We start from the raw sequence: 46,204 nt of genomic DNA, 5'->3' as shown, positions 1-46,204 counted from the left end.
ATGCATCAACGGGCAACGCCCGACATGATGCGAAAGCGTCGATGCACCGCAGAACATCCGTTCGGCACCATCAAACGGATGATGGCAGGCGGACGTTTCCTGACCAGAAACCTCAAGGGCACCAGAACCGAAATGGCCCTCTCGGTGGTCGCCTACAACATCAGGCGCACCATAAACATAACATCAAAACCCGCATAGACCCAGAAACCAAAAGAGGCCCCGGTCAAACCGGAGCCTCCAAACGTTTCCACACAGGCTGGAAACGCCAGCCTTTTTATTCATGCCACTAAGGCAGCGCTAAATTATGCGCTTTCCTTCGGCGTCAGAACCTGGCGACCACGATACATGCCGGTCTTCAGGTCGATGTGGTGCGGACGACGCAGTTCGCCGGAGTTCTTGTCTTCGACGTAAGTCGCAGCCTTCAGGGCGTCAGCAGAGCGGCGCATACCGCGCTTGGACGGGCTCGTTTTTCTCTTCGGTACAGCCATTCTCGTTACTCCATGTACGGACGAAACATATCCACGGCCAGCAAGGCGGCCGAAACAGACATGCATCAATTTCGGAAATTGGCCGGGCTTATACATGGCTTGCAGGGCTTTGACCAGTCCCTTCCAGCATTTTTTGCCGACCGCGCCTGATTCAAGCCGAATCAAGCGCTCAGGCATCGTCCTCCGGCACGATCCATGCTTCCTTCAGTGCCGCCTCCTCCCATTTCTTCCAGGCAGGCAACGCCTTCATGGCCGCCATGTAAGCCTTTGCATCGGCGGATACGGCGATGCCGTATCGTTCGAAGCGGCTGACGACCGGTGCGAACATCGCATCGGCGCCAGAAAAGGCCCCAAACAAGAAGGGGCCGCCGGAACGGGAACGCGCCTCGCGCCAGATGGTTTCGATGCGTGCGACATCCTTCGTGACATCCTCAGGCAGATCGGGACGGCTCACCGGACGGCGCATGTTCATCGGGCAGTTGGTGCGCAATGCGCTGAAGCCCGAAAGCATTTCCATGCTGTAGGACCGCGCTAAGGCTCGCGCCTGCCGATCCTCGGGCAGAAGACCAGCATCGGGGAACAGTTCGGCCACATATTCGATGATGGCGAGCGATTCCCAGATCTTGAAACCGCCATGGTCCAGCATCGGCACCTTTCCGGTCGGCGAAACCTCACGAATTTGCGGATTGCCGGCCGGAAAGTCGAAAGGAATCAATATTTCTTCGAAGGCGACGCCGCAGCCCTCAAGCGCGATCCACGGCCGAAACGACCAGGAGGAATAGTTCTTGTTGCCGATATAGAGGGTCAGCTTTTCCATAGTTCCCTTTTCCTTGTTAACTCCGGAATTCAAAGACGAGGAGCTCCTCGAAATGGTTCATGTCGCCGAACGTGCAGAAGGCAGGCGGCCGCAGCTCCAGAACTGGCACTTCGGCACGAAGCGCGGCCGCCGCCTCATCCAGCATCGCCTGCCAGCGCGGCAGAGCCTCGTCGGCCAGCCGCTCGATGGCATAGGCAAACGTAATATGGAAAGGATAGGCCTCATGATCGGGATGACGATAGCCGAGAAGATCCGCCAGCGCATTTCGCCAGGCGCGCATCGTCTTGCGATCCGCCTCGGTTGCTCCGTCGACCAGAAGGCCGCTCGGCCGCGCCTTCGTCACCGCCACCTTGAACGGATCGCGCATGGCAAAAGCCTTCAGCCGCTCGCCCATGACGTCAGTCATTTCGTCGATCGGCGCGTCGAGCGCAATGCCATCAGGCCAAAAGGGCAGGCTGCGACGATATTCGATGACGCCCTGGAACAGGGTCATATGTAGGCTGGAAATCGGCGTGAAGGCGAATTGCTTGGCCTCCGGCATGTCGAGATATTTCTGTCGCGCCGCAACAATCGCATGCTGCGTCTGCGAGCCTTCGGCTACGTGGCAGACGATCGTGTTGCCGGGCTCCGGCTGGAAGACGCCGGAGCGATCATAGCGCCTGCCGAAATGGGGCGGCGGCTCCGGATGCAGGCTCTTGGAATATTTGAGCAGCTCGGGCGAGAAAACGTCGAAATCCATGGGTGCGTCCGATCATCGTTGGCAGATCATCCGCCCATACGTCACGGCCAAGAATGCCAGATGACGATCAGCCGATCGAACGACAAGTTCTGATCTCAGTCATAAAGACATTTGATGTATGCGTCGGCATTCTGCGCGCGGCGCTGGATCAGCGATGCGAGCTGGCTGAGCCCCCGCCCCGGCTTGCCAGCGACACGATCGATCGGGTTCGGTAGCGAGACCGCAAGCAGGGCTGCCTGGCGGGCCGTCAGCTTGGAGGCCGGCACCTTGAAATGATAGCGCGCCGCAGCCTCGATGCCATAGATGCCTGGCCCCCATTCAGCGACATTGAGGTAGATCTCCATCATCCGGCGCTTCGACCAGGCGAAGGAGGCGGAAACCGCAAGCGGCAGCTCCAGCGTCTTGCGCACGAAGGAACGGCCGTTCCACAGGAACAGGTTCTTCACCGTCTGCATGGGGATCGTGCTGCCGCCGCGCGTGGATTTGCCGCGCAGTGTCTCCTGCACGAGCATCCGCATCTCGCCCCAATCGACGCCGCCGTGAAAGCAGAACTGCCCGTCCTCGGAAACCATCACCGATTTCACCAGCACCGGCGAGATATTCTCGAGCGGAACCCAGCGGCGATTATAGCCCTTAAAGGTAGCGGCATCTCCTAGCATCAAGGTGGAGATCGGGTGAATGAATGGCAGCAGGTAGAGGACGATGAGGAGATAGGGCAGCAGGAAAAGGCTGATCAGTGCGAGGACGATGCGTTGCCAAAGCGGCCTTTCCTTGAAGCGCGCAAACAGGGAGGACCGTTGCGGCACCTCGGCTTCCTCCTCATTGTCGGTCGATATGTCCAATTGCCGAAAGTCCACGGTCGCTCCATCCCGGCGCACTCTCAATGCATCCGGGAAACGCTCTGATGCTGCACTCGTCATACCGTCTACACGGAGTGATGACCAGAGTACGGCATGATTCCGCGCCCGGCTGTTGACAATTCTCGTTGCCAGCAACCGCCTCTCATGCCAAACAGCCGCCATGGACAGCACCTATCCCTCATTCGAGCACCGTCTCAAGGACAATGCCGGCAAGATCGAAGCCCTGCTGAACCGGCTTCTGGCCGACGCCAGCCTCGACGACGAAATCGTCCGCCCGGCCCGGCTGCTGAGCGCAATGCGCCATGGTGTGCTGAACGGCGGCAAGCGGTTGAGGCCCTTTCTCGTCCTGGAATCCGCAGCCCTTCTCGGCGGCGACGCAGACGCGGCGCTCAGGATCGCCGCCGCGCTCGAATGCGTGCACTGCTATTCTCTCGTCCATGACGACCTGCCTGCCATGGATGACGACAACCTGCGCCGCGGCCAGCCGACCGTGCATATCGCCTACGATTATGCGACGGCGATCCTGGCGGGCGACAGCCTGTTGACCTACGCCTTCGACATCATCGCGGCGCCCGAAACGCAACTGCCCGCCGACCGGAAAATGGCGCTCGTGCTGGCGCTGTCACGGGCGGCCGGCATCGGCGGAATGGCCGGCGGCCAGGCGCTCGATCTTGCCGCAGAAAAGGAAACGCCTGACGAAAGCGGCATCACGACGCTGCAGGCGATGAAGACGGGCGCACTGATCCGCTTTGCCTGCGAGGCCGGCGCCATCATCGCCGGCGCCTCAGACGAAGACCGCAAGCGCCTGCGGCTTTTCGGCGAAAAGACCGGCCTTGCCTTCCAGCTTGCCGATGATCTGCTCGACCTCACCGCCGATGCCGCCACCATGGGCAAGGCGACCGGCAAGGATGCCGCCCGCGGCAAGGGCACGCTCGTCGGCCTGCATGGCCAGGAATGGGCGGAGGCGACGGTTTCAAGGCTGGTGACCGAGGCAGGCGACCTATTGTCCGGCTATGGCGACAAAGCGAACATCTTGATCGAGACGGCCAGGTTCGTGGCAAATCGCAGAAACTGAGCGCGCGCCGCGTCTTGGAGCGCTCCTTCACCCGGACCTCCTTCGATGCCAGCGAATGTCACCATGACAAGAATCTGCGTTCCGAAGGGTGATTTCCGTTTCGCTTTGTGAGAAGTTCCTGCGCTGAATTGGCCCGTAGACGCGGAATCCTTCGCGCCAACCAACGCCCCAGGAATGTTCTTCATGCGCGAAGCGCTTACCTACCTGCCGCAGATCCTGCCGGCCTATATCGCCTATATTGTTGCCGTGGTCAGTCCCGGCCCGGCCATCATGGCTATTATCGGCACGTCGATGACGCATGGCCGCAAGGCCGGCATGACGCTCTCGCTCGGCATTTTCGGGGGATCGCTGACATGGGCGATTGCCGCTGCCGCCGGCCTTGCCACGCTGCTGCAGACCTACGCGATGGCGCTGGAGCTCCTGAAGATCTTCGGCGGCATCTATCTGCTCTACCTCGCCTACAAGGCGTTTCGCGCCGTGCGCTCAAACGGAGAATTGACCGCCACCACAGAGGGGCCGAAAACGCCAAGCTTCAAGTCGCTGATCCTGCGCGGCTACGGTATCCACGTCACCAATCCGAAGGCGATCTTCGCCTGGCTCGCCATCATCGCGCTCGGCATGCCGCAAGGCGCTCCCGCCTCGGTCGCAGCATTGATCATCGCCGTCTGCTGCGGCACCGGCTTCGTGGTATTCATGGGCTATGCGGTCCTATTCTCCACGCCGCATGCGCTGAAGATCTACCGCGGTGCGCGTCGCTGGATCGAAGGCGCGATGGCCGGCTTCTATTGCTTCGCCGGCATCAAGCTGCTGACGAGCAATATCTAGGGCAATTCCAGGAAAGGTGGGCAGCGGCTTTCCGGCCGGAATTGCGTAAGAACGGCAATCCGGCAAGCGGCGGATCCGATCACTCCGCCGCGACGTTCTTCTGGCCGAACCGCTTTTCGATATAGTCGGTCACCAGCGCCTCGAAGTCAGAGGCGATGTTCGGGCCGCGCAGCGTCATGGCCTTCTGGCCATCGATGAAGACGGGGGCTGCCGGCGTCTCGCCCGTACCGGGTAGGGAAATGCCGATATCGGCATGCTTGCTTTCGCCGGGTCCGTTGACGATGCAGCCCATAACGGCGACGTTCAGAGCCTCGACTCCCGGATATTTCTCCCGCCAGACCGGCATGTTCTTGCGGATATCGTTCTGGATGTTCTGCGCCAGCTCTTGGAACACGGTCGACGTCGTGCGGCCGCAGCCGGGACACGCCGCGACGACGGGGATGAACTGGCGGAAGCCCATGACCTGCAGAAGTTCCTGCGCCACCTGCACCTCGCGGGTACGGTCGCCATTCGGCTCAGGCGTCAGCGAAACGCGGATGGTGTCACCGATGCCGTGCTGCAGTACATAGCCCATGGCGGCGGACGAGGCGACGATGCCCTTGGAACCCATGCCGGCCTCGGTCAAGCCCAAATGCAGCGCATGGTCGGAACGCTCGGACAGCATGGAATAGACGGCGATCAGATCCTGCACCTGGCTGACCTTGGCCGACAGGATGATACGGTTGCGCGGCAGGCCGATTTCCTCGGCAAGATCGGCCGAGATCAGCGCCGACTGCACGATCGTCTCGCGCGTTACCTGGCGAGCCGACAGCGGCGAGCCTTCGACGGCATTCTTGTCCATCAGCGCGGTCAGGAGATCCTGATCGAGCGACCCCCAGTTGACGCCGATGCGCACCGGCTTGTCGTAGCGGATCGCCATCTCGATGATCTCGGCGAACTGCTTGTCCTTCTTGTCCTTGAAGCCGACATTGCCGGGATTGATGCGGTATTTCGCCAGCGCTTCGGCGCAGGCCGGATGATCGGCCAGCAGCTTGTGGCCGATATAGTGGAAGTCGCCGATCAGCGGCACGTCCATGCCGAGACGGAGCAGCCGCTCGCGGATCTTTGGCACGGCGGCAGCGCTTTCATCGCGATCGACGGTGATGCGCACGAGTTCCGAACCGGCTTTGTAAAGGGCCGCCACCTGGGCCACGGTCGAATCGATATCGGCCGTATCGGTATTGGTCATGGACTGCACAACCACGGGGGCACCGCCGCCGACGATCACGCCGCCGACATCGACGGCAACGGAGGAACGGCGCGGTTTCGGATCGAAATCGGTGGCGGACGACATGGAAAGCTCTCGCAGGCCTCGGAAATGGGTGCCTTTCAGGTGGATCACGAAACGGTCGTTGTCAACCGCTACGGCAATCTCTTTTGATCGGACGGATCCACCCGCTACCGGGTAAAAACGACGAAATTATTGCTCACTCTCGCCGATGCCGTCAGCATAGCGCGCCAACGACGACAATGCCAACACGACAAGCAACAGCACCGGCAGCGCCATCAGGACCGGCGAGAAGCCGACATGCTCGGCGGCAAAGCCGATGGCCGAGGGCGCGACCAGCATGCCGGAATAGCCAAGCGTAGTGACGACCGAAATGCCGATACCAGGCTGCAGCCCCGGAATGTTGCCGGCAGCGGAAAAGGCAATCGGCACCATGTTGGAAATGCCGATGCCGCAAAGCGCAAAGCCGAGGATGGCAATCTCGGCATTCGGCGCCAGCGCCGCCATCAGCATGCCGACGATGGCAAAGACCGTGCAGACACGCAGCGTCCGGACTGCGCCCAGCCAGTCGCGAACGAAATCGCCGGCAAAGCGCATGGTCGCCATGGTGGCCGAGAAGGCGGCGAAGCCGAAACCCGAGAGCGCCACCGACGCGCCCTTTTCCTGACCGAGATAGAGCGCGCTCCAGTCCAGCACCGCGCCTTCCGGCACCATGCAGAACAGCGCCACAATGCCAAGCAGCCACGGTAGCGGGATCATCGGCAGCCGCGCCTTCGGCTTGGCCTCATCGGGATGCGGCTGGTCGCCGAGAACCATCGGCCAGGCAATAATCAGGAAGAGAACGGCAAGAACCGTCGAGGCCTCGGCATGGCCGAGAACGCCCCAGCGCGAGATCAGCAAACCGCCGATCGCAGAACCCAACAGACCGCCGAGACTCCAGAAAGCGTGGCACGAGGACATGATCGCCCGGCGCATGGTCTTTTCGACCGAGACGGCATTGGCGTTCATCGCCACGTCCATGGCGCCGATGAAGCCGCCAAAGAGGAAGAGTGCGACGGCCGCGGTCCATACGTTCGGCGCGAGCGTAAGGGCCAGAATCATCGGCAGCAGCAGCACTGCAAAGGCGCGCACCACGACGCGCGAGCCACGTACGGCAATCTGCGCGCCGGCAAGCGGCATCATGACCAGCGAGCCGACGCCGAAGACCAGGATCATCAGGCCGAGCTCGAATTTCGTGAGTTGCAGCCGCTCAGCGAATTCCGGAATTTTCGGTGCCCAGCAGCCGACCATGAAGCCGTTCAACAGGAACATCAACGAAACGGCTGCGCGCGGTTTTGTGAAAAATGCGCTCCGACGGGCCTCGAGTCCCTCAAATTTCGCCATTTCGTCCATGAAATTCCTCCAAATCGGCACCGCAGTCTATTTAAATCGATTGAAATCTCAACGATGGAAACAGGCAAGAACGGTCACATTTCATCTCCACCTGTTAAAGCGGAGGCAAAGGCGCCACAACCCCGAATAAATAAATCGTGACCGTACGGCATAGGCGAAAAGCCCTATTGACGATGAAAAACTAGGCTCCTATCGCTTGAAGCCTGAAAGATTCTTCGACCCGCCGCGTCGGGTTATCCCTTGGTGTTTCCGTGAAAAATTCCATCAGCTTTGGCATCCTACTTACGGTGTTTGCCTATATGATGTTCACCGCTCACGATTCGGCGGTGAAGCTGCTCGTCACCTCCATCCCGGTCTGGCAGGTCCTGTTCATCCGCAGCTGCACGATCCTTGCCGGCTGCTTCGTCTTCGAAGGACCGTCGCTCGCCCGTAAAGTGGCGCGCTCGCCGATCATCAAGCCGATGATCGTGCGTAGCATCATCATCCTGATCGCCTGGATCTCCTATTATACGGCAGCCTCCTATCTGCAGCTTGCCGAGGTAACGACACTTTACTACGCCGCACCGATCGTCGGCACGATCCTTGCGACCATCGTGCTGCGCGAAAAGGTTACCGTCGCGCGCTGGATGGCCGTCGGCGTCGGCTTCTGCGGCGTCGTGATCGCTTCCAATCCGGTGGGCCTGTCGATCTCCTGGCCGGTCTATCTGGCGCTGCAGGCAGCCGTCCTCTGGGCAAGCGGCATGGTGCTCTTGCGCAAGACCGCGCTGCACGAGAAGAGCCATATCCAGATGGCCGTCTCAAACATCCTGTTCATCATCCTGACCGCCGGCATGGCCATCGCCTACTGGCACACGCCGACCCTATTCCAGATCGTCCTGCTTCTGCTAACCGGCGTCATTGCCGGCACTGGCCAGCTCGCCCTTTTCGAAGGCATGCGCCAGGCGCCCGTCTCGGTGCTGGCGCCGTTCGAATATACCTCGCTCGTCTGGGCTTTTCTGCTCGGCTACCTGATCTGGGGCGATATTCCCGGCATCAACACCTTCATCGGCGCCATCCTCATCCTTAGCGCCGGCTTTATCATCATTATCAGCGAGCGGATGAAACGGCGCACGGCTACGGCTTGAACTAAGCGGGAATAAATTCTATCGCTAAAGGTGTCGCTACTACGCCATTCGCGGCAAAGGCGCCGAAAAGCGCGCCTGCTGTGGCAGAACTTCAAGTCCTTCGGGAAGGCCGGAGATTAGGTGATGATCGACAAGTATTTTTCCTGGCCCCGTGAGCCGGTTGCGATTATCGCCATCGGCGATACCGGCGAAGCGCTTCTTCTCAGGGCAATTCTCGAAAGCCTTGGGGCTGCGGTTCTGCTGCATTTGCCGGGGACACCCGTCGATGTTCTAAAATGCCTGGGTCAGGGGGAAACCGCGCCGGAATACGTCATCCTGTCCGGCCACGGCGATGAGACGGGCTTCGTACTCGGGCAATTCGTCGAGGAAATCGACACGTCAGCCCTCGTCAAAGGGAGCCTGCCGCCCGCCAATCTCATGAACCGGATCAAGCTGCCAGGTAAGGTCGTCTTGAGCACGGCGTGCCTGACAGGCAACGAGGCCTTCGCACAGGCCTTTCTTTCCGGAGGCGCCCGCGCCTACATTGCGCCCGCCGAATACCCGGATGGCGCGGCCATCCCGCTCTTCGTGCATGGTTTTTTCTATCACCTCCTTGAAAAGCAGGTCTCCCTGGAGGAGGCCGTCAAACTGGCAAGTAATTTTGACGGCGACGAGCTGGCGATCGCCCTGTTTCAAGGAACCGGCGGCAAAGCTCCTGCGAGATCGTGAACGGCAGCTATCTGCGACGACCGGTCGTTGCCGCATAAGACGTGCATACACGACTGTTGCCGATATGATCTCGGAACCAACACTCCCCAGGCCAAAAGAACGGCTGGGCCAGTATTCGACAACCAATGACCGGATCCTGTTTGTCGTCCAGAGCAATTGGATCGCGGCGATAGCTCGCAATTCGCGCCCGCGTTTCAGAGCGATTGGAAACACCGTTCTTAAGGCCAAAGGCTTCCCAGGCCAGAGATAGCGGCGCGATTGACGCCTGACCGAAAACGCCGCTGCCAACGATGAAGTTGCTTGGCCCATGCAGCTTGAAGAGGAATAGTTCGCCGGGCTGAAGCGCGCGAAACTGCGTCGTTCCGCTGGGTTGCCAGAAATTGACTTCGTCATGCGGAACAGAGGCGCTCAACTGATCGAACCAGGCCTTGTCCGTAACGCCGACGAAGAGACGGACCATGGTCTAGCCTCTCAGCTCGGCTGTGCTTTGAAGCGCCGACGTTCTGGCAAGCCACATTGTCAGCGCCACAGCCCGAGAGCCAACTACTGCGGAGCGTAGCTTGCAGATCGTCGCCCTGTTCCTTTTCACTTCGGCGTTCCCCAAGCGTCTACCGTGTCTCATGTCGCGAGCACCCGCCTGAGATCCGACAACAGCTTTTCGCGTCGGCCCTCCGAAAGTTTGGCCAAGTTGTCGACCTTCCAGCGCACCGCCGGCAAGTCCGCGGCTCCAGGCACTCCTAGCAAGTCCCACTCTGGCTCGCCGGCCTTGAAGGAGAGAAGAAAGCGCCGGTGCTCGGCAGGCATCTTGCCAACGACATCGGCGATTAGAGCTTCACGAGCATCGTACAACGCCTCCAGGGTCACGGGCTCTTCCGTCATGCCGGCAAACCCCGCGCCAAACTCGTGGCGTAAGTCTTTGCGCGTCGGCGCCAAGACCTCGCCCATCGGCCTGTTGTGGCTCAGGATGTAGACAATGAAGGCGCGCCGTAGCTCATCGGACATACCCTCATTCGCGAGCAGATCTCTGACATCGAACAGATCTCGCGGGTGCTGCCGATCCAAGACGGCGACGATCTTGCCTGCGTAGAGGTCCGGGAAGGACACAACAGGCACCTCGGCATAGCCGAAGAGCTCTTCGACCCGGTCGCAAACCGAGCGTGTCTCGGGAGAGTAGACGCAGCCACGAATGACAGGCGTCACCTCGATCTTGATCTGCACACCGTCGGAGGCAACCAGCACCTTTGTGGCTGCGCCTTCGCTGTGCAGCGGCACGACCTGGGTGCGGCTGCGTGGTACATTCTCCCCAATTCGAGCAGCGATCCGTCGTATGACGGCGTCGATATTGGCGAGAGAGGTCGCGCGATCCTCGAGCGGCAGATAGGTCAGATCGATATCGACCGACAGATGTGGAAGGTCTCAAACGAAAAGATTGATGGCGGTGCCACCCTTCAATGCAAAGACGTTCTCCTCTGCAACGAGCGGCAGAACTCGAACGAGGAGACTGACTTGTGCGCGATAGGCTTCAGACGCCGGCATCGAGTGTCTCCGGCACAGTGATTTGATACTTGTGTCCAGCCGACCGCCGACCACGATCTGGCGCTTGCCACGACCGAGGTCGATACGCTTGAGATCGAGCCGGCCGAACCATGGATGGGCGTGCCGCTCGGCGAACCACAGAAACAGCCGCTTCACTTTCACGCTCCGGCACGCTTCCAGCACGGCCTGAACCCGCTTTGGGCTTAGCGTGCGAACCGACTCCATTAGGACGTCCGCTTGATGGAACGTCTCCCGGGACGGGAGCAGGTCAAGAAGTTCGCAAAGCGCGCGCTCCGGCGCGGAGAGATCGAGCTCCCATCCCCAGTGTCCCCATGCGATGCGTGTCCTTCCAGGTGCGTCGGCATCGAAGAGCTTGTCTGCCTTGTGTTCGACGAACTGAGCGTCGGTCGGTATTCGCTCGACCCAGCCAGGCAAGCTGACATAGGCATAGAGATGGATTTCCGGCTTGCCCGAAAGGCGGAGGTAGTGCGTCAGGCCTTGTAGCTCGAGGGCACTGCGGCCACCGACATGCACGGATTTGTCCAGAAGTCGCTGGAGCGAGATGATCACGCGCTGCCAGGCTATCGCCTGATCAACGTTGCCGGTCGGTCGCTGATAGGCGCCACGAACGACACCTTCGAGCCAGCCCTGCGCGACGTATTTTTCCCGCCATTGCCGACGGTAGCCGTGTTTTTCCAGCCAAGCGGTGTCAACCACCAGCCCCTCGGGGAGCAGGCGATGAAGTTGGTTTATCTTTTCGTTCTTTCGACCTACCATTAGTGGTTGAAAATAGCATGAGTCTAAACCGAAGGACAAGTTCGGGGTTTCGCATTTTCGACCCATCAATAGTAGGCATAAAAACGCAACATTCAAACCAGAGAGGCGCAACGCTTCTGGAGGAGGAAATGGCCAAGCTGCCGAAATTGACGCTTACGCATAACGAGAAGAAAGATCGCTGGGATTTGACCAAAGACGGCGCGAGTCGTCCTACGGCGAGCTTCGGTACCAAATCCGATGCGACCAAAGGCGGCGCCCTCGAGAAGGCTGCCGGCAAGGATGGAGGATCGGTCAAGATCCAGAAGGTCGACGGTCAATTTCAAGAAGAGCGGACTTATCCGCGCGCTGCCGATCCCAAGAAATCGCCGGGCCAATTCGTATCCACCTCCAGGCACTTCAACGAAAGCAACCCGCATGCCTCGCACGATCGACGAAGTCATGGTCGATCTTCCACAGGCCCAGCAGGAAGAAATCGAGAGGCGATATCACGCGTTGCGTCGAACTCTGCCGTTCCCGCAGCGCGACAAAGCGCCAGACGACCCGCCTGCGGCCAAAAGTATCGGCCCTCGCCTACCGCGCCATCAATAACCTATCGACACTTCCTTACTCTCGCCAGCCTACCACCGCGAGGGCGTGAAGCCGTGATCGTCATCGTCACCAAATAGGCGCTCCGCCTCGAAGCGATCCTCGATCGCCCGCGGAGACAAGCGAGACTCGCGCTGCGCCAAGTGCTCTGTGGTCCAAGCCAGAAACGCCGACAATCTGGGGCTCGGCTCGGCCGAAATCTCCTCGGTGAGCATAGCGATGAGACGACGCACGGCTTGAGACGAGACTCCCGCATATCGTCTAAAATCTCGCCGTCAGCCCTCTATCGGACATGCCGATAGCGCCATCGGTTTTCTCCGTTTTCGCTCCGCGCCCCTCTCTGCCAAATCTCCACTACGGTCATCAGCTGTAGGAGTGAAAAGCATGGCAATGGCAGACATAGCAAATTCAAGGATTCTGATCGTCGGCGGCAGTTCCGGAATGGGCTTGGCGCTGGCGAAGCAATCGCTTGCCGCCGGGGCGGAGGTCATCATCGCCGGGCGGAATGCGGACAGGCTCGGCCGTATCCGCACCGAACTGTCACATCCGGTGCTGTCGACGGTGGCGATAGACATTTCTCGGGAAGCTGAGGTAGCCGCCCTTTTCGATCGCATTGGCAAGGTCGATCACATCGTCAGCACCGCCGCCGACATCGAAGGAGCCTATGAACTCCTGCCCAACGTGGATTTGAAGGCCGCACAAAAGGTCGTGGACAGCAAATTCTTCGGGCCGTTGCTGCTGGCAAAATACGGCGCGCCAGCACTGTCGCCTTCTGGCTCCCTCACCTTCACCTCCGGCGTGGCGGCCTACCGGCCCTCGCCGCGCGGATCGGTCGTGGCCGCAGTCAATGCGGCACTGGAAGGGCTGGTACGCGCGCTTGCGGTCGAATTGGCGCCGATCCGCGTCAATGCCGTGTCGCCGGGCTGGGTCGACACACCGATCTGGACGTTCGTGGCCGGCGATAAAAGAAACGAAACCTTGGACGCCATGGCAAAGCGGCTACCGGTCGGACGCGTCGGCCAGCCGGAGGATGTAGCCGACGCCATCGGCTACTTGATGGGCAACGGCTTTACGACGGGAACCGTACTGCATGTCGAGGGTGGGCATCGACTGATCTAGCCGGCGCAAAACCTTCGCTCGCAGCCGCCAACAGCAATTTCAGAGACGGCGGCTGCACGCGCCGGCGGCGCCAGATCATCACCAGCGGAACGGTTTGCGACGGCCCAGGCCAAGGCAGCTCGTTGATTTCGCCCCGATCAATGGCATCGGCGACGCCAAGGCGCGGCACCAGTCCCATACCAGCACCCGCGGCAACCAATCGCGCGATCGCGCCGATGCTACCGGCTTCAGCGGCAAGCCTCGGCGGTGCCAAGCCAGCATCGGCAAAGGCCTTGTCGAACATGCTTCGATAAACGCACCCAACCTCGGTTGCCAGGAAATCGATGGTAGCAAGCTCGGCCAGATCAGGTTTTCGCTCGGCAAAGCCGGCACCCGTTGACGTTACGAGGACCAGCGGCTCCCGAGAAACCACGCGCTTGACGAAGCGCTCATCGAGACCGCCATTGTCGAAACAGAAGACGACATCGAGCTCGCCAGCCTCCAGTTTGCGCATCAGCTCGCCAGTTCCCGCAACCTTCAGCCTGAGCGCAATATCAGGATGCGCGCCCTGAAAGCCGGCTAACCATTCCGGCAGCCGGACGGCGGCGATGGTCTCAAGCGCGCCGATGGTGACCGAACCTGTCTCGGAACCGCCCGCAGCCGTGACGGCTATGCGCGCCTCGCCAGCCAGCACGAGAATTTCTTCGGCATAGGAAACCAATACCTGACCGGCCTGCGTCAATTCCAAACCTTGCCGCGAACGGACGAAGAGCGCGGTGCCCAACTCGGCCTCCAACGTCTGCATCTGATCGCTGACGCTCGATTGCGCGAGATGAACCTCGTCGGCAGCGCGCGTGAAGCTTCTATTGTGGGCGACTGCCAGAAATGTCTTGAGGAGCCTCGGATGCATCAATCAATACCGTAACGATGTCGCGGCAAGCACCACGACGAGCGAGCGGAAAAAGACCACGCTCTCAACTGAAAAGCTGCCACGCCGCGGCAACCCTCGTCAACAGGCGGTGGATCATCTCGCGCCTTCATCACCCGCTATGAGCTAATGCGCGATATCCGCTGCATCTTGAGAAAAATATTCGCAATTGCCCATTTATCTCGCAGTTTTCTACGCTTCCTCGATCCATTTTTTCTGCGATGTATGCAATATTGAATGAAACCGCTCCAGAAACGGAAGAAAACGATGAACTGGTTGAAGACTGTTGCTGCCGCCGCCCTCGTGCAGGCCGCGCTCCTGCTCCCCGCCCATGCCGGCGACAATCTCAAGGCGATCCAGGCCGCCGGCGCGCTGAAGGTCGGCACGGAAGGCACCTACGCGCCCTTCACCTATCATGACGAGAGCGGCAAGCTCACCGGTTTCGACGTCGAGATCGCCGAGGCAATCGCCGCAAAGCTCGGCGTCAAGGCGCAGTTCCTGGAAGGCAAGTGGGACGGCCTGATCGCCGGCCTCGACGCCAACCGTTACGACACCGTCATCAACGAAGTTGGCGTCACCGATGCCCGCAAGAAGAAGTATGATTTTTCCGAGCCCTACATTGCCTCCAAGGCGGTGCTGATCGTCAAGGACGGCAACGCCGACATCAAGGATTTCGCTGATCTGAAGGGCAAGAAGGCCGCACAGTCGCTGACCAGCAACTTCGGCAAGCTCGCCGAACAGTCCGGCGCCACGCTCGTCGGCACCGACGGCTTCGACCAGTCGATCCAGCTGGTGCTGACCGGCCGCGCCGACGCCACTATCAACGACAGCCTTTCCTTCCTCGACTTCAAGAAGCACAAGCCCGATGCGCCGGTGAAGATCGTCGCCCAGCAGTCCAATGCCGATTATTCGGCCGTCATCATTCGCAAGGGTGAGCCGGAACTGCAGGCCGCCATCAACAAGGCGCTGGCCGATATCAAGGCCGACGGCACCTATGCCAAGATCTCGCAGAAGTACTTCGGACAGGATGTTTCGAAGTAAGAAGGCATAGGCAGAGACATAAAACTGTGAAAAAGATGCGTCCGGGGTCACCTCCGGACGCATTCTTTTATCGAAAGGCTTCTCCGTGGAGCATTGGTTGCAACTGATGTCGGAGTCACTGGGCACGCTGCTTTGGGCAGGGCTCATCTTCACCATCCCGCTCACCCTGATCACCTTCATCCTCGGCATATTGCTGGGCCTGCTCACCGCCGTTACGCGCCTGTTCGGCCCGCCGCCGCTGGTCGCCGTCGCGCGCTTCTATGTCTGGGTGATCCGCGGTACGCCGTTGCTGGTGCAGCTCTTCGTCATCTTCTATGGCCTGCCGAGCCTCGGCATTCTGCTCGACGCATTTCCGGCCGCTGTCATCGGCTTCACGCTCAGCGTCGGCGCCTATACGTCGGAAATCATTCGCGCCGTCATCTCCTCCGTACCGAAGGGCCAGTGGGAAGCCGCCTATTCGATCGGCATGAACTGGCGTCAGGCGATGAGCCGCACCATCCTGCCACAGGCAGCCCGCGTCGCCGTGCCGCCGCTGTCGAATACCTTCATCTCGCTGGTCAAGGATACCTCGCTTGCAGCCGCCATCACCGTGCCGGAGCTGTTCCAGGCCGCGCAGCGCATCGTGGCGACGACCTATGAACCGCTGATCCTCTATGTTGAGGCCGCCATCATCTATCTCGTGCTCAGCACCTTCCTCTCGACGCTGCAGGGCTACCTCGAGCGCCATTTCTCCCGCTCCGGCGGCACGCTGGAGGCACGCGCATGATCGAGCTGTCCCACATCGAAAAGCGCTTCGGCGACAACGTCATCCTCAAGGATATCAGCCTGATGATCCCAGAGGGCACGGTGACGGCGCTGGTCGGCCCATCCGGCGGCGGCAAGAGCACGCTGCTGCGCTGCATCAACCTCTTGGAAATCCCGACTGCCGGAACGATCAACATCGGCGGCGAGTCGGTCTCCTTTGCGCCGAACAAGCGCGTGGCCTGGCAGGATATCCAGAAGATCCGCCGGCAGACCGGCATGGTTTTCCAGAATTTCCAGCTCTTTCCGCATCGCACCGCCATCGAGAACGTCATGGAAGGCCTGACGACGGTGTTGCGCTGGCCGACTGAAAAGGCTCGCGCCCACGCCGTCGAACTGCTGACCAAGGTCGGTATGGCACACAAGATGGATGCCTGGCCCTCGACGCTGTCGGGCGGCCAGCAGCAGCGCGTCGCCATTGCCCGGGCGCTTGCCCCCTCGCCCCGCGTCTTGCTCTGCGACGAGCCGACCTCGGCGCTCGATCCGGAACTGGCAGCGGAAGTGGTCGACGTCCTCGGCAAGCTCGCCAACGAAGGCACCACCATGGTCATGGCGACGCACGACCTGCGCCTCGCCTCGAAGATTGCCAACAACGTGGTCTTCCTGGAAGCGGGCAGCATCGTCGAGACCGGCTCCTCGCGCAACGTCTTCTCGAACCCCTCTCAGGAGCGGACCAAGCAATTCATCTCGACGCTGAATGCCGGCCACAGCTACGACATCTAGGATTTCCCGGTAGACAAATCGCTGCTCCGGCGAATGGGCCGCGCATTGACCATGCGCGGCTTTCCGTCTAGCTCTAGTGCCCATGAACACGACATTGGTTCTCGTAGTGGTAGGAAGGCGCATGGGCAGGATGGTGTAACCATCCGGCGAAAGCACCCATGCGCGGTAAGCAGGCTCCTGACGGGGCCTTTTTTATTGCCCTGAAACAAGGCGGCGCCCGTCAGATCTTCCTCGACTTCCCACCCACGCGACGGACAAGGCCATGACGCGCACAAAGAGCCGCATCGAAAGTTCATCCACACAAGCAATCGAAGACACGACAGCCGAAAGTGCAGCCACACGGCCGCGGCTGACGACCCTCATCCTGCTTTCCGCCCTTGCCGTGCTGCCGGTCAACATGATCCTGCCGTCGCTGCCGAAGATTTCAGCGGCATTCCATGCCGATTTCGCCCTCGTGAACCTCTCGGTCGCCGGCTTCTCTTTCGTCACCGCCTTGCTTGAGGCCATCGGCGGCGCGATATCGGATCGCTTCGGCCGCAGGCCGGTCGTCCTGACGGCGCTTTCCATTTTTATCATCGCCTCGATCGGCTGCGTTCTCGCTCCTGATATCGGCACCTTTCTCGTCTTCCGCGCGATGCAGGCCTGCATCGGGCCGTGCTACTCCGTTGCGCTTGTCGTCATCAAGGAGACATCCGACGAGCGCGAAGCGGCCAGCAAATTCGGCTATCTCGCCATGGGATGGGCGCTTGCGCCCATGGTTGGACCTCTGTTCGGCGGCTCACTGGACGAGTTTTTCGGCTGGCGCGCCAGCTTCATTGTCCTCGCAATCTTCGGTGTTGCCGCCTTCGTCCTGTCCATGCACGAATTGAAGGGATCGAGAGCGCCCGCGTCGGGTGCGCGCAGAAACTACGTTGCCTCCTACGCGCTGCTTTTGCGTTCGGCGCGTTTTTGGGCCTACACCCTCTGCATGGCCTGCTCGATGGGCGTGCTTTATGTCTTCCTCGGAGGAGCGCCGCTCACGATAGGCGATACGCTCGGCGGATCGAGCGCCAAGCTCGGCTTCTACATGGGCCTGATTCCCACCGGCTTCGTTCTGGGCAGCTACCTGGCCGGCCGCTACGGGGCAAGAATCCCGCTCGGCATGATCCTTGTCATCGCGCGGCTTCTCACCTGCATCGGCCTGACGACCGGCCTCGCTCTTTCGCTATTGGGCATGACACATGTTCTGGCGCTCTTCGGTCCTTGCATGTTCATCGGCCTCGGCAACGGGCTGACCATGCCGGCTGCCAACAGCGGCGCAATGTCGGTACGGCCGGACATGGTCGGAACAGCTGCTGGTCTGGCCGCCGCCATGAGGATATCAGGCGGCGCGCTGATAGGCTCCGTCGCCGGCCTGTTTCTCGCCCGATCGCCGACGATCCACGCTCTATTTACACTACTGCTGGTATCGGCAGTGCTCGCGCTGCTGGCGGCCTTTTGGGCAGCCTTCGCAGAGCGGCAGGCTCACACAACGAGATGAAGGCATCTTCGTCGCAAGGCCGGCTGTAACAGCGCGGCCTTGCGACGAAGACATTCCACATCCCAGTCAGCGGCTCGGTTCGAAAACCGACCCTTGCCGATTACGCGCCGTAGACGACGAGCAGATCCTTGGCATCGATCTGGTCGCCGGCGCGCACCAGCACCTCGGAGATCGTGCCGTCCTTTTCGGCGTGCAGCGCCGTCTCCATCTTCATGGCTTCGATCGAAACCAGCACGTCGCCGGCCTTGATCGCCTGGCCGGGCGAGACGAAGACCGTGGAGATGACGCCCGGCATCGGCGCACCGACATGGGCGGCATTGCCCGGCTCCGCCTTGCGGCGGACAGCGGCTCCCGAAGCACCATGGGCGCGATCCGGCACCTTGATGCGACGCGGCTGGCCGTTGAGTTCGAAGAACACCGTGACCATGCCCTTCTCATCGGTCGCCGTCATCGCCTGGTTGACAATGACGAGTGTCTTGCCCTTCTCGATTTCGGCAAACAGCTCGTCGCCTTCCTTCAACCCGTAGAAATAGGCCGGCGTCGGCAGCACCGAGACCGGGCCGTAGGTGTCGGCCGCCAGCGCATAGTCGGTGAACACCTTCGGATACATCAGGTAGGAGGCGAATTCGAAATCGCCGACCTTGCGTTCCAGCTTGGTCTCGATGACTTTGCGCTCCGCATCGAGATCGGCTTCGGCAAGCAGCGAGCCGGGACGGACGACATAGGGCTTGTCGCCCTTCAGCGCCTTCTTCTGCAGCGCTTTCGGCCATCCGGACGGCGGCTGGCCAAGATCGCCCTTCAGCATGGACACGACCGAGTCCGGGAAGGCAATATCCTTGGCGGGGTTCTCGACATCGGCAACCGTCAGGTCCTGGCTCACCATCATCAGCGCCATGTCGCCGACAACCTTGGAGGACGGCGTTACCTTGACGATATCGCCGAACATCTGGTTGGCGTCGGCATAGGCCTGCGCCACCTGGTGCCAGCGGGTCTCAAGACCGAGCGAACGCGCCTGCTCCTTGAGGTTGGTGAACTGTCCCCCAGGCATTTCGTGCAGATAGACTTCCGAGGCCGGTCCCTTGAGATCGCTTTCGAAGGCGGCATACTGGTTGCGCACGGCTTCCCAATAGAAGGAGATACGGCGGATCCACTCGGGATCGAGGCCCGGATCGCGTTCGGACCCTTTGAGCGCCTCGACGATCGAACCCAGGCAGGGCTGCGAGGTATTGCCGGACAGCGCGTCCATTGCCGCATCCACGGCATCGACGCCGGCGTCGACCGCGGCCAGCACGGTGGCGGCTGCGATACCCGACGTGTCGTGCGTATGGAAATGGATCGGCAGCCCGGTTGCCTCGCGCAGCGCCTTGAACAGCACCTTGGCCGCAGCCGGCTTCAACAGGCCGGCCATGTCCTTCAGCGCGATGATATGGGCACCAGCCTTTTCCAGCTCGACGGCGAGATCCGTATAATACTTCAGATCATATTTCGGGCGGGCGGAATTGAGGATATCGCCCGTATAGCAGATCGCCGCCTCGCAGAGCTTGTTCTCTTCGATGACGGCATCCATCGACACGCGCATGTTCTCGACCCAGTTCAGGCAGTCGAAGACGCGGAAGAGATCGATGCCGCCCTTGGCCGCCTGGCGGACGAAATATTTGACGACATTGTCGGGATAGTTGGTGTAGCCGACGCCGTTGGCGCCGCGCAACAGCATCTGCAGCAGCAGGTTCGGCGCACCCTCGCGGATCAGCGACAGGCGCTCCCACGGGTCTTCGGTGAGGAAGCGCATGGAGACGTCGAAGGTGGCGCCACCCCAGCATTCCAGCGACAGAAGCTGCGGCAGGGCGCGCGCATAGGTGCCGGCGACGCTGGCGATGTCATAGGTGCGCATGCGCGTGGCGAGCAGCGATTGATGGCCGTCGCGCATCGTCGTGTCGGTCATCAACACCCGCTTTTCGCCGCGCATCCATTCGGCGAATTTCTGCGGACCGAGCTTGTCCAGCCGCTGCTTGGTGCCATCGGGAATATTGCTGTCGATATAGGGCAGCACCGGGTTGGCAGCCTTCGGCGAGGGCATCGGCCGGCCGCGCGTTTCCGGATGGCCGTTGACGGTGACGTCGGCGAGATAGGTCAAAAGCTTGGTGGCGCGGTCCTGGCGCTTGACCTGCTGGAACAGCTCCGGCGTCGTGTCGATGAAGCGCGTCGTATAGCTGTTGTCGCGGAATTTCGGATGGGTGATGATTGCTTCGAGGAAAGTGAGGTTGGTCGCCACGCCGCGGATGCGGAATTCGCGCAGCGCGCGGTCCATGCGGGCGATCGCCTCCTGCGGGTTCGGCGCCCAGGCGGTCACCTTCACCAGCAGCGGATCGTAGTAGCGGGTGATGATCGCGCCGGTATAGGAGGTGCCGCCATCGAGACGGATGCCGAAGCCAGACGCCGAGCGATAGGCGGTGATGCGGCCGTAATCCGGGATGAAATTATGCTCCGGATCTTCCGTCGTCACGCGGCACTGCAGCGCATGGCCGTTGAGGCGGATGTCCTCTTGGCGCGGCACGCCCGATTCCGGCGTGCCGATGGCAAAGCCGTCGAGAATATGGATCTGCGCCTTGACGATATCGATACCGGTGACGACTTCGGTTACCGTGTGCTCGACCTGGATGCGCGGATTGACTTCGATGAAGTAGAATTTGCCGGTATCGGCATCCATCAGATATTCGACGGTGCCGGCGCCGACATAGTTGGTTGCTCCGGCGATCTTCAGCGAATAGGCGGCGAGCTCCTGGCGCTGCGCATCGCTGAGATAGGGTGCCGGCGCGCGCTCGACAACCTTCTGATTACGGCGCTGCACCGAACAGTCGCGCTCGAACAGATGCACGACATTGCCGTGCGTATCGCCGAGGATCTGACTTTCGACATGGCGCGCGCGCTCGACGAGCTTTTCGAGATAGACCTCGTCCTTGCCGAAGGCGGCCTTCGCCTCGCGCTTGGCTTCCGTCACCTCCTTGGCGAGATCGGCCTTGGAGCGAATGACGCGCATGCCGCGGCCACCGCCGCCCCAGGAAGCCTTGAGCATGACCGGATATCCGATCTCCTCGGCCATACGGGCAACTTCCGTCATGTCTTCCGGCAGCGGCTCGGTTGCCGGCACGACGGGCACGCCGACCGAGATTGCCAGATTGCGCGCCGCAACCTTGTTGCCGAGCTGGCGCATCGTGTCGGCGCGCGGGCCGATGAAGATGATGCCGGCGGCATCGCAGGCATCGACGAATTCCGGGCTTTCCGACAGAAGGCCATAGCCGGGATGGATGGCATCGGCACCGGAAAGCTTGGCGACGCGGATGATCTCGTCGATCGACAGATAGCTCTCGATCGGCCCAAGATCGCGGGCAAGATGCGGGCCGCGGCCCACCTGATAGCTCTCATCCGCCTTGAAGCGATGCAGCGCGAGTTTGTCTTCCTCGGCCCAGATGGCCACCGTTTTTATGCCAAGCTCGTTGGCGGCGCGGAATACGCGGATGGCGATTTCGGAACGGTTGGCAACCAGGATCTTGGAAATGGGCAATGCAGTCTCCTCACGGCATCGAAACGGGCAATGCTGCACCCGCGAAGAAAATTCTTAACTTCTTGTCACACGAAGTTCAATTTCCTCATGCTGCCAGAAATCAAAATAGTTGCCGCTACGGAATAAGACCGTTTCTGAAAGCGATTGCGACAATGTGCTGCCGGTTCTTCGCCCTCAGCTTGTCCTGGATGCTGTTCATATACCAGTCGACGGTATGGTTGGAGATCACCAGCAGGCGGCTGATCTCGATCGACGTCATGCCTTCGGCCAGGTGGCTCAGCACCTCCATCTCGCGCTTAGTCAGTTTCGCATCGACCTTGGTGGCTTCCTCCAGCGATTTCGCCTCGTCGCGCAGCTCCAGAAGCCGCCAGAACGTCTTCCTGGCCACCGCATCGAAGAGCGAAAGCTCCGTCGGTGACAAATCGACGGCATCGCCGCCGATAGTCATGCTGCCGAGCAGGCCATTGCGTCCGTGAATAGGAAAGATGTAGCCGTCGACCAGCCCGTTGGCACGGGCATCCGCCATCATCTGCTCCATGCGCCGCCGTAACGGATCGCTCTTGAGCGCGGTCACGGCGTCGCGCCAGCGGAAGGGCCGCTGCGCCCGGCTGAGATGCCGCGCAACCGGATCGACAAGCATATAGCGCTTGTTTTCATAGGTCAGCGGCCATTTTTCGGGCCAGCGGCCAGCAAGAATAAAACTCGCAAGCTCGATATTCGGCCGGGGCTGCCGCAGCAGGCCGTAGAAATCGAACTTGTAGGAACGGAGCACCACCTCGAGTTCGGACACGACATTCTTGGCTAGCTTGCATTCTTCGATGACTACAAGCAGCTGTAACAACGAATGGATATTCACATCTACCTCTTGGCTTCGCAGCCTGAATTGCTGGCGCGCTGACATCCAGAACGGTGTCCCGCCTCGTCCAAAGCGCATCCAATTGCCGGCAACATACTCAGCTCGGCACAAAATTGAACGTACTTGGCGAAATTTTTATCATTCAACCTTGGATGGCAGATCTTGCGCGATGTGGCAATGCGACGCCAAGGCAGCATCAAACTCTCACACTTTAAACAAAACCGATAGCGTCAACTTAAAAAGTGCGCGCGTATGACGCGAAAATTCGCGTTAAAAAACAGCGTCAGATTCCGTTAATCGCCGGTTCAGGTAGCGATCTGTAGCATCCGAGCATTCCGAGTTTTGCCGATGCAAAGAGGGTGCCAGACGTGTCACTGTTCAAAGTCTATGCGAGAGCCCTGAAGTATCTTGGCGCGTACCGATACCGCGTGTGGATGGTCGTGATCGCAAACATCGCGTTGGCGATGACCACCATTTACGAACCGGTTCTGTTCGGCCGTATCTTCGACGCCATTGCCAAGAAAGAAGCCGTCACGCCGACCATGGTGCTGTGGGCGAGCTTCGCCGTCTTCAGTGCCGTCGCTTTCATCGTGGTGTCCCGCGAGGCGGATCGTCTCGCGCATGGCCGCCGCGCCTCCCTGCTGACCGAAGCATTCGGCCGCATCATCTCGATGCCGCTGTCCTGGCATAGCCAGCGCGGCACGGCGAGCGCGCTGAACACGCTGCTGCGCGCCTGCGAAGCGCTGTTCGGCCTGTGGCTCGAATTCATGCGCAACCATTTGTCGACCGCCGTGGCGCTCGTCATCATGATCCCGACTGCCATGTCGATGGATCTGCGCCTGTCCGCAGTGCTCATCCTGCTCGGCGTCTTCTACTGGTTCATCGGCCGCCTGGTCATGAGCCGCACGAAGGACGGCCAGACCTCGGTCGAAAGCCACTACAATACCGTCTTCTCGCATGTCAGCGACTCGATCAGCAACGTCTCGGTGCTGCACAGCTACAACCGCATCGAAGCTGAAACCAAGGCGCTGAAGTCCTTCACTGAACGCCTGCTGGCCGCCCAGTATCCGGTTCTTGACTGGTGGGCTCTTGCCGGCGCGCTGAACCGTACGGCTTCGACCGTTGCCATGATGGCGATCCTGATGATCGGTACCGTTCTCGTTCAGGACGGCAGCCTGAGCCTTGGCGCGCTGATCACCTTCATCGCCTTCGCCAACGTGTTGATCGGCCGCCTGGAGCAGCTGCGCAACTTCGCAAACCAGATTTTCGAGGCTCGCGCCAAGCTCGTAGACTTCTACTCGCTGGAAGATTCGGTCCGCGACCGCGAAGAGCCTGCTGGCCTGGCCGAGATCAAGGACGTCAAGGGCGAAGTGGAGTTCCGCGATGTATCCTTCGGCTTCGCCAATACCTCGCAGGGCCTGCACGACATCTCCTTCAAGGTGAAGGCTGGCCAGACCGTCGCCATCGTCGGCCCGACCGGTGCCGGCAAGACGACGCTCGTCAACCTGCTGCAGCGCGTCTTCGACCCGCAGAAGGGCCAGATCCTCGTCGACGGTCACGACATCACCAAGGTGACGCGCAAGTCGCTGCGCCGCTTCATCGCCACCGTGTTCCAGGATGCCGGTCTGCTGAACCGCTCGATCAGCGACAACATCTGCCTCGGCCGCGAAGGTGCTACGCAGGAAGAAATGATCCGTGCAGCCCAGGCCGCCGCCGCCAACGACTTCATCGAAACCCGCGAAAGCGGCTACGATACCCGCGTCGGCGAGCGTGGCAACAAGCTCTCTGGTGGTGAACGCCAGCGTATCGCGATCGCCCGCGCCATCCTGAAGGATGCGCCGATCCTGGTGCTCGACGAAGCCACGAGTGCGCTTGACGTCGAAACCGAAAACCGGGTCAAGGCGGCGATCGACAACCTGCGCCAGAACCGCACGACCTTCATCATTGCGCACCGACTGTCGACGGTACGCGAGGCCGATATGGTTCTCTTCCTCGACAACGGCCGCATTATCGAGAACGGCAGCTTCAACGAGCTCAGCCAGAGCAACGGCCGTTTCGCCGCCCTGCTGCGCGCCAGCGGCATCCTGACGGACGAAGAAGTCCGCAAGGCGCACACGACGGAACACGAAGCCGCCTGATCTTCGCAAGGGGCCTAAATGGAAGCCGGGAGAGCGATGCTCTCCCGGCTTTTTGCTTGCCCAGTTCTTGGCTGCGTCGCCGCCTTGCCAAAACCATTCCGTAACATCCACACTGGAATGGCGGAAAGCAGACACGCAGATGCAAGAAAGGCCCGGCGGGAAAACCGGGCCTTTCCGTTTTCTGATCGGAGGTCAATACGGCTGGGCGCCACCAGGAGTTAACATCGGTACCCAACCGAGATCGGATCAGAACTTGCGCTCGAAACGGAGGACGCCGGCCCACTGGTCGCGATCGGCAGCATCCCAATTCGTGTAGGAAACTTCCGGCTGAACCAGCAGATCCTTGACCGGACGCCAGGCAACGTTGGCGGTTGCGGCGAAGATCTTCGACTCGGTGTAGGCAACCTGGGCATTGGCCTGCAGCTTCGGAGTCAGCTGATAGCTGGCACCGGTCCAGAAGGCCCAATCGCCCCAGCCGCAATCAGCACCATTGGTCGGGCAGGCCGCACGGTTGCCGTTGAGATAGGAGCCGGCATATTTGTTCAGCTTGTCGCCGTTCGTGTTCCAGCCGCCCATCAGGAAGGCCTTGAAGGCGCCGAAGTCGGCGTCGACACGAGCCTTGATGGCGCCTTCCTCGACGATGCTGTCATAGCCGCCGATGACCCGGAGGGTCCATGCCCCCGTCTTGTAGCCGGCACCAAGAACGACGTCCGGAGCGTAGTGGTTGCCCTTACCGGTCTGCCAGGCGCCACCATAGGAAGATGTATCGCCTGCGGAGTTGGAATCTTCCACCGAAATGACAGCCGTGAAGCCATTGCCGGCGTCATACTTGTAGGTCAGCTGGTTGAGTTCCTTCGGGCCGTCATAGATGACGTCGTCGTTGATGACGTTGCCGGCATAGCCCATGTAGGAGTTGTACTGCGAGTCAGCTTTACCGACGAGGAAGCCGCCGAGGCTGATATTGGCCCAGAGCAGCTTGGTGCTGGTCGTGTTGCCGTCGTTCCAGTCCCAGCGGATAACCGTGTTGGTCTTCAGCGGGCCGTATTCGGTGTCCGTCGCTGTGTCGACGGCGAGTTCTGCACGGGTATGCCAGAGCGTGCCGTTCTTGCTGTTGGCATTGTAGGCATCGTACCATTCACCCTCGGTACGGACGCGGCCGCCGACCTTGAGGCAGGTTTCCGTGCCCGGAATAAAGAAGTAGCCGGGGCCATAGGCATCACAAATGCGAACATATTGAAGCGGTTCCGGCTCGGCGGCCACGATGGCGTCAGCCGCCTGCGCACCCGATGCAGCTGCCAGAGCGGCGGCCGAACCGAGAAGAAGACTTCTGATATTCATAGATTACTCCAATTCAGTATCGATTGGACATGAGCTATCGCGCCGAGAGTTCGACGTCCGTACCCATTCCCGATTTTGACAATCCCCACGAATGCGCGGCCATCCCCCTTGGAAAAGCCGGCGACGCGATGGCGGCACTCCCTAAGTGCCGTCACGACGACGATATAACAATTAAATTTTGCACAACAAGATTTTGGGCACTTAAATTTCTGCCGCACCGCAGCGCAATCATTGTGCGTTGCAGAAAAATCACGTCACACTTCCTTCGCGGAAGTGTCATAAATAAATCTTGGAGGAAAATCAGATAATTGGGCCGCGCCTTATGCGTGACCCAGTGGGGCGCTCAGCGGCGCTTTGCGATATGCGCCGGCACGGCGGTCGCCGCCAGCTGTGCCTTTTCAGGCCGCTGCCCGGCAGTCTGAAGCCGCTTGCGCTCGAGATGATAGGCATAGAGGAACTGCGTGGCGGTGCCGATGACAACATAGATCGCACCAACGATGGGACTCTTGTTGGTCACATAGAGAAGAACCTGGCCGGCCATGGCGAGGATCGTACCCGCGACGAAAATATTGAGCGAATGCCGCCCGAGGATCGTCAGCGGATGATGAGCGGAACGGCGCAGAAACCGCGAAATGGACGGCACGCTGACGATCAGGTAGGCCAGCGCCAGCACATGCAGCAATCGCGGCAGCGACAGGAAGGTCTTGTCGAAACCGGTGACGACGGTCGGCAGACCCAGCGTCGCCAGGTAATCGCCGAGCACCCAGAGCTTGTCGGTAACCCAGACAAAAGAAACGAGCACATAGACGGACGCGAGTGCGATCAGCACCGGATGAGCGGGGATCTTTCCACCGCGCTTCACATGCATGCAGGCGACGAAGCCTATGACGAACAGGAATTGCCAGGACAGTGGGTTGAGGAACCAAAAGCCTTCGAGCAAGGTCGTATGGGGCGCAATGTAATAGATGCCCGACACAAGCCAGACACTGGCGGAAACCAAGAGCAGCAGCGGCGGACTCTTCGCCTCCAGCAGCATGATCAGAGGCAACATGAGAAACAGCGCTGCGTACATCGGCAGGATATTATTGTAGCCGATCTGGTGTCCAAGCGTGAGCAGCGCCGGAATGCCGCCAGCCGGATCCATGAGCAAGGCCAGAATATTCACTTCGCACAGCAGACCCTTCTGCTGGAATATCCAGGCACCGGCGATGAAAAGCACCAGCGTCACGAAGGTGGTGATCATATGCGCGGTATAGAGCGTGAAGGCGCGCTTGACCGCCTTCCATGCCATCGACAACCGGCTTCCAGGAGAAAAGCGGGTTCCATAGGCGAGACCGACCGATATGCCGGAGATCAGCACAAAGGCTTCGGCTCCGTCGGAAAAGCCGAAGTTCTTCGAGGTCATGAACTCGAAGATCTGCCCCGGCACATGGTTGATGAAGATCATGATCAGGGCCAAGGCCCTGAGGACATCCAGTCGCGTATCCCTCTGAAGCACCGGCCGCGGCAAACTGACTGGCTGTGCCGATGCCGGGCCGATATTCGCCCTTGAGTTCATCGAGATCTCCTGTTCCGACAATCAAATGCGATCGGAGCTAGAGAGTTCCTTCCCTGCACCGAACGACGACGCAAAACAGTGCAGTAAATGCCACTGTCCGATCGGATGCCCTCGGGATGGGCAACCGTCCGATATTACGATGACCGAGTATCCCGCCGCTTCGGGCGCTTTTGAGACGGAAGCAGAGATTTTTCCGTCTGACGGCTCAATGTCCGCCGCCAAGCTATCCCGTCATGAAGGCAGCGGCGGCTTGAGGTGAGGCCGGCCATATTGGCGCTGTTGCCGAGAATGCCTTCGATCGCGACACGATACAGCCGGCCGGCGGATCCTGTGTTGTCAGGTCCAGTCGCCACGGCGAGTCGATTCCCTTTATATTAGATATCAGCCGTAACGACAGAGGGCTCTACACGATCGCTATCGACCCGATCACGATCATGTGCATGGCTGACCCGACTGAGCATATCGAAGCAATACAGGCATCTTCGGTGCGATCTCGCGCACGCCCATGACGACATGGCCCATACTAAAAAGCGCAGCATCGACAATTCTGTCGGCCGCGCCCTCACCATTCGCTATTGAAGAAAATGAACTTCGAAGAGCCTTGCCGTGAGACGGTCAAACCCGCCTCCCCGCAAACGCTCTTCGATCAGATCACGAAGCCTAAGACAATCGCCGCTACGAACAGAAACGCCGCTGAAAACAGGACAACGTTAACCGCTGTCTGTATCTTGTGCCGCGTCTTAACGGTTCGCTTGGAACCGTCGAACTGATTCACATGCGTATTCGATATGCCCAAATTCGCCATGTGTTGCCTCCGTTCGTTCTTCTTATGTGTCTCTGATCGAGCTTCGAACAGACATTCACACAATTCCTATCAATTAGGTAGAGATGAATTTCTGTCCAGCAGCACGCTCGAGAAAAAATAAACCACTGGGTTGCAAGGGCTCATAAGATCGGCAAAAACCAAATCAGCAGAGAATGCGGCGAGCCCAAATCAAACTGCGCTCTATGGCGCTCGTATCGGCCGCCTGCTCTTCGGCAGAGCCGGCCTGGCGGCGGCACTTTTCATCGGAAAGAGAGGCAGACCGCACACCGTCCTGCTTCGCCGGGACCGGCGGATGAAGATAGCCCATGGTCATGCCACCCATGAAAAACATGCCTGCCTCCACTCGCGTGTGACCCATGTTTGGGATCACGAAAGTTAACCGCCATTAACGAGATCATGACAGAATTGCGGCAGGTGTCAATAGTCTATACGATTGGTCGTGTTTCGGTGGCTCGTCCGTTAAGCAATTCCAGGAGAAGCGCACGGAGGTTCTTCCGTCCAGAATTGCATTAAAACAAACGGTTAAAGCGGCTCGGCGATTCCCGTGAAACCCTGAGCCGCTCTAACCTGACAAGCCGCCGGAAATCATCCGCTCAGGCGCGGACGAAGCCTTTGCTGGCAACCATGAGATTGCGCGTGTAGTCTTCCTTGACGTCGCCCGCCGCCAGCTCTTTCGCTGTCAGTCTCTCGACGACCGCGCCGTTGCGCATGACCGCCAGGCGTTCGCACATATGGGTGACGACGCCGAGATCGTGGCTCACCATCACGAATGTCAGCTGACGATCCCTGCGCACCTGTTCGAGCAGATTGAGCACTTCGGCCTGCACCGAGGCATCCAGCGCCGAGGTCGGCTCGTCGAGTAGCAGGATGGAGGGCTCGACAATCAGCGCCCGCGCAATGGCGACGCGCTGACGCTGGCCGCCGGAGAGCTGATGCGGATAGCGGAAGCGGAAGCCGGTCCCCAGGCCCACTTCGTCGAGCGCCCTGGCAATCCGTGTTTCGCTGTCGCCGATCCCGTGGATCGCCAGCGGCTCCAGCAGCAGACGGTCGATCGTCTGGCGCGGATGCAAGGAACCGTAAGGATCCTGGAACACCATCTGCACCTGGCTATAAAAGACCTTGCTGCGCCTTGAGCCCTTCAACTGCTCGTCGCCGACGCGGATGGTGCCATCGGTAACGGGCGCAAGGCCCGCGACGGCACGCAGCAGCGTCGACTTGCCGGAGCCGGATTCACCGACCAGACCGAAGGATTCGCCCTTGTTCACATCGACACTGACAGCATCGAGGGCATAGTAACCGTCATAGACGACGCTGAGGCCATCAACCGCAAGCGCCGCCATCATGCCGCCCACTCCGGTTTACGGTCGAGAACCGGCAACGGATGACGATTCTCCCCGATCACGGGCATGCAGCTCAGCAGACCACGCGTGTAGGGGTGCTGGGCATTGTTGAGCTCGGAAGCCTTGATTTCCTCCACGACCTTGCCTGCATACATGACGAGCACTCGATCGCAGAAGGAGGAAACCAGCCGCAGGTCGTGCGACACGAAAATCAGTCCCATGCCGCGCTCCGACACCAGCTTGTCCATGATTTTGAGAACGTCGAGCTGCACTGTCACGTCCAGCGCCGAGGTCGGCTCGTCGGCGATCAGCAGTTCCGGCCCGGCGATCAGCATCATGGCGATCATGACGCGCTGTCCCATGCCGCCCGAAACCTCGTGCGGATGCAAGTCGTAGACACGGCCGGGATCACGGATCTGCACGGCTTCGAGCATAGCCAGCGCACGGTCACGCGCCTCCGCCTTGCTCACCTTCTCATGCGTGCGCAGCGTCTCGGTGATCTGCTTGCCGATTGTCATCACAGGATCGAGCGAATATTTCGGATCCTGCAGCACCATGGCGATGCGCTTGCCACGCAGCGACCGCCGCTCCCTGGCGGAAATCGACAGAAGGTCCATGCCGCTGAAATTCAGCTTGTCGGCACTGACGAGCGCATGCGGCGGGGTCAGCCCCATGATGGCTCGGCCCGTCTGCGACTTGCCGGAGCCGCTTTCGCCGACGATCCCGAGCCTTTCGCGGCCGAGTGTGAATGATACGCCCCGCACCGCTTCGATGATACCTGTGCGCGTCGGATAGCGGACCCTGAGGTTTTCGACTGTCAGCAGCGTTGTCATTGGCCGCTCTCCTTCGGATCGAGCGCGTCGCGCAGGCCGTCGCCAAGCAGGTTGAAGCCGAGGCTGACGATCAGGATCGCGATGCCGGGCATAGCCGCCACCCACCATTGATCGAGATAGTATTTGAAGCCGCTGGCGATCATGACCCCCCATTCGGGCAAGGGCGGCTGCGCGCCAAGACCGAGGAAACCGAGACCAGCCGCGGTCAGGATTACGCCCGCCATATCGAGCGTGACGCGCACGATCACCGAGGAAATGCACAGCGGCATGATGTGGCGGAAGATGATGCGCAGGGGCGAGGCACCCATAAGCTGTACGGCGGCGATATAATCCGAGTGCCGCACAGTCATCGTTTCCGCACGCGCCAAGCGCGCATAGGGCGGCCAGGAGGTGATGGCGATCGCGATGATGGCGTTTTCGATGCCTGCCCCGAGTGCGCCGGCGAAGGCAAGCGCCAGCACCAGCTTCGGGAAGGCAAGGAAGATATCTGTGATCCGCATCAGTATGGTATCGGTCCAGCCGCCGAGATAGCCGGAGATCATGCCGATGATCAGGCCAACCGGCGCCGATATGATCGCAACCAGAACGACGATATAGAGCGTCCAACGCGAACCGTAGATGAGGCGCGAAAGAATATCGCGCCCGAGGTCGTCTGTGCCGAGAAGATAGCCCGGCGTGCCGGGCGGCTTCAGATAGGCATTGGTCAGATCGCCGATGACGGGCGAGTGAGGTGCGATGACATCGGCAAGCGCCGCGATGAGTACGAGCGCGATGATGATCAGCAGGCCGACAACGGCGAGGCGATTGGCGGAAAACTGCCGCCATGTGACATAAGCACGCCCGAGTCTTGCCTGTCTGCGCGACTGTGGCCGGTCGGACAGCAGCCAGTCCCGCAAGCTGGGTTGGATGGTCTCAGCCGTCATTTACGTCGAGTCCTTGGATCGAGAGTCCGATACAGGAGATCGGAAATCAGGTTGATGCCGATGAAAACCGTGCCGACGACGATGGTGCCGCCGAGGACGGCGTTCATATCGGCATTGCGCAGCGAGCTGGTGATGTAGAAGCCGATGCCCGGCCAGGAGAAGACGATCTCCGTCAGCACCGAACCCTCGAGCAATCCAGCATAGGAAAGCGCGATCACCGTGATCAACGGTACCATGGCGCTGCGCAGGGCATGTCCCCAGATCACCCGCGTCTCGGAAAGGCCCTTGGCCCGGGCGGCCACGACATATTCCTGGCCCAGCTCGTTCAGCATGAAGCTGCGCGTCATGCGGCTGATATAGGCGAGCGAGAAATAGCCAAGCAGCGACGCCGGCAGGATGATATGGCGGAAGACGTCCCAGAAGACGTCCCACTGGCCCTGCATGGCGCTGTCGAGCAGGAAGAAGCCCGTGATTGGCGTGAAGGTATATTCGAACGCGATGTCGATGCGGCCGGGATAGGCCACCCAGTTCAGCTTCGCATAGAAGATGACGAGCGAAACCATGGCCAGCCAGAAGACCGGCACGGAATAGCCGACAAGGCCGATGACACGGACGATCTGATCGATGAAGCTGTTGCGGCGCACTGCAGCGAGAACGCCGAAGGGAACGCCGAACACGGCGCCGATGATCGTGCCGACGGTCGCAAGCTCCATCGTCGCCGGGAAGACGCGCTTGATGTCGTCCATGACGGCATTGGTGGTCAGCACTGACGTGCCGAAATCGCCGCTCAAGGCGCTCAACAGATAGTAATAGAACTGCAGATAGAGCGGTTGGTCGAGATGCATCTCGCGCCGCAGGCGTTCCAGCACTTGCTGTGGCGCGTGGTCGCCGGCGATCGCCAGCGCCGGATCGATCGGAATGACGCGCCCGATGAAGAAGGTAACGGCGAGAAGGCCAAGATAAGTGGTGACTGCCACGACCAGGAATCGCAGCAGCCCCATGAAAATCGGAGCGGCACGGCCCTTCTTGGGCCGCACCTGCCTTTTACGTTCGACAGTGTTCAAAAGACTAATCCTGCCGGATCATCACTTCGAGATCGGCCAGACGAAGTTGTTGTCGAAGCTCGGGCCGAGCTTGAAATCCTTCACGTCCTTGCGATAGCCGGCGACTTCCGTCTGCTGATACAGGATGACGAAGGGGCTCGCTTCCATGAACTTCTTCTCGATGTCCTGATACATGGCGCCGCGCTTGGCCGCATCGCCTTCGAAGAGAGCAGCCTTAGCCAGCTTCTCCAGCTCCGGCGCCGTCCAGGTGTTACGCCAGACGAGCGTCTTGTTCGTGCTGGTATCGGAGTTGTCGTCGTTGGTCGTGAAGGTATCGGCGTTGGAATGGGGATCCCAATAGTCCGGGCCCCAGTTGCCAAAATAGATGTCGTGATTACGGGCGCGATACTTGGTCAGCTTCTGCTTGCCGTCGCCGGGGATGATCTCCACCTTGATGCCGGCTTGGCCGAGCGTCTGCTGGATCGCCGTAGCGATGCTCGTGTCCGGCTCGATGCTGCGCACGTCCATCGTGATCGAGAAGCCGTTCGGCAGACCTGCCTTGGCCAGCAATTCCTTGGCCTTGGCGACGTCGAGCTTGAACGGGTTCTCGTCCAGCGAACCGAGCATGCCCTTCGGCTCGAAGGTCTGGTGGATCTCGCCGATGCCCTTGATCAGCGTCTTGCCGATGGCGTCGTAATCGACCAGGGACTTGAACGCTTGCTGAACTTCCGGCTTGGCAAGGTTCGCATTCTTCTGGTTGAGGCTCATATAGTAGATCGTGCCCTTGGGCGCGCTGGTCGAAGCGAGCTTCGGGTTCTTCTCGATGGCCGTGAGGTCGGTCGGCGAGAGATTGCGGGCGATATCGATATCACCGTTCTCAAGCGCCAGGCGCTGTGCGGAGCTTTCCTTCATGAAGCGATAGATGACGCGGTTCAGCTTCGTCTTTTCGCCGTAGTAGTTGTCGTTGCGCTCCAGCACGACGGCTTCGTTGGCGCGCCACTCGCGCAGCTTGAACGGGCCTGAACCGGCAAAACCGGTCTTCATCCAGCCATTGCCGAAATCGTTGTCATATTTGTAGTCGGCAGACGGCGTTACCGGCTTCACATGCTGCATGACCAGCTTCTTGTCGACCACTTCGGCGACGGTTGCCGTCAGGCAGTTCAGCACGAAGCTCGGCGCGTAGGGCTTGTCGACGGTAAAGACGAAGGTGTTCGGATCGGTCGCCTTGGCCTTTTCCGTCACGTTGCCGCCGTTGATGCCGAACTGGGTGAGAATGAAGGCCGGGCTCTTGTCGAGCTTGACGACACGCTCGAAGGACCATGCAACGTCGTCGGCGGTGATCGGATTGCCGGACGCGAATTTCAGGCCGGGCTTCAGCTTGAACGTATAGGTCAGGTGATCATCGGAGACGGACCAGCTCTCGGCAAGGTCACCCTTGATCTTGGAGGTATCGTTGATGTCGAGGCGCACGAGCAGGCTGTAGGTGTTGCCAGTGATTTCGGCAGCGGACAGCTCGTAGGCTTCGGCCGGGTCCATGCTCAGAATATCGTCGAAGGCGAAGCCTTCGACCAGCGTATCCTTGGGCGTCGCAGCGTATGCGTTCGGCGCCGCCATCAGCAGAAGCGAGAGAGCCACGCCGGCGGAAAGCGCGCGGAAACCGCTGTTCATCTTGGTAATCATTGTTTTCATTCCCCTCTTAATAAACTTTACGCAATATCAGGACGCACTTGATCGGCTGCCTTCCTTCCAAGCGGACGCGAGGACGCGAAGCCAGTTCTCCTTGCACAGCTTTACAAGATCGGCCTCACCATAGCCAACCTTCCGAAGGGCGGCAATCAGGTTTTGGTTACCCGCAGCATCGCCGATTTCGGCGGGAATCGTCGCGCCGTCGAAGTCTGATCCAAGGCCGACGCAGTCGATGCCGACGCGTCCCACTAAATGGTCCACATGCCGCACCATTGCTTCGAGCGGCGTATCGGCATCCGAGCGCGCATCCTCGCGCAGCATGGCCGTCGCATAGTTGAGGCCGACGATGCCGTGGCTCTCCTTGATGGCGTCGAGCTGCCTGTCGGTGAGGTTACGCGCAACCGGCGTCAGGGCATGGGCATTGGAATGGCTGGCAACCAGCGGCTGGTCCGTAGTCTTGGCCACATCCCAGAAGCCCTTCTCGGTGATGTGGGCGAGATCGACAAGGATGCCGAGCCGATTGCACGCACGCACGAGCGCGAAGCCGACCTCCGTCAGGCCCGGTCCGGTGTCCGGAGAACTCGGATAGGCGAAAGGCACGCCATGGGCAAAGACATTGTTCCGGCTCCAGACGGGGCCGAGCGAGCGCAGGCCGGCGGCATAGAAGGTTTCGAGCGCTGCGAGATCGGCATCGATGGCTTCGCAGCCTTCCATATGCATCACGGCTGCGAAGACGCCCTTTTCCATGCAATCGCGGATTTCCGCGGTGGAGCGGCAGAGCTTCCAGGCACCGGCACGATCAAGCCGCAAGGCAATCGCTGCCATTTCCAGCGCGATGTCGAGCGACGGCGCCCGCTCCAGGGGAGCGGAAAGCGGCGTTGCGTAATGACCATTGCCGTCCGGATCGGCGAAGACGAGATCGCCGGAGGGGATGTAGATGGCACAGAGACCACCGACCAGCCCGCCGGCGCGGGCCCGCGGCGCATCGATATGGCCGCTAGATATCCCGTCCCTGAACTCGGCGATCGGATCGGCGCCATCGCGCGCATGATGCCACAGTCTCAGCAGGACGTCGTTATGACCATCGAATACGGATTGCATCGTCTACCCTGGATAGGCACCCCGATGGGGGAGCGAATGGAAAGTGGCAGAATAGAAAAGCTGACAGGATTCGCCATACCCAAATGAAAAAAATTTGCATTTGCATGGAATGGCCCATTCAAACAGAAAAGGCGGGGTAAAAACCCCGCCTTGAGAGCATGTCCAGGAAAAGTGCGCAGCGGTTTTCCGTCCGGAATGCGTAAAGAAACAAGGAAATAGAGCATTTTCGCGATTCGAGGAAAAAGCGGAAATGCTCTAGATCGCTGACGATGTGTCGGGCATTTCAGCGTTTGGCGCGCTTCTTCTGGCGGTAGACGTCGATGGCGACGGCAGCGATGATGATGACGCCCTTGGCGATTTCCTGGTAATAGGCGTCGACGTTCAGGAAGGTGAAGCCGGAGATCATCACGCCGAGGATGATCGTGCCGATCACCGTGCCGGCGATGCGCCCGACGCCGCCGGTGAGCGAGGTGCCGCCGATGACAGCCGCTGCGATAGCGTCCAATTCATATGTCACGCCCATGCCGGCCTGCGCCGTCTGGACGCGGGCTGCCGTAATGATGCCGGCAAGGCCTGCCAGAAGCCCGGCAATTGCATAGACCTTGACCAGATGTCCCTCGACATTGATGCCCGAGACGCGCGCCGCCTGCACATTGGCACCGATCGCGTAGGTGAACTTGCCGTAGCGCGTGTAGCGCAGCACGATATGGAAAACGACCGCGATGATCAGAAAGACGACGACGGGCCAGATGCCGGAGCCGATGAAATTGAACTGATCGGTCAAGCCCGAGATCGGCTGGCCCTTGGTGTAGAGCTTCGACAGGCCGCGCGCCGAGACCATCATGCCGAGCGTGGCGATGAAGGGTGGAATTTTCGTGCGGGTAATGAGCTGGCCGTTGATATAGCCCGCAACGAGGCCGATCAGCAAACCGATGCCGATCGGAACGAAGAAGGGCATGTCGGTCAGCGCCGGATAGACGGCCCGTGCCCAGGTGGAAGACTGAGCGAAGCTGGCCGCCACCATGGCCGTCAGGCCGACGACGGAACCCGACGATAGGTCGATGCCGCCTGTAATGATGACCTGTGTCACGCCGACGGAGATGATGCCGATGACGGAGACCTGCAGGATCATGATCTTCAGGCGCTGCAGGTTCATCAGGAAGCTCTGGCCGACGAAGATCCAGCCGAGGATTTCACAGAGGAGCGCGATGCCGATCAGCACGAGGAAGATGCCGAGTTCCGGGGGAACGCGGCGCCGTCTAGGACGAGTCAGTGCCGGTGCGGCCGCCTCTGCAACTTTGCTAACCATGGTTCAATCCTCCCTTGCGATGATTGGCGGCGTCACTGCGCGGCCAGTTCCATCACCTTCACTTGAGTTGCGTCCGCGCGATCCAGGAAACCGGTCACCCGTCCTTCGTGCATCACCATGATGCGGTCGCTCATTCCGAGCACCTCGGGCATTTCCGACGAGATCATGATGACGGCGACGCCGTTGCGCGCCATTTCGGTGACGAGGCGATGGATTTCCGCCTTTGCGCCGACGTCGATACCGCGCGTCGGCTCATCCAGTATCAGAATGCGCGGGTTGGTGAGCATCCACCGCCCGATCAGCGCCTTCTGCTGATTGCCGCCGGAAAGGTTTTCGATGCGCTCATCGAGATTAGGCGTCTTGACGCGCAGCTTCTTCGCCATCTCCTCGCAGGCCTGCTCGATCGGCCCCTCCTGCACGAAGCCGCCGCGCACGAACTTGTCGTGCAGGACCGCAACCTGCATGTTCTCAAGCACGCTGAGGATGAGAAGACAGCCAGTATCCTTGCGGTCTTCTGTCAGGAACGCCATACGGTGGCGGATCGCGTCGGCCGGCGAGGAAATCTCGGCCATCTTGCCGAAGAGCTGGATCGTGCCTGACGATGCGGGCGTCACGCCGAAAATGGTCTCGGCGACATTCGACCGACCGGAGCCGACCAGCCCGGCAACGCCGAGAATTTCGCCGGCCCTGACATCGAAGGAAACATTCGAAAACACGCCGTCGAGGCTGAGATCCTTGACCGAAAGGACGGTATCGCCGATCGGCACCTCTTCCTTCGGGAACATCTGCGTGATCTCACGGCCGACCATCATGCGGATTATATCGTCGCGCGTGACATCGGTGGAGGCATGAGTGCCTATATATTTGCCGTCGCGGAACACCGAGAATTCGTCGGCGATTTCGAACAGCTCGTTCATCTTGTGGGTGATGTAGACGATGCCGATGCCCTGGGCGCGCAGATCGCGGATGATCTGGAAGAGATGGGCCACCTCGCGCTCGGTCAGGGCCGAGGTCGGTTCATCCATGATCAGCACGTCGGAATTGTAGGAAACCGCCTTGGCGATTTCGACCATCTGCCTGTTGGCAACTGAAAGCTCGCGCACCTGGATTTCAGGATCGATGGAAATATTCAGGCGGTGGAAGAGTTCCTCGGTCTTGCGCCTCATCTCCGTATGATCGACGAAGCCGAAACGGTTCTTCGGCTCACGCCGGATCCAGATATTCTCTGCGACCGTCATATAGGGCATCAGGTTGAGTTCCTGATGGATCATCGCGATGCCGTTTTCCAGCGCATCGAGCGGCGACTTCAGCCGGATCTCGACGCCCTTGAGGCGCACCTCGCCCTGGTCGGGAATATAGATGCCGGCAAGGATCTTCATCAGCGTAGACTTGCCCGCGCCATTTTCGCCCATCAGCGCATGCACCGTTCCGCGCTTCAGGTGAAAGGAAACGTCGTCGAGGGCCAGCACGCCGGGAAATTCCTTGCGGATGCTTTCCGCGCTCAGCAGATAGGCGGCATTCGGAACAACGCCGCTGGCGCGCACCGCCGCCATGGTGGATGGGCTCACAACCATTTTTCCCTCCCGGGCAGATCGGATTTATGAGGATGCGGGCTCAAATGCCCGCATCCGTCGATCATCAAGCGATCAGTTCTTCTTCACGAAGTCCTTGACGTTTGTCGGCGTCACGAGCTGGAAGGGAATATAGACCTTTTTGTCGATCTTATCGCCCTTGGCGAGCTTCAGCGCGGCATCGACCGCGCCCTTGCCCTGACCGGCAGCATCCTGGAACACGGTGACCTTCAGGTCGCCTGCCTGCATGGCGGCAAGCGCGTCCTGCGTTGCATCGACGCCCGCAACGACAATCTTGTCCATTGGCTTGCCGGCAGCCTTCAACGCCTGGATGGCGCCGATCGCCATTTCGTCGTTGTTGGAGATGACCGCATCGAATTCGAGACCGCTGGAGAGCCAGTTGGTCATCAGGTCGGCGCCCTGGGTACGCTGCCAGTTTGCAGTCTGCTCCTGAACGATCTTGATACCCTTGCACCCGTCAGTGGCCAGAACGTCATGAACGTCCTTCGTACGCATGCGGGCGGCCTGGTTGGACAATTCGCCCATCATGACAACGGCCTTGCCCTTGCCGCCGAGGATTCGGCATACTTCCTTGGCTTCCAGAGTGCCGGATTCCTGCTCGTTGGATGCGACGAAAGCCTGCTTGTCCGGAAGGCTGTCGACGTTTGCCGGCTCGCGGTTGACGTAGATCAGTGGGATCTTGGCGTCAGCAGCCAGCTTGGACATGGCAGCCGTTGCATCGGTATCGACCGGGTTGACGATGATGGCATCGACCTTACTGGCGATAAAGTTCTGGATCTGGCTCTGCTGCTTGGCAATGTCGTTCTGAGCGTCTTCGACCTGCAGCGTCACGCCATTCATGCCCTTCGCATAGTCCTGCATACCGTTGCGCAGAACGGTCAGGAAGTTGTCGTCGAACAGCGCCATCGACACGCCGACGGTTTGGGCATGAGCCGTGGTCGACAACAGAAGTGCCATCGCCGAACCAAGAATGAATTTCTTCATGTTTTCCTCCCAGATACGGTGCCCGGCCACACCCCTCCTAAATGCCGGAGCCCCCGGTCTCGACCGTGGGGCCTGTCATCAATTCGGTCGGCACTCCCATGACGACCACATTGAAAAAACGGAACAAACAAACCGTAAAATTCCAAGTACGGAATATTCATTCCATTTTTTATAGCAAAGGTCAATACTAAATTCGGGCCGCATTGCCGAAGGCGAAAAAGACGGATTTCTGGCGGGCGCTAGTGCAAGTATCGGCCGCCGAACCTACATACCGGCACCCTGCCCAATGAAACGGTTATTCCATCGCCATAGGAACGGGGTAGAATGCGACTGATCCCGGCCGCCGACGGTGGCCCGTAACGGAGAACAAACATGCCCTCGATGTACAGTTTCTCGGTCCCCGTCTTTCAACGCGGCCTGCAAAACCTTTCGGTCTACCTCGATCAGATCGAAGCCTATGCCTCTGAAAAAGGCATCGAGCCCAAAGAGCTCGTCGCAGCACGCCTCTTCGACGATATGCTGCCGCTTTCCGGCCAATTTCAGCGCGCTTCCGACGCCGCGAAACTCGCCATCGCCAGGCTGGCCGGCGTCGATGCCCCACGCTTCGAAGACAATGAGACGACAGTCGCCGACCTGCGCGAACGCCTGAAGAAAACACAGGATTTCCTGGCGACGGTGACGCCGGAAGCTTTGGAAGGCAGCGAAACGCGTGAGGTCACGATCTCGCCGGGCGGCAATAAGACCGTGTTCAAGGGCGAGGATTATCTTGCGAAGTTCGCGCTGCCGAACTTCTTCTTCCATATCACCACGGCGCACTGCATCTTGCGCAGCCGTGGTCTGCCGGTCGGCAAGATGACCTATCTAGGATCGTTTGCCTAAAACGGATCAGGGCCGGCGCGAAACCGGCCCATCTTCAGTCAGTTCGAAATAGGCAAGCGTCTGGTCCAGATGCTCAGCCCGCAAAGAAAGCAGTTTTTCCGCATAGGCGAGCCGGGTCGACGTATAAGCACCATCATTCGCGACGTTTGAAAGCTCCATCGGATCTTTCGCCAGATCGAACAGTAGTGGCGGAAGACCGGCGAAATGGACATATTTGAACCGTTCGTCGCGGATGACGGCGAGGTTGCAGGCATTGGATTTCAGGCCGAAATGCCGCTCGGGACTTTCGTTGGCAACATCGCGGAAATCGAACTCCCAGAATGCCACCTCGCGCCAGTTAGCCGGCTCGGAATCGGACAGGAACGGCAGAAGGCTTTCGCCATCGACATGGTTTGCCGGGGCGATCCCAAGCCGGTCGCACAGGCTCGGAAAAATATCCGCAGAGCTAGTAAAATGCTCCACCTGTCGGCCATTCGTGGCGGGCTGGCACGGATCGCGAATGACAAGCGGAACATGATAGCTGCCGTCATGGAAACCGCCCTTGCCGAGCATCCAGTGATCGCCCATCATTTCCGCATGATCCGAGGTGAAGACGATGACCGTGTCGTCCCAGGCACAGGCATCCTTCAACGCCTGCCAGATCCGCCCGAGCTGCGCGTCGACTTCGGCAATCATGCCGTAGTAGACGGCGCGGATCGCTGAAAAATCTTGCGACGTCCACTCGTTGATGGAGCCTTTGCCGCCATACATGAAGCCACTCTTGCCGATCTGCGGCAACGCGAAGGCAAGCAATGGATGCGTCGCCGTTTCAGTCTCTCGATCAACGGCGCGGGCGAAGGCAGGGCCATCGGCCGCGGAGAACATGCGATTGTACGGCTCTGGCACCGAGAATGGCGGATGGGGCCTCAGAAACGAAACATGTGCAAACCAGGGTGCGTCCTGCTCGCCGAGCCAGCGAATGAATTCGCCGGCCAGAAAGGCCGTCTGCGTCTCGTCCTTAGAGTAGGCCGGCGCATTGTTGGAAATCTCGCCGGGCGCCGCGCCGACCGGAATATGGATATCGCGACTGACGGCATCGGCATGGCCGCGCGACCGCAGCCAGGATAACCACTGCTTTTCATGTTCGGGCAGCAGCTGCCGTGCGGTAAAGCCCGGCAGGACGCCTTCATAGGTCGTCAGATGCGGATCGTGCGGATCGCGGCCGCGCGGATCGGGCGCGGTGTCCGTATAGCCGAACAGCGTCGGATCATAGCCGGCCCGACGTGCCGCAAGCGCGATATTGTCGAAACGCGCATCCAGCGGCGATCCGTTGCGGCAAACGCGATGGTTCATCTGATAGAGGCCGGTATAGAGCGTCGCCCGCGCCGGCGAACAGGGTGCCGCACCCGCATAATGCCGGCGGAACAGGACGCCTTCCCGCGCCAGCGCATCGACATTCGGCGTCTTCACGCATTCATGACCGACGGCGGAGAGGCAATCCCCCCGCCATTGGTCAGCCGAAATCAACAGCACATTTGGGCGCTTGCCTCCAACGCCAGCAAAGGAGGAATGCTCAGTGCTGGTTGGATTTGGCATGCCAGTTCCACGCGGATTGGATGATCTCGGTCAGATCATATTGTGGCGACCAGCCGAGGATATCGCGGGCCTTGTCGTTGTTGGCGACGAGCGTCGTCGAATCGCCCTCGCGGCGGCCGACATATTCGACCGGGAACGGCCGGTTCGAAACCGCCTCGATCGTTCCCAGCAATTCCTTCACCGTCGTACCGGTACCCGTACCGAGATTGAGGGCGACGGTGTCTCCGCCGCGCAGCAGATATTCCACGGCGCGGACATGGGCATCGGCAAGATCGAGCACATGGATGTAATCGCGCACGCAGGTCCCATCGCGGGTATCATAATCGCTGCCGAAGACCTTGAAGCCCTCGCGACGACCGAGGGCTGCATCGATGGCGAGCGGGATGGCATGGGTTTCCGGCTTATGCCACTCGCCGATACGGCCCTCGAAATCGGCGCCGGCAGCGTTGAAATACCGCAGCACGACCGAGCGCAGCCCTTTGTATTGGTCATAATCGGCGAGCGCCTGCTCGACGATGTATTTCGTGCGACCGTATGGGTTGATCGGCACCTGTCGATGGCTTTCGTCGAGCGGCACGCTCTGCGGCAGACCATAGGTCGCACAAGTCGAGGAAAAGACGAAGGCCTTCACGCCGGCCGCCTGGGCTGCCGAAAGCAAGGTCAGCGTGCCGATGACGTTGTTCTCATAGAAGGAGACGGGATCCTTGACCGATTCACCCACTTCGATCAATGCGGCGAAATGCAGGATGGCGGCGGGCTTGTATTTGGCCAGCACCTCGTCGAGACGCGCCCGATCGCGGATATCGCCTTCCTCGACCGGACCCCATTTGACGAATTCGCGATGGCCGTTGGAAAAATTGTCATATACAACGGGCTGAAAACCCTTGTTCGCCAGATCCAGACATGTGTGCGAGCCGATATAGCCGGCGCCCCCGACCACAAGAACCGTTTCCACTGCCATAGTCATCCCTTCTCAACGATGTACTGCCCGAAGCATGTCGGATCGTGCTTGATCCGAGGTGTAGAGTTAGAGATCTCTAGACGAGTTGCAAGGTTGGAAAATGACTTAGGGTGTGAAGCAGCACCGGGGTGTAAGCTCTCTCAATCTCCCGCGAACAATAATTTTAGATGAGTTCCTGGTCGGCGCTGATTAGGACCCTAAAAGAAATGTCGATTCGTTTAATGTTGTCAGTGCTTTATCCAAAAACTGACCCGGGCCGCATGTCCGTGCCAAATCATACTCATCGGATATCGGCGGGTTGAGTGGTTTGAGTAATCTTACCACCGATCATCTCGCTCCAGGCTTCGAAGGCACTACGGGCCACCGCGACTGTCCTGCCGACATTATCGGCGCTCCCCACCGAAATGGTCGCGGAAGGCGTTCCGTCCGATGGTGAGATGATATCATAGGGATGACACCGTGCGGCCTGAACCCAGGCGCCGTCGATATAGAAGTCGGTCTTCTGCATGGGAATGATACCTTGATTTCGGCCGCTCAGCGTCAGTGGGAGCGGAGACGATTGATAGGCCCGCGCAACAACGGCACGAGAGAGGACAAAAAGAGGAGCATTTGAAAGACTTTTCAGATCCGAAATTTCCATGGCAGATCCCAAGCCGCCATTCCGCAACCTGCTTCGCACAGCACTTCGCCGAGCGCGGTTGCGGTCGGCATGCCGCGTCCGGAATAGCCGACGGGCGCAAAAAGAACCTCAGCCGGATTGTTGAGATGTGGTGTGCAATCCAGGTTGATCGCAAACTTGATTTTCTTCCTCACCGACAATCAATCGTTTCCCCGTCTGTAAGGTCTCCTTGCGCCACCATATCGTCGTCATCGCCCACTAGGACTTTAATCAGAGCAAAGGTTCGGGTCCTCAGCCGCGGTGGAAGCTGCAGAATCTCCTCGACGAAACGGCGGCCTTCGCTTGTTGCCAGGTAAGCGATGCGCTCGTCTACCTCAGGCAAACCACCGTTCACCGGCTCTGATCCCGTCTGCGGCAGACCGTCGTAGAAGCGCGAGACCGGAACGTTCAGACAGTTGGCGATCTCGTAGAGCACCGAGGCACTCATGCGGTTCTTGCCGCTCTCATATTTCTGGATTTGCTGATAGCTCAAATCCACCTTATGGCCGAGCTCGGTCTGCGACAGGTTCGAATGTATCCGGATGATCCGAAGCTGCTGGCCGACATGACGGTCGATCGGGTGGATCGATGGAGTATAGGTATCCCTGCCCCGAAAGGATTGCCGTTGCGGGCGTCCGGCCAATGCTTTCGTCACTCGCTCATGCATGGATGGATTTCTCCGTTGTACTCATCACCAGCCGGACAATCCACATCTTTGTTGCTGTTGACTACCGAAGGGCGGCTTCTCGGACACCACTACGAAGCTGGAGAGCAGGCACAATTTCATAGGCTACCCTCGACGCACGCGCTGTTTGTTGCCACGGCGCTTCGCGAAAGATAAGTTATATAACAGTACTATAGGTAACTTTTGTTTTCAATATCCAACTTTCGAAAAAAGAAAGTTTATGCTCAAGCCACCTCAATGCCGCGCTGCCAGGGCGCTATTGAACTGGACTCAGAACGACCTCGCTAAGCAAACCGCTATAAGCGCGGTTTCGATACGTGCATTCGAGAAAGGCGGCGATATGCGGGAAAGCAATCTTCGGCTCCTGAAGCTAACCTTAGAGGCCGCGGGGGTCATTTTTCAAAATGAAGGCGAAATGATTCAAGGGGGGCTTGGTGTAAGACTACGCGCTGACGCTGATGATGATCAGCACTAGACCCAGTCAATCTCATTAGCGGTCAGGGCGTGTCCACATACTTTTCTGCCGCTAGCATGTTAGTTGGCAAATCTATTTTGACGTACACTGTCAATTGATGTCCGGCCTGAGAGATCGGTGACGTTTTGTGCCGGAGACATGTGTAGCACTTTCGCTTTTTTGGCGAGATATGATGATATTGTGCGAACAATTGCCCTCCGGCAATCAAGATAGCGCTGCCGACAGGTGGTGAAACAAATCGCCCCGTCGACCAACTCCGATCGCCAGATCCGGATATCAGCCTGTCGTTTCCCTTTGACATTTCCGGATATTCTCAGCGATCAACACCGCGGACACGGCTGATTGTTCGACGTTGACGCTCGGCAATAATCTCTTCTGCCCTGTCTATCGCGACGGCACGCTGGACTGTACGCATTTGCCCAAGGATGGCTTTGAAGGCCGATTGCTGAGACTTTGAGACCATGTTGGTAACACCAGCCTCGTTGCGTGAAATTGCACCCGGTCCGAAGCGAGCATCAAGTGCCTTACTGACAAAGGCAAATTCCTGCCGGACATCCGTTGGTAGCGAGCGGACGAGTCGGGTCAGATCACGCGGGTTCCTCTCCGTCTCGGACGTGATGTGTCGCAGCTCAGACTGGGCAATTCTCGTCAACGCTGGAATAGGTACTGCCATCCGCTCCCGCTCAATCATGACCGCCGATTTTTCGTTCTCAAAAGCGCTCAAGTAATATCGACCGAGAGAGTGAATATCAGCACTAACTGCCTCAACCGCCTGCAGCGCTTTCCTGCGCTCGCGACCACCGGCGAGCAGCCTATCCATCATCCTGCCGCTACCGCGCAGGGCGCCATAGGCAGTTGGTTCTGTGGCAACGGCACGCGCAATACGCTCAGGATTGATCTGCTTGCGCACCAGATCTTCGATCGTCGCCACGGCGGCTGCGGGGTCGCGCCAGATCACGGACGCGGTGGCAGCGAGTGTTGCTCTTGCCAGTTTGTAATGCTCAGCCTCGCTCACGCGCATCCGCGCCTCCTCATCGAGGCTCGCCTTGAATTTCGTGACCGCCGGCAACATCGCAGGTATGGTGTTGAGGTTGTCGGAGGTGGCCGCGGCGATCATGAAAGTCTGCCGTTGCTCAGCGAGCTCGGCAGCGAAGCGTTTGACAGCAGCAAATATCGCGATCAACTCGGTCCGCTTTTCCTTCCCAATCGCTTCCGGCATGCCCATCGCGATATCGCGCTCGGCGAACTGATCAGTCTTTTCCGTAAATGCATCCCATCCGAACCGGCGGCTCAGGGCTTCACTCACCGCATTGATCTCCTGAACGACGAAGCGATCCTCCGCGGCAAGGCGAAATGCTGTGCGGTATGCTTCCTGCCCACCCTTCTGTCGGATCGCTTCGACCTCTGCGAGCCGCCCTCTCGCTCTGTCGGAAAGGCCTGGCACCGTGACCTCCATGGACGACCGACGCCTTCGTTCGCGACCGTCGAACCAATCCGCCTGCTTACGAAATTCAGTTGCGTGCGCCCGTGCAAGAACCGCCAATTCGGGCACCGCCGCCAAGGCGGCGGCCCTCTTCGC

The 46,204-nt window shown here is 59.8% G+C and carries 40 protein-coding genes and 2 pseudogenes (1 of these 42 running past the window's edge); 13 read left to right on the top strand and 29 right to left on the bottom strand.

Going from position 1 to position 46,204, the window contains the following annotated elements; genetic code table 11:
• Window positions 1-198 (top strand): transposase (locus tag GA0061102_RS18280; protein ID WP_092851806.1); only part of this gene is annotated, 198 nt, incomplete at its 5' end.
• Window positions 199-302: 104 nt separating this feature from the next.
• On the opposite strand, the gene rpmF is transcribed toward GA0061102_RS18280, so the two are convergent.
• From rpmF to mtgA, 4 genes are all read right to left on the bottom strand, one after another.
• A complete protein-coding gene (gene rpmF, locus GA0061102_RS18275; RefSeq protein WP_016556742.1) occupies window positions 303-488 on the bottom strand; it encodes a 50S ribosomal protein L32 in 186 nt (61 codons plus the stop codon).
• A gap of 169 nt (window positions 489-657) precedes the next feature.
• Window positions 658-1,305 carry a glutathione S-transferase family protein gene (locus GA0061102_RS18270; RefSeq protein WP_092851804.1) on the bottom strand — a complete coding sequence of 216 codons (648 nt, stop codon included), beginning with the start codon at window positions 1,303-1,305 and terminating at the stop codon, window positions 658-660.
• A gap of 16 nt (window positions 1,306-1,321) precedes the next feature.
• Window positions 1,322-2,044, bottom strand: a complete 723-nt coding sequence (locus tag GA0061102_RS18265) for a DUF1868 domain-containing protein (RefSeq protein WP_092851798.1) — start codon at window positions 2,042-2,044, stop codon at window positions 1,322-1,324.
• 95 nt (window positions 2,045-2,139) lie between these two features.
• Window positions 2,140-2,964, bottom strand: coding sequence for a monofunctional biosynthetic peptidoglycan transglycosylase (gene mtgA, locus GA0061102_RS18260; RefSeq protein WP_425348541.1), 825 nt, complete (start codon window positions 2,962-2,964; stop codon window positions 2,140-2,142).
• Window positions 2,965-3,064: 100 nt separating this feature from the next.
• Between mtgA and GA0061102_RS18255 the strand changes: the two genes are divergently transcribed.
• Window positions 3,065-3,979 (top strand): polyprenyl synthetase family protein, encoded by a 915-nt coding sequence (locus GA0061102_RS18255; RefSeq protein ID WP_092851793.1) that lies wholly within the window; start codon window positions 3,065-3,067, stop codon window positions 3,977-3,979.
• A gap of 183 nt (window positions 3,980-4,162) precedes the next feature.
• The gene (locus GA0061102_RS18250; protein ID WP_092851826.1) at window positions 4,163-4,804 is read left to right on the top strand and encodes a LysE family translocator; all 642 of its coding nucleotides are present in this window, start codon (window positions 4,163-4,165) and stop codon (window positions 4,802-4,804) included.
• A 79-nt stretch (window positions 4,805-4,883) separates the two neighbouring features.
• On the opposite strand, the gene ispG is transcribed toward GA0061102_RS18250, so the two are convergent.
• Both ispG and GA0061102_RS18240 read right to left on the bottom strand, forming a co-directional pair.
• Window positions 4,884-6,137 (bottom strand): flavodoxin-dependent (E)-4-hydroxy-3-methylbut-2-enyl-diphosphate synthase, encoded by a 1,254-nt coding sequence (gene ispG / locus GA0061102_RS18245; protein WP_092851791.1) that lies wholly within the window; start codon window positions 6,135-6,137, stop codon window positions 4,884-4,886.
• Window positions 6,138-6,263: 126 nt separating this feature from the next.
• Complete coding sequence (locus tag GA0061102_RS18240) at window positions 6,264-7,454, bottom strand: MFS transporter (protein ID WP_425348544.1); 1,191 nt, start codon at window positions 7,452-7,454, stop codon at window positions 6,264-6,266.
• A 260-nt stretch (window positions 7,455-7,714) separates the two neighbouring features.
• Between GA0061102_RS18240 and GA0061102_RS18235 the strand changes: the two genes are divergently transcribed.
• Both GA0061102_RS18235 and GA0061102_RS18230 read left to right on the top strand, forming a co-directional pair.
• Window positions 7,715-8,587 (top strand): DMT family transporter, encoded by an 873-nt coding sequence (locus tag GA0061102_RS18235; protein ID WP_092851784.1) that lies wholly within the window; start codon window positions 7,715-7,717, stop codon window positions 8,585-8,587.
• Window positions 8,588-8,710: 123 nt separating this feature from the next.
• Window positions 8,711-9,295, top strand: a complete 585-nt coding sequence (locus tag GA0061102_RS18230) for a hypothetical protein (RefSeq protein WP_092851783.1) — start codon at window positions 8,711-8,713, stop codon at window positions 9,293-9,295.
• Window positions 9,296-9,302: 7 nt separating this feature from the next.
• On the opposite strand, the gene GA0061102_RS18225 is transcribed toward GA0061102_RS18230, so the two are convergent.
• From GA0061102_RS18225 to GA0061102_RS18215, 3 genes and pseudogenes are all read right to left on the bottom strand, one after another.
• Complete coding sequence (locus tag GA0061102_RS18225; protein ID WP_208858662.1) at window positions 9,303-9,755, bottom strand: hypothetical protein; 453 nt, start codon at window positions 9,753-9,755, stop codon at window positions 9,303-9,305.
• A 158-nt stretch (window positions 9,756-9,913) separates the two neighbouring features.
• A pseudogene (locus tag GA0061102_RS18220) lies at window positions 9,914-10,831 on the bottom strand (nucleotidyl transferase AbiEii/AbiGii toxin family protein).
• Between the two features lie 87 nt (window positions 10,832-10,918).
• A pseudogene (locus tag GA0061102_RS18215) lies at window positions 10,919-11,608 on the bottom strand (type IV toxin-antitoxin system AbiEi family antitoxin domain-containing protein); the annotation flags it as partial.
• Between the two features lie 128 nt (window positions 11,609-11,736).
• Here GA0061102_RS18215 and GA0061102_RS33565 point away from each other — a divergent pair.
• Both GA0061102_RS33565 and GA0061102_RS18200 read left to right on the top strand, forming a co-directional pair.
• Window positions 11,737-12,273, top strand: a complete 537-nt coding sequence (locus tag GA0061102_RS33565) for a DUF2188 domain-containing protein (protein ID WP_245298051.1) — start codon at window positions 11,737-11,739, stop codon at window positions 12,271-12,273.
• Between the two features lie 304 nt (window positions 12,274-12,577).
• Window positions 12,578-13,312, top strand: a complete 735-nt coding sequence (locus GA0061102_RS18200) for an SDR family oxidoreductase (RefSeq protein ID WP_092851781.1) — start codon at window positions 12,578-12,580, stop codon at window positions 13,310-13,312.
• Here the strand turns inward: GA0061102_RS18200 and GA0061102_RS18195 are convergent.
• The gene (locus GA0061102_RS18195) at window positions 13,263-14,201 is read right to left on the bottom strand and encodes a LysR family transcriptional regulator (RefSeq protein ID WP_092851777.1); all 939 of its coding nucleotides are present in this window, start codon (window positions 14,199-14,201) and stop codon (window positions 13,263-13,265) included. The two genes, GA0061102_RS18200 and GA0061102_RS18195, sit on opposite strands and share 50 nt — an antisense overlap.
• Before the next feature lie 285 nt (window positions 14,202-14,486).
• Here GA0061102_RS18195 and GA0061102_RS18190 point away from each other — a divergent pair, with 285 nt between their 5' ends.
• The 4 genes from GA0061102_RS18190 (at window position 14,487) to GA0061102_RS18175 (ending at window position 18,303) form a co-directional block, all read left to right on the top strand.
• On the top strand, window positions 14,487-15,260 hold the full coding sequence (locus GA0061102_RS18190; protein WP_092851825.1) for an amino acid ABC transporter substrate-binding protein: 774 nt from the start codon (window positions 14,487-14,489) through the stop codon (window positions 15,258-15,260).
• A gap of 85 nt (window positions 15,261-15,345) precedes the next feature.
• Window positions 15,346-16,026: an amino acid ABC transporter permease gene (locus GA0061102_RS18185; RefSeq protein WP_092851776.1), complete on the top strand. Its 681-nt coding sequence runs from the start codon at window positions 15,346-15,348 to the stop codon at window positions 16,024-16,026.
• Entirely contained in the window at window positions 16,023-16,784 is a 762-nt protein-coding gene (locus GA0061102_RS18180) for an amino acid ABC transporter ATP-binding protein (RefSeq protein WP_092851774.1), read from the top strand. Before GA0061102_RS18185 ends, GA0061102_RS18180 begins: the two co-directional genes overlap by 4 nt.
• Before the next feature lie 262 nt (window positions 16,785-17,046).
• Window positions 17,047-18,303 carry a multidrug effflux MFS transporter gene (locus GA0061102_RS18175; protein ID WP_092851771.1) on the top strand — a complete coding sequence of 419 codons (1,257 nt, stop codon included), beginning with the start codon at window positions 17,047-17,049 and terminating at the stop codon, window positions 18,301-18,303.
• Window positions 18,304-18,403: 100 nt separating this feature from the next.
• Here GA0061102_RS18175 and pyc read toward each other — a convergent pair whose 3' ends face one another.
• Complete coding sequence (gene pyc / locus GA0061102_RS18170) at window positions 18,404-21,865, bottom strand: pyruvate carboxylase (protein ID WP_092851768.1); 3,462 nt, start codon at window positions 21,863-21,865, stop codon at window positions 18,404-18,406.
• Between the two features lie 115 nt (window positions 21,866-21,980).
• The gene (locus tag GA0061102_RS18165; protein WP_092851824.1) at window positions 21,981-22,721 is read right to left on the bottom strand and encodes a helix-turn-helix transcriptional regulator; all 741 of its coding nucleotides are present in this window, start codon (window positions 22,719-22,721) and stop codon (window positions 21,981-21,983) included.
• A 368-nt stretch (window positions 22,722-23,089) separates the two neighbouring features.
• Here GA0061102_RS18165 and GA0061102_RS18160 point away from each other — a divergent pair, with 368 nt between their 5' ends.
• Window positions 23,090-24,859 carry a glucan ABC transporter ATP-binding protein/ permease gene (locus GA0061102_RS18160; RefSeq protein WP_092851823.1) on the top strand — a complete coding sequence of 590 codons (1,770 nt, stop codon included), beginning with the start codon at window positions 23,090-23,092 and terminating at the stop codon, window positions 24,857-24,859.
• A gap of 246 nt (window positions 24,860-25,105) precedes the next feature.
• Here GA0061102_RS18160 and GA0061102_RS18155 read toward each other — a convergent pair whose 3' ends face one another.
• The 12 genes from GA0061102_RS18155 to GA0061102_RS18100 form a co-directional block, all read right to left on the bottom strand.
• The gene (locus GA0061102_RS18155; RefSeq protein WP_092851767.1) at window positions 25,106-26,197 is read right to left on the bottom strand and encodes a porin; all 1,092 of its coding nucleotides are present in this window, start codon (window positions 26,195-26,197) and stop codon (window positions 25,106-25,108) included.
• 343 nt (window positions 26,198-26,540) lie between these two features.
• Window positions 26,541-27,644, bottom strand: coding sequence for an OpgC family protein (locus GA0061102_RS18150; protein WP_425348543.1), 1,104 nt, complete (start codon window positions 27,642-27,644; stop codon window positions 26,541-26,543).
• A gap of 1,079 nt (window positions 27,645-28,723) precedes the next feature.
• On the bottom strand, window positions 28,724-28,912 hold the full coding sequence (locus GA0061102_RS18145) for a hypothetical protein (RefSeq protein WP_092851760.1): 189 nt from the start codon (window positions 28,910-28,912) through the stop codon (window positions 28,724-28,726).
• A 262-nt stretch (window positions 28,913-29,174) separates the two neighbouring features.
• Window positions 29,175-29,924, bottom strand: a complete 750-nt coding sequence (locus tag GA0061102_RS18140; RefSeq protein WP_092851756.1) for an ABC transporter ATP-binding protein — start codon at window positions 29,922-29,924, stop codon at window positions 29,175-29,177.
• The gene (locus GA0061102_RS18135) at window positions 29,921-30,754 is read right to left on the bottom strand and encodes an ABC transporter ATP-binding protein (protein WP_092851753.1); all 834 of its coding nucleotides are present in this window, start codon (window positions 30,752-30,754) and stop codon (window positions 29,921-29,923) included. Before GA0061102_RS18135 ends, GA0061102_RS18140 begins: the two co-directional genes overlap by 4 nt.
• Window positions 30,751-31,677 (bottom strand): ABC transporter permease, encoded by a 927-nt coding sequence (locus GA0061102_RS18130; protein WP_092851751.1) that lies wholly within the window; start codon window positions 31,675-31,677, stop codon window positions 30,751-30,753. Before GA0061102_RS18130 ends, GA0061102_RS18135 begins: the two co-directional genes overlap by 4 nt.
• On the bottom strand, window positions 31,674-32,678 hold the full coding sequence (locus GA0061102_RS18125) for an ABC transporter permease (RefSeq protein WP_425348542.1): 1,005 nt from the start codon (window positions 32,676-32,678) through the stop codon (window positions 31,674-31,676). The genes GA0061102_RS18130 and GA0061102_RS18125 overlap by 4 nt, the downstream gene beginning before the upstream one ends.
• An 84-nt stretch (window positions 32,679-32,762) precedes the next feature.
• Window positions 32,763-34,400, bottom strand: coding sequence for an ABC transporter substrate-binding protein (locus GA0061102_RS18120; RefSeq protein ID WP_092851745.1), 1,638 nt, complete (start codon window positions 34,398-34,400; stop codon window positions 32,763-32,765).
• Window positions 34,401-34,436: 36 nt separating this feature from the next.
• Window positions 34,437-35,507 (bottom strand): dipeptidase, encoded by a 1,071-nt coding sequence (locus tag GA0061102_RS18115; protein ID WP_092851741.1) that lies wholly within the window; start codon window positions 35,505-35,507, stop codon window positions 34,437-34,439.
• A gap of 283 nt (window positions 35,508-35,790) precedes the next feature.
• Entirely contained in the window at window positions 35,791-36,816 is a 1,026-nt protein-coding gene (locus GA0061102_RS18110; RefSeq protein WP_004127101.1) for an ABC transporter permease, read from the bottom strand.
• A 32-nt stretch (window positions 36,817-36,848) separates the two neighbouring features.
• A complete protein-coding gene (locus tag GA0061102_RS18105; RefSeq protein ID WP_092851739.1) occupies window positions 36,849-38,390 on the bottom strand; it encodes a sugar ABC transporter ATP-binding protein in 1,542 nt (513 codons plus the stop codon).
• Between the two features lie 72 nt (window positions 38,391-38,462).
• Entirely contained in the window at window positions 38,463-39,392 is a 930-nt protein-coding gene (locus GA0061102_RS18100) for a sugar ABC transporter substrate-binding protein (protein ID WP_092851737.1), read from the bottom strand.
• Window positions 39,393-39,764: 372 nt separating this feature from the next.
• On the opposite strand from GA0061102_RS18100, the gene GA0061102_RS18095 reads away from it, so the two are divergent.
• Window positions 39,765-40,271, top strand: coding sequence for a DUF1993 domain-containing protein (locus GA0061102_RS18095; RefSeq protein ID WP_092851735.1), 507 nt, complete (start codon window positions 39,765-39,767; stop codon window positions 40,269-40,271).
• Between the two features lie 6 nt (window positions 40,272-40,277).
• Here GA0061102_RS18095 and GA0061102_RS18090 read toward each other — a convergent pair whose 3' ends face one another.
• From GA0061102_RS18090 to traA, 5 genes are all read right to left on the bottom strand, one after another.
• Window positions 40,278-41,846, bottom strand: a complete 1,569-nt coding sequence (locus GA0061102_RS18090) for an alkaline phosphatase family protein (RefSeq protein ID WP_092851733.1) — start codon at window positions 41,844-41,846, stop codon at window positions 40,278-40,280.
• Entirely contained in the window at window positions 41,824-42,807 is a 984-nt protein-coding gene (galE, locus tag GA0061102_RS18085) for a UDP-glucose 4-epimerase GalE (protein ID WP_092851731.1), read from the bottom strand. The genes GA0061102_RS18090 and galE overlap by 23 nt, the downstream gene beginning before the upstream one ends.
• Window positions 42,808-43,087: 280 nt before the next feature.
• Window positions 43,088-43,447 carry a hypothetical protein gene (locus GA0061102_RS33310; protein WP_092851729.1) on the bottom strand — a complete coding sequence of 120 codons (360 nt, stop codon included), beginning with the start codon at window positions 43,445-43,447 and terminating at the stop codon, window positions 43,088-43,090.
• Between the two features lie 169 nt (window positions 43,448-43,616).
• A complete protein-coding gene (locus GA0061102_RS18070) occupies window positions 43,617-44,132 on the bottom strand; it encodes a helix-turn-helix domain-containing protein (RefSeq protein WP_092851725.1) in 516 nt (171 codons plus the stop codon).
• Window positions 44,133-44,938: 806 nt separating this feature from the next.
• Window positions 44,939-46,204, bottom strand: partial view of a Ti-type conjugative transfer relaxase TraA gene (gene traA / locus GA0061102_RS18060; protein WP_092851822.1) — the end only. The gene runs 3,327 nt beyond the window's last position; only the last 1,266 of its 4,593 coding nucleotides appear in the window; the start codon falls outside the window, past its right edge — the gene reads right to left on this strand; its stop codon occupies window positions 44,939-44,941.

It is taken from the genome of Martinezella miluonensis, from assembly GCF_900094545.1.
GTDB classification, from domain to species: domain Bacteria; phylum Pseudomonadota; class Alphaproteobacteria; order Rhizobiales; family Rhizobiaceae; genus Rhizobium; species Rhizobium miluonense.
The sequence above is the reverse complement of the archived record's forward strand: the minus strand, read 5'-3'. Positions and strand labels throughout refer to the sequence as shown.

What these genes read in the sequence shown, in the direction of transcription:
- GA0061102_RS18140 (WP_092851756.1), bottom strand. Translation starts at nt 29,924, where the DNA reads ATGATGGCGGCGCTTGCGGTTGATGGCCTCAGCGTCGTCTATGACGGT.
- GA0061102_RS18240 (WP_425348544.1), bottom strand. Translation starts at nt 7,454, where the DNA reads ATGGCGAAATTTGAGGGACTCGAGGCCCGTCGGAGCGCATTTTTCACA.
- GA0061102_RS18265 (WP_092851798.1), bottom strand. Translation starts at nt 2,044, where the DNA reads ATGGATTTCGACGTTTTCTCGCCCGAGCTGCTCAAATATTCCAAGAGC.
- GA0061102_RS18145 (WP_092851760.1), bottom strand. Translation starts at nt 28,912, where the DNA reads ATGTTTTTCATGGGTGGCATGACCATGGGCTATCTTCATCCGCCGGTC.
- rpmF (WP_016556742.1), bottom strand. Translation starts at nt 488, where the DNA reads ATGGCTGTACCGAAGAGAAAAACGAGCCCGTCCAAGCGCGGTATGCGC.
- GA0061102_RS18270 (WP_092851804.1), bottom strand. Translation starts at nt 1,305, where the DNA reads ATGGAAAAGCTGACCCTCTATATCGGCAACAAGAACTATTCCTCCTGG.
- galE (WP_092851731.1), bottom strand. Translation starts at nt 42,807, where the DNA reads ATGGCAGTGGAAACGGTTCTTGTGGTCGGGGGCGCCGGCTATATCGGC.
- GA0061102_RS18115 (WP_092851741.1), bottom strand. Translation starts at nt 35,507, where the DNA reads ATGCAATCCGTATTCGATGGTCATAACGACGTCCTGCTGAGACTGTGG.
- GA0061102_RS18255 (WP_092851793.1), top strand. Translation starts at nt 3,065, where the DNA reads ATGGACAGCACCTATCCCTCATTCGAGCACCGTCTCAAGGACAATGCC.
- GA0061102_RS18230 (WP_092851783.1), top strand. Translation starts at nt 8,711, where the DNA reads ATGATCGACAAGTATTTTTCCTGGCCCCGTGAGCCGGTTGCGATTATC.
- ispG (WP_092851791.1), bottom strand. Translation starts at nt 6,137, where the DNA reads ATGTCGTCCGCCACCGATTTCGATCCGAAACCGCGCCGTTCCTCCGTT.
- GA0061102_RS18120 (WP_092851745.1), bottom strand. Translation starts at nt 34,400, where the DNA reads ATGATTACCAAGATGAACAGCGGTTTCCGCGCGCTTTCCGCCGGCGTG.
- GA0061102_RS18095 (WP_092851735.1), top strand. Translation starts at nt 39,765, where the DNA reads ATGCCCTCGATGTACAGTTTCTCGGTCCCCGTCTTTCAACGCGGCCTG.
- GA0061102_RS18225 (WP_208858662.1), bottom strand. Translation starts at nt 9,755, where the DNA reads ATGGTCCGTCTCTTCGTCGGCGTTACGGACAAGGCCTGGTTCGATCAG.
- GA0061102_RS18180 (WP_092851774.1), top strand. Translation starts at nt 16,023, where the DNA reads ATGATCGAGCTGTCCCACATCGAAAAGCGCTTCGGCGACAACGTCATC.
- GA0061102_RS18195 (WP_092851777.1), bottom strand. Translation starts at nt 14,201, where the DNA reads ATGCATCCGAGGCTCCTCAAGACATTTCTGGCAGTCGCCCACAATAGA.
- GA0061102_RS18110 (WP_004127101.1), bottom strand. Translation starts at nt 36,816, where the DNA reads ATGGTTAGCAAAGTTGCAGAGGCGGCCGCACCGGCACTGACTCGTCCT.
- mtgA (WP_425348541.1), bottom strand. Translation starts at nt 2,964, where the DNA reads ATGACGAGTGCAGCATCAGAGCGTTTCCCGGATGCATTGAGAGTGCGC.
- GA0061102_RS18130 (WP_092851751.1), bottom strand. Translation starts at nt 31,677, where the DNA reads ATGACGGCTGAGACCATCCAACCCAGCTTGCGGGACTGGCTGCTGTCC.
- GA0061102_RS18105 (WP_092851739.1), bottom strand. Translation starts at nt 38,390, where the DNA reads ATGGTTGTGAGCCCATCCACCATGGCGGCGGTGCGCGCCAGCGGCGTT.
- GA0061102_RS18100 (WP_092851737.1), bottom strand. Translation starts at nt 39,392, where the DNA reads ATGAAGAAATTCATTCTTGGTTCGGCGATGGCACTTCTGTTGTCGACC.
- GA0061102_RS18250 (WP_092851826.1), top strand. Translation starts at nt 4,163, where the DNA reads ATGCGCGAAGCGCTTACCTACCTGCCGCAGATCCTGCCGGCCTATATC.
- GA0061102_RS18155 (WP_092851767.1), bottom strand. Translation starts at nt 26,197, where the DNA reads ATGAATATCAGAAGTCTTCTTCTCGGTTCGGCCGCCGCTCTGGCAGCT.
- GA0061102_RS18125 (WP_425348542.1), bottom strand. Translation starts at nt 32,678, where the DNA reads ATGGGGCTGCTGCGATTCCTGGTCGTGGCAGTCACCACTTATCTTGGC.
- GA0061102_RS18090 (WP_092851733.1), bottom strand. Translation starts at nt 41,846, where the DNA reads ATGCCAAATCCAACCAGCACTGAGCATTCCTCCTTTGCTGGCGTTGGA.
- GA0061102_RS18190 (WP_092851825.1), top strand. Translation starts at nt 14,487, where the DNA reads ATGAACTGGTTGAAGACTGTTGCTGCCGCCGCCCTCGTGCAGGCCGCG.
- GA0061102_RS18070 (WP_092851725.1), bottom strand. Translation starts at nt 44,132, where the DNA reads ATGCATGAGCGAGTGACGAAAGCATTGGCCGGACGCCCGCAACGGCAA.
- GA0061102_RS18135 (WP_092851753.1), bottom strand. Translation starts at nt 30,754, where the DNA reads ATGACAACGCTGCTGACAGTCGAAAACCTCAGGGTCCGCTATCCGACG.
- GA0061102_RS33565 (WP_245298051.1), top strand. Translation starts at nt 11,737, where the DNA reads ATGGCCAAGCTGCCGAAATTGACGCTTACGCATAACGAGAAGAAAGAT.
- GA0061102_RS18200 (WP_092851781.1), top strand. Translation starts at nt 12,578, where the DNA reads ATGGCAATGGCAGACATAGCAAATTCAAGGATTCTGATCGTCGGCGGC.
- GA0061102_RS18150 (WP_425348543.1), bottom strand. Translation starts at nt 27,644, where the DNA reads ATGATCTTCATCAACCATGTGCCGGGGCAGATCTTCGAGTTCATGACC.
- GA0061102_RS18175 (WP_092851771.1), top strand. Translation starts at nt 17,047, where the DNA reads ATGACGCGCACAAAGAGCCGCATCGAAAGTTCATCCACACAAGCAATC.
- GA0061102_RS33310 (WP_092851729.1), bottom strand. Translation starts at nt 43,447, where the DNA reads ATGGAAATTTCGGATCTGAAAAGTCTTTCAAATGCTCCTCTTTTTGTC.